At 62.1% G+C, this 55,992-nt stretch carries 54 protein-coding genes and 1 pseudogene (1 of these 55 only partly in view); 18 read left to right on the top strand and 37 right to left on the bottom strand.

Annotated features, from left to right (window positions below; all coding sequences use genetic code 11):
* Nucleotides 1-170, top strand: a pseudogene (locus MQW23_RS18415) (TrkA C-terminal domain-containing protein); the annotation flags it as partial.
* Nucleotides 171-224: 54 nt separating this feature from the next.
* On the opposite strand, the gene MQW23_RS18420 reads toward MQW23_RS18415, so the two are convergent.
* From MQW23_RS18420 to MQW23_RS18430, 3 genes are all read right to left on the bottom strand, one after another.
* Nucleotides 225-962, bottom strand: a complete 738-nt coding sequence (locus MQW23_RS18420; RefSeq protein ID WP_252109682.1) for an anti-sigma factor — start codon at nt 960-962, stop codon at nt 225-227.
* Nucleotides 959-1,516 (bottom strand): sigma-70 family RNA polymerase sigma factor, encoded by a 558-nt coding sequence (locus MQW23_RS18425; RefSeq protein ID WP_252109683.1) that lies wholly within the window; start codon nt 1,514-1,516, stop codon nt 959-961. Before MQW23_RS18425 ends, MQW23_RS18420 begins: the two co-directional genes overlap by 4 nt.
* Nucleotides 1,517-1,652: 136 nt before the next feature.
* A complete protein-coding gene (locus MQW23_RS18430; RefSeq protein ID WP_252109684.1) occupies nt 1,653-2,174 on the bottom strand; it encodes a DUF3455 domain-containing protein in 522 nt (173 codons plus the stop codon).
* A gap of 258 nt (nt 2,175-2,432) precedes the next feature.
* Between MQW23_RS18430 and MQW23_RS18435 the strand changes: the two genes are divergently transcribed.
* Nucleotides 2,433-4,424 (top strand): bifunctional 2',3'-cyclic-nucleotide 2'-phosphodiesterase/3'-nucleotidase, encoded by a 1,992-nt coding sequence (locus tag MQW23_RS18435; RefSeq protein ID WP_252109685.1) that lies wholly within the window; start codon nt 2,433-2,435, stop codon nt 4,422-4,424.
* Between the two features lie 137 nt (nt 4,425-4,561).
* Here MQW23_RS18435 and gap read toward each other — a convergent pair whose 3' ends face one another.
* Nucleotides 4,562-5,566 (bottom strand): type I glyceraldehyde-3-phosphate dehydrogenase, encoded by a 1,005-nt coding sequence (gene gap / locus MQW23_RS18440; RefSeq protein ID WP_252109686.1) that lies wholly within the window; start codon nt 5,564-5,566, stop codon nt 4,562-4,564.
* A gap of 280 nt (nt 5,567-5,846) precedes the next feature.
* Here gap and pyk point away from each other — a divergent pair, with 280 nt between their 5' ends.
* Together pyk and MQW23_RS18450 are read left to right on the top strand one after the other, a co-directional pair.
* Entirely contained in the window at nt 5,847-7,310 is a 1,464-nt protein-coding gene (gene pyk / locus MQW23_RS18445) for a pyruvate kinase (protein WP_252109687.1), read from the top strand.
* Between the two features lie 136 nt (nt 7,311-7,446).
* On the top strand, nt 7,447-7,935 hold the full coding sequence (locus tag MQW23_RS18450) for a methylglyoxal synthase (protein WP_252109688.1): 489 nt from the start codon (nt 7,447-7,449) through the stop codon (nt 7,933-7,935).
* Between the two features lie 28 nt (nt 7,936-7,963).
* On the opposite strand, the gene cra is transcribed toward MQW23_RS18450, so the two are convergent.
* Nucleotides 7,964-8,941, bottom strand: a complete 978-nt coding sequence (gene cra / locus MQW23_RS18455; RefSeq protein ID WP_252109689.1) for a catabolite repressor/activator — start codon at nt 8,939-8,941, stop codon at nt 7,964-7,966.
* Nucleotides 8,942-9,134: 193 nt separating this feature from the next.
* Here cra and ptsP point away from each other — a divergent pair, with 193 nt between their 5' ends.
* The 4 genes from ptsP to pgi all read left to right on the top strand — a co-directional run bounded on the left by ptsP (nt 9,135) and on the right by pgi (nt 16,553).
* A complete protein-coding gene (gene ptsP / locus MQW23_RS18460; RefSeq protein WP_252109690.1) occupies nt 9,135-12,023 on the top strand; it encodes a phosphoenolpyruvate--protein phosphotransferase in 2,889 nt (962 codons plus the stop codon).
* Entirely contained in the window at nt 12,023-12,991 is a 969-nt protein-coding gene (gene pfkB / locus MQW23_RS18465) for a 1-phosphofructokinase (protein WP_252109691.1), read from the top strand. Before ptsP ends, pfkB begins: the two co-directional genes overlap by 1 nt.
* Nucleotides 12,988-14,721 (top strand): PTS fructose-like transporter subunit IIB, encoded by a 1,734-nt coding sequence (locus MQW23_RS18470; protein WP_252109692.1) that lies wholly within the window; start codon nt 12,988-12,990, stop codon nt 14,719-14,721. The genes pfkB and MQW23_RS18470 overlap by 4 nt, the downstream gene beginning before the upstream one ends.
* A gap of 173 nt (nt 14,722-14,894) precedes the next feature.
* Nucleotides 14,895-16,553 (top strand): glucose-6-phosphate isomerase, encoded by a 1,659-nt coding sequence (gene pgi / locus MQW23_RS18475; RefSeq protein ID WP_252109693.1) that lies wholly within the window; start codon nt 14,895-14,897, stop codon nt 16,551-16,553.
* Between the two features lie 371 nt (nt 16,554-16,924).
* Here the strand turns inward: pgi and MQW23_RS18480 are convergent, their stop codons facing one another.
* The 6 genes from MQW23_RS18480 to MQW23_RS18505 all read right to left on the bottom strand — a co-directional run bounded on the left by MQW23_RS18480 (nt 16,925) and on the right by MQW23_RS18505 (nt 20,450).
* Nucleotides 16,925-17,827 (bottom strand): hypothetical protein, encoded by a 903-nt coding sequence (locus MQW23_RS18480; RefSeq protein WP_252109694.1) that lies wholly within the window; start codon nt 17,825-17,827, stop codon nt 16,925-16,927.
* A gap of 132 nt (nt 17,828-17,959) precedes the next feature.
* Complete coding sequence (locus MQW23_RS18485) at nt 17,960-18,586, bottom strand: LysE family translocator (protein ID WP_252109695.1); 627 nt, start codon at nt 18,584-18,586, stop codon at nt 17,960-17,962.
* 142 nt (nt 18,587-18,728) lie between these two features.
* Nucleotides 18,729-19,271, bottom strand: a complete 543-nt coding sequence (locus MQW23_RS18490; protein WP_252109696.1) for a hypothetical protein — start codon at nt 19,269-19,271, stop codon at nt 18,729-18,731.
* Between the two features lie 93 nt (nt 19,272-19,364).
* On the bottom strand, nt 19,365-19,688 hold the full coding sequence (locus tag MQW23_RS18495; RefSeq protein ID WP_252109697.1) for a DUF6678 family protein: 324 nt from the start codon (nt 19,686-19,688) through the stop codon (nt 19,365-19,367).
* 195 nt (nt 19,689-19,883) lie between these two features.
* Nucleotides 19,884-20,246 (bottom strand): GNAT family N-acetyltransferase, encoded by a 363-nt coding sequence (locus MQW23_RS18500; protein WP_252109698.1) that lies wholly within the window; start codon nt 20,244-20,246, stop codon nt 19,884-19,886.
* A 27-nt stretch (nt 20,247-20,273) separates the two neighbouring features.
* Complete coding sequence (locus MQW23_RS18505) at nt 20,274-20,450, bottom strand: GNAT family N-acetyltransferase (RefSeq protein ID WP_252109699.1); 177 nt, start codon at nt 20,448-20,450, stop codon at nt 20,274-20,276.
* A 182-nt stretch (nt 20,451-20,632) separates the two neighbouring features.
* On the opposite strand from MQW23_RS18505, the gene MQW23_RS18510 reads away from it, so the two are divergent.
* Nucleotides 20,633-21,565 carry a hypothetical protein gene (locus MQW23_RS18510; protein ID WP_252109700.1) on the top strand — a complete coding sequence of 311 codons (933 nt, stop codon included), beginning with the start codon at nt 20,633-20,635 and terminating at the stop codon, nt 21,563-21,565.
* A gap of 112 nt (nt 21,566-21,677) precedes the next feature.
* Here the strand turns inward: MQW23_RS18510 and MQW23_RS18515 are convergent, their stop codons facing one another.
* The 6 genes from MQW23_RS18515 to MQW23_RS18540 all read right to left on the bottom strand — a co-directional run bounded on the left by MQW23_RS18515 (nt 21,678) and on the right by MQW23_RS18540 (nt 28,660).
* Complete coding sequence (locus tag MQW23_RS18515) at nt 21,678-23,519, bottom strand: autotransporter domain-containing protein (protein ID WP_252109701.1); 1,842 nt, start codon at nt 23,517-23,519, stop codon at nt 21,678-21,680.
* A 248-nt stretch (nt 23,520-23,767) separates the two neighbouring features.
* Nucleotides 23,768-24,994 carry a metal-dependent hydrolase family protein gene (locus MQW23_RS18520; RefSeq protein ID WP_252109702.1) on the bottom strand — a complete coding sequence of 409 codons (1,227 nt, stop codon included), beginning with the start codon at nt 24,992-24,994 and terminating at the stop codon, nt 23,768-23,770.
* Between the two features lie 23 nt (nt 24,995-25,017).
* Nucleotides 25,018-26,325 carry a TRAP transporter large permease gene (locus MQW23_RS18525; protein ID WP_252109703.1) on the bottom strand — a complete coding sequence of 436 codons (1,308 nt, stop codon included), beginning with the start codon at nt 26,323-26,325 and terminating at the stop codon, nt 25,018-25,020.
* 10 nt (nt 26,326-26,335) lie between these two features.
* Nucleotides 26,336-26,836, bottom strand: coding sequence for a TRAP transporter small permease subunit (locus MQW23_RS18530; RefSeq protein ID WP_252109704.1), 501 nt, complete (start codon nt 26,834-26,836; stop codon nt 26,336-26,338).
* Entirely contained in the window at nt 26,833-27,462 is a 630-nt protein-coding gene (locus MQW23_RS18535) for a TetR/AcrR family transcriptional regulator (protein WP_252109705.1), read from the bottom strand. Before MQW23_RS18535 ends, MQW23_RS18530 begins: the two co-directional genes overlap by 4 nt.
* A gap of 61 nt (nt 27,463-27,523) precedes the next feature.
* Nucleotides 27,524-28,660, bottom strand: coding sequence for a C4-dicarboxylate TRAP transporter substrate-binding protein (locus tag MQW23_RS18540; RefSeq protein ID WP_252109706.1), 1,137 nt, complete (start codon nt 28,658-28,660; stop codon nt 27,524-27,526).
* Between the two features lie 182 nt (nt 28,661-28,842).
* Here MQW23_RS18540 and MQW23_RS18545 point away from each other — a divergent pair, with 182 nt between their 5' ends.
* Nucleotides 28,843-29,565, top strand: a complete 723-nt coding sequence (locus MQW23_RS18545; protein ID WP_252109707.1) for an AzlC family ABC transporter permease — start codon at nt 28,843-28,845, stop codon at nt 29,563-29,565.
* Complete coding sequence (locus MQW23_RS18550) at nt 29,562-29,870, top strand: AzlD domain-containing protein (protein WP_252109708.1); 309 nt, start codon at nt 29,562-29,564, stop codon at nt 29,868-29,870. Before MQW23_RS18545 ends, MQW23_RS18550 begins: the two co-directional genes overlap by 4 nt.
* 15 nt (nt 29,871-29,885) lie before the next feature.
* On the opposite strand, the gene MQW23_RS18555 is transcribed toward MQW23_RS18550, so the two are convergent.
* The 5 genes from MQW23_RS18555 to MQW23_RS18575 form a co-directional block, all read right to left on the bottom strand.
* Nucleotides 29,886-30,329, bottom strand: coding sequence for a hypothetical protein (locus tag MQW23_RS18555; RefSeq protein WP_252109709.1), 444 nt, complete (start codon nt 30,327-30,329; stop codon nt 29,886-29,888).
* Nucleotides 30,326-30,886, bottom strand: coding sequence for a cysteine hydrolase family protein (locus MQW23_RS18560; RefSeq protein ID WP_252109710.1), 561 nt, complete (start codon nt 30,884-30,886; stop codon nt 30,326-30,328). Before MQW23_RS18560 ends, MQW23_RS18555 begins: the two co-directional genes overlap by 4 nt.
* A 67-nt stretch (nt 30,887-30,953) precedes the next feature.
* Complete coding sequence (locus MQW23_RS18565) at nt 30,954-31,337, bottom strand: nuclear transport factor 2 family protein (RefSeq protein WP_252109711.1); 384 nt, start codon at nt 31,335-31,337, stop codon at nt 30,954-30,956.
* 169 nt (nt 31,338-31,506) lie between these two features.
* Nucleotides 31,507-31,950, bottom strand: coding sequence for a hypothetical protein (locus MQW23_RS18570; RefSeq protein ID WP_252109712.1), 444 nt, complete (start codon nt 31,948-31,950; stop codon nt 31,507-31,509).
* 112 nt (nt 31,951-32,062) lie between these two features.
* Nucleotides 32,063-33,505, bottom strand: a complete 1,443-nt coding sequence (locus MQW23_RS18575) for an alkaline phosphatase (protein ID WP_252109713.1) — start codon at nt 33,503-33,505, stop codon at nt 32,063-32,065.
* Nucleotides 33,506-33,685: 180 nt separating this feature from the next.
* On the opposite strand from MQW23_RS18575, the gene MQW23_RS18580 reads away from it, so the two are divergent.
* Nucleotides 33,686-34,771: a PA0069 family radical SAM protein gene (locus MQW23_RS18580; RefSeq protein WP_252109714.1), complete on the top strand. Its 1,086-nt coding sequence runs from the start codon at nt 33,686-33,688 to the stop codon at nt 34,769-34,771.
* A gap of 6 nt (nt 34,772-34,777) precedes the next feature.
* On the opposite strand, the gene MQW23_RS18585 is transcribed toward MQW23_RS18580, so the two are convergent.
* Both MQW23_RS18585 and MQW23_RS18590 read right to left on the bottom strand, forming a co-directional pair.
* Complete coding sequence (locus tag MQW23_RS18585; protein ID WP_252109715.1) at nt 34,778-35,029, bottom strand: hypothetical protein; 252 nt, start codon at nt 35,027-35,029, stop codon at nt 34,778-34,780.
* 10 nt (nt 35,030-35,039) lie between these two features.
* Nucleotides 35,040-36,212 (bottom strand): Na/Pi symporter, encoded by a 1,173-nt coding sequence (locus MQW23_RS18590; protein WP_252109716.1) that lies wholly within the window; start codon nt 36,210-36,212, stop codon nt 35,040-35,042.
* Nucleotides 36,213-36,356: 144 nt separating this feature from the next.
* On the opposite strand from MQW23_RS18590, the gene MQW23_RS18595 reads away from it, so the two are divergent.
* Nucleotides 36,357-36,668: a winged helix-turn-helix domain-containing protein gene (locus tag MQW23_RS18595; protein ID WP_252109717.1), complete on the top strand. Its 312-nt coding sequence runs from the start codon at nt 36,357-36,359 to the stop codon at nt 36,666-36,668.
* Here MQW23_RS18595 and MQW23_RS18600 read toward each other — a convergent pair.
* Genes MQW23_RS18600 through coxB form a run of 5 tightly spaced genes read right to left on the bottom strand, consistent with a single transcriptional unit; the run spans nt 36,665 to nt 43,836 of the window.
* Complete coding sequence (locus MQW23_RS18600; RefSeq protein WP_252109718.1) at nt 36,665-37,615, bottom strand: bile acid:sodium symporter family protein; 951 nt, start codon at nt 37,613-37,615, stop codon at nt 36,665-36,667. The two genes, MQW23_RS18595 and MQW23_RS18600, sit on opposite strands and share 4 nt — an antisense overlap.
* Complete coding sequence (locus MQW23_RS18605; protein WP_252109719.1) at nt 37,612-39,843, bottom strand: heavy metal translocating P-type ATPase; 2,232 nt, start codon at nt 39,841-39,843, stop codon at nt 37,612-37,614. The genes MQW23_RS18600 and MQW23_RS18605 overlap by 4 nt, the downstream gene beginning before the upstream one ends.
* Before the next feature lie 22 nt (nt 39,844-39,865).
* Complete coding sequence (locus tag MQW23_RS18610) at nt 39,866-40,222, bottom strand: hypothetical protein (RefSeq protein ID WP_252109720.1); 357 nt, start codon at nt 40,220-40,222, stop codon at nt 39,866-39,868.
* Nucleotides 40,223-40,225: 3 nt separating this feature from the next.
* Complete coding sequence (gene ctaD, locus MQW23_RS18615; protein WP_252109721.1) at nt 40,226-42,769, bottom strand: cytochrome c oxidase subunit I; 2,544 nt, start codon at nt 42,767-42,769, stop codon at nt 40,226-40,228.
* Complete coding sequence (gene coxB, locus MQW23_RS18620) at nt 42,766-43,836, bottom strand: cytochrome c oxidase subunit II (protein ID WP_252109722.1); 1,071 nt, start codon at nt 43,834-43,836, stop codon at nt 42,766-42,768. The genes ctaD and coxB overlap by 4 nt, the downstream gene beginning before the upstream one ends.
* Nucleotides 43,837-43,871: 35 nt before the next feature.
* Here coxB and MQW23_RS18625 point away from each other — a divergent pair, with 35 nt between their 5' ends.
* On the top strand, nt 43,872-44,333 hold the full coding sequence (locus tag MQW23_RS18625; protein ID WP_252109723.1) for a DUF2231 domain-containing protein: 462 nt from the start codon (nt 43,872-43,874) through the stop codon (nt 44,331-44,333).
* A 63-nt stretch (nt 44,334-44,396) separates the two neighbouring features.
* On the opposite strand, the gene MQW23_RS18630 is transcribed toward MQW23_RS18625, so the two are convergent.
* The 8 genes from MQW23_RS18630 to MQW23_RS18665 all read right to left on the bottom strand — a co-directional run bounded on the left by MQW23_RS18630 (nt 44,397) and on the right by MQW23_RS18665 (nt 50,843).
* A complete protein-coding gene (locus MQW23_RS18630) occupies nt 44,397-44,822 on the bottom strand; it encodes a CopD family protein (protein WP_252109724.1) in 426 nt (141 codons plus the stop codon).
* A gap of 193 nt (nt 44,823-45,015) precedes the next feature.
* On the bottom strand, nt 45,016-45,822 hold the full coding sequence (locus MQW23_RS18635; protein WP_252109770.1) for a DUF2797 domain-containing protein: 807 nt from the start codon (nt 45,820-45,822) through the stop codon (nt 45,016-45,018).
* 55 nt (nt 45,823-45,877) lie between these two features.
* A complete protein-coding gene (locus MQW23_RS18640; protein WP_252109725.1) occupies nt 45,878-46,162 on the bottom strand; it encodes a YeaC family protein in 285 nt (94 codons plus the stop codon).
* A gap of 24 nt (nt 46,163-46,186) precedes the next feature.
* Nucleotides 46,187-47,038 carry a rhomboid family intramembrane serine protease gene (locus tag MQW23_RS18645; protein ID WP_252109726.1) on the bottom strand — a complete coding sequence of 284 codons (852 nt, stop codon included), beginning with the start codon at nt 47,036-47,038 and terminating at the stop codon, nt 46,187-46,189.
* Between the two features lie 220 nt (nt 47,039-47,258).
* Complete coding sequence (locus MQW23_RS18650; protein ID WP_252109727.1) at nt 47,259-48,224, bottom strand: metallophosphoesterase; 966 nt, start codon at nt 48,222-48,224, stop codon at nt 47,259-47,261.
* A complete protein-coding gene (locus MQW23_RS18655; RefSeq protein WP_252109728.1) occupies nt 48,224-49,153 on the bottom strand; it encodes an NAD(+) kinase in 930 nt (309 codons plus the stop codon). The genes MQW23_RS18650 and MQW23_RS18655 overlap by 1 nt, the downstream gene beginning before the upstream one ends.
* A 120-nt stretch (nt 49,154-49,273) precedes the next feature.
* Nucleotides 49,274-50,155, bottom strand: a complete 882-nt coding sequence (locus tag MQW23_RS18660; RefSeq protein WP_252109729.1) for a carboxylate/amino acid/amine transporter — start codon at nt 50,153-50,155, stop codon at nt 49,274-49,276.
* A 100-nt stretch (nt 50,156-50,255) separates the two neighbouring features.
* The gene (locus MQW23_RS18665) at nt 50,256-50,843 is read right to left on the bottom strand and encodes a YqaE/Pmp3 family membrane protein (RefSeq protein ID WP_252109730.1); all 588 of its coding nucleotides are present in this window, start codon (nt 50,841-50,843) and stop codon (nt 50,256-50,258) included.
* Between the two features lie 331 nt (nt 50,844-51,174).
* Between MQW23_RS18665 and MQW23_RS18670 the strand changes: the two genes are divergently transcribed.
* From MQW23_RS18670 to putP, 4 genes are all read left to right on the top strand, one after another.
* Nucleotides 51,175-51,534: a hypothetical protein gene (locus MQW23_RS18670; RefSeq protein WP_252109731.1), complete on the top strand. Its 360-nt coding sequence runs from the start codon at nt 51,175-51,177 to the stop codon at nt 51,532-51,534.
* A gap of 25 nt (nt 51,535-51,559) precedes the next feature.
* Complete coding sequence (locus tag MQW23_RS18675; protein ID WP_252109732.1) at nt 51,560-52,405, top strand: helix-turn-helix domain-containing protein; 846 nt, start codon at nt 51,560-51,562, stop codon at nt 52,403-52,405.
* A gap of 174 nt (nt 52,406-52,579) precedes the next feature.
* A complete protein-coding gene (putA, locus tag MQW23_RS18680) occupies nt 52,580-55,771 on the top strand; it encodes a bifunctional proline dehydrogenase/L-glutamate gamma-semialdehyde dehydrogenase PutA (RefSeq protein ID WP_252109733.1) in 3,192 nt (1,063 codons plus the stop codon).
* A gap of 151 nt (nt 55,772-55,922) precedes the next feature.
* Nucleotides 55,923-55,992, top strand: partial view of a sodium/proline symporter PutP gene (putP, locus tag MQW23_RS18685; protein ID WP_252109734.1) — the beginning only. The gene runs 1,421 nt beyond the window's last position; only the first 70 of its 1,491 coding nucleotides appear in the window; it begins with the start codon at nt 55,923-55,925; its stop codon lies beyond the right edge, outside the window.

Raw genomic sequence — 55,992 nt, forward strand, 5'->3', positions numbered from 1 at the left:
AGCTGCCCGAGGGCACCACCATCGGGGCGATGGTGCGCGGCAAGGAGGTGATCATCGCCCACGGCGAGGCGGTGGTGGAGAGCGGCGATCACGTGATTCTGTTCGTGATCGACAAGCGCCGGATTCGCGACGTCGAGCGGCTGTTCCAGGTCGGTTTGACGTTTTTTTAAGCGGCAAGCAACCAAAGCCGGCGGCGCGGCGCCGGCTGTTCAAGGCACGCTTGCTTAAATCTCGACTGCGCGGCCGATGTACTCGATAGGGCCGGTGGGCAGGCCCGTGGGCGAGCCGGTGACGTTTTCCAGCGTGAGCTCGAAAAGCTGGTTGTCCTCCAGCGGCGGCAGATTGTCGAGATTCAAGCGAATGGGCTCGCCGGGCTCGACCAGCCCAAGCGACACGGGCCGCTGCCAGTCGTCGGCCTTGGTCCAGAACTCCAGCGCCTTGCCTTCGGGCACCTCGAACGTGCCCAGCGGGATCAGCTCGATCTGGCGGCGGTTGGCCGCCTGCACCACCCAGCCGGCGGACTGGTTCTGCGGCGCCAGCAGCACCACCATGTACTCCGGCGTGGCGGGGCCCAGCGGCTGCAGCAGCAACAGCGCGGCCATCAGGATCGAGGCGGCAACGCCCACTCCGGACATCGCGCGCCAGAAGCCAAGGCGCTGCCAGGGGCTGGGCGCCTGGACGGGCGAGTTCGGCGCAGAGGCCGTGCTTGTCGGCGCCGGCGCGGAGCGGCGCTCGTCAAGGCTTCGCTGGATGCGCGGCCAGAGAAAATCGCTCGGGGTTAGCGGCTCGGTCAGCGCGTTGTAGGGGAAAAATCGCTCTTCCCAGTCACGAACCGCTTGTTGAAGGGCCGGGTCGTTTTCCAGGCGGGCCTCGAACGCTTGGCGCTCGGTAAACGTCAGCGTGCCGAGAACGTACTCTCCCGCCAGGGCGTGGTTGTCATCGTGTTGATCGATGGGGTTCATGCCAGACACTCCCTTAAACGCACCAGGCTGCGCTTGATCCAGGCCTTGACCGTGCCCAGCGGCGCGCCGGTATGAGCGGCAATTTCTGCATGGCTCAAGCCATCGACATAGGCTTGAAGCACACAGTTGCGGCGTTCGACGTCGAGCTCTCTCAAACATTCGTCCATTCGCTGGCCGGTTTGCCAGTCGAAGGCGTCGACGCTCTGCCCTTCCGGGCGCCTCACATCCTGCTGTTCGAGGGTATCCGGCTCGACCTCGTCATCACGTCTGCCGTGGCGTCGAATGGCGTTGAGCGCCAAATGACGGGCGATGCTGTAGATCCAGGTACGGGCGGCGCCCTTTTGGGGGTCGAAGGTATCGGCGCGCTGCCAGATCGCTAAAAAGGCGTCGTGCACGATGTCTTCAGCCATACCGCGCTCCTTGACGATACGCTGAACGACCCCGAGCATCCGTGCGCCTTCCTGGCGATAGAGCGCGTGAAGCGCTTCGTGGTCACCGTCGGTGCAGCGTCGTAGCGTCTCGGCGACATCGAATTCGTTGGTTCTCTCGGACACAGCCATGCTCCCTCGTGACGCGCCGGCTAATTTCCCTGTGCGCGGAGGTAGCATAACGAGTAAGGGCCCGCTAAACGAGCCCTTGATTCAACTGAGGCGGGCCGAACCCTCCTCTCTGCTTCTTGTGGCGCGAGAATTACTCGGCCATGAAGAAGTTGTAGTCTGCCTGGTAGGTGACGATGGCGGTTGCGCCTTCGTGGTCGGCGTTACACTCCATGTCCGGGGCGACGCCGCCTTCGGTGTTCAGGCGCTGAATGTAGGTGACGCCGGTCATCGCGCCTTCACCTTCGGCCGGGTTGGCCTCGACAAGCTGAAGCGGAATGTTGCCTTCGCCGTTATCGGCGGTCGCAAGCTGAGTACCGGTCACTTTGGAGCCGTCCAGCGCTTCCCACGTGGCGGGCGGGCCGTAGTAGCTGCCGACCTGGTTGCCGTCGCTGTCGTTGAGTGCGGCGCTCGGGCCCTTGAAGACCCACTCGACGTCGCCGGAATCGTTGGTTTCACATATGTATTTGATCGCGCCAACGCCGACGGTTTCGAGGGCGACGGTGTGGCCGTCCGGTACCTGGACGTCATCTGGCGTTTGCGCCAGAGCAGCGTGACTGAAGGATGCAATCAGGGCGGTAGCCAAGGTAGCACGCGTTAGCTGTTGAATAATCATTTCAGTCTCCTTAAAGGTTGTAGTCAGCCGCTTCATTCTTGACGGCTGTATAGGGGATACACACGAGCCTCCCGTTTGGATGCACTTTTTTTAAAATTTTTTTGGCGCGACGCGCGCTATCCGCTTTTGGGCCTTTTCTTTTATAGTCAAAACAGCGTCTTAACCCATCAAGAAAACAGCGCCGTCAACGTGGTGTCATGTTGCTTCGCTACGCTTGGAAGAAAACCTCACCGCCTGTTTTTACCTTTGGAGTCCCGCATGGCTTTACCCGAAACGCCGTACACCCTGTCACGCCGCACCTTTCTGGGCGGGCTTGCCGCCTCCTCCTCGCTGATACTGCTGCACCCTTTCGCAGCGTACGCTTCGCCCCGTCAGGCGCACCTTCGGCTAATGGAAACCACCGACATCCACGTCAACGTGTTGCCCTACGACTACTACGCCGACCAGCCCAACGACACCATGGGGCTTGCCCGCACCGCCTCATTGATCGACGCGGTGCGCGCGGAGTCCACCAACGCGATGCTGATCGATAACGGCGACTTCCTTCAGGGCAACCCGATGGGCGACTACATCGCCTACGAGCGCGGCATGCGAGAAGGCGACCGCCATCCGGTGATCGAGGCCATGAACGTGCTCGGCTACGACGTCGCCACCCTGGGCAATCACGAGTTCAACTACGGTTTGGACTTCATGTTCAAGGCGTTGAATGGCGCCAACTTCCCCTACGTTTGCGCCAACCTGACCCGCGGCGCCCTGGCGGCCAACCCGCGCAACGACGACCTGTTCCTGCGGCCTTATCTGATCAAGGAGAAGACCCTCATCGATGGCGCCGGGCGCACCAGTACCGTCAAGGTAGGCTTCATCGGCTTCGTGCCACCGCAGATCATGGTGTGGGACGAAAAGCATCTGGCCGGGTCGGCCAATACCCGCGATATCGTCGAGGCCGCCAACGCCTGGGTGCCGGTCATGAAGGAGGAAGGCGCGGACATTATCGTGGCGCTGTCACACTCAGGTATCGACGGGGCGCGCCCGAGCGAGCGCATGGAGAACGCTTCGCTCTATCTGGCAGCCGTCGAGGGAATCGACGCCATCTTCACCGGGCACCAGCACCTGATCTTTCCCGGGCCCACCGACTTTCAGAACATCGACGGGGTCGACCCGCAGCGTGGCACGCTGATGGGCAAGCCGGCGGTTATGGCGGGCTTCTGGGGCTCGCACATGGGGCTGATCGATCTACTGCTCGAACGCGACAGCGACCGCTGGCGCATCGTCGACTTCACCACCGAAGCGCGGCCGATCTATCACCGCGATGAAAGCCGCGAGGTGGTCCCCACCGTGACTTCCAGCGCCGCGGTCACCGCCGCCGTCAGCGAGGAGCACCAGGCCACGCTCGACTACATCCGCACGCCGGTTGGGCGCAGCGCGGCGCCGCTCTACTCTTACTTCGCGCTGGTCGCGGACGACCCCTCGGTTCAGCTGGTCGCCAACGCGCAGATCTGGTACATCAAGGAGATGCTGAAAGCCGGTGAGTACGCGGAACTGCCGATACTCTCCGCCGCCGCGCCGTTCAAGACCGGCGGCCGGGGTGGGCCCGACTACTACACCGACGTGCCGGCCGGCGATATCGCCATCAAGCACGTGGCGGATCTCTATCTCTACCCCAATACCATTCGCGCCGTGGCCATTACCGGCGCCCAGGTGCGCGAGTGGCTCGAGATGTCCGCTGGCATGTTCCACCAGGTGCCCGAGGGCGCCGAAGACGCACCGCTTCTCAACAAGGACTTCCCCTCCTACAACTTCGACGTGATCGACGGCGTGAGCTATCGCATCGATCTCTCGCAGCCCGCGCGCTACACCGCCGAAGGCGAGCTTGTAAGCCCGGAGGCGCACCGCATCGTCGACCTGGTCTTCGACGGCGCGCCGATCGACCCGGATCAGCGCTTCGTCGTGGCCACCAACAACTACCGAGCCGGCGGCGGCGGCAACTTCCCCGGCATCGACGCGGATGCGGTCATCTTCGTTGGGCCGGACACCAACCGCGACATCATCGTGCGCTATATCGTCGAGCAGGGAACGGTCGACCCGGCGGCGGATTTCAACTGGTCGTTCAAACCAATGCCGGGCACGACGGCGCTGTTCGACACCGGGCCCGGCGCCCAGCGCTACCTCAGTGAAGTAGCGCAAACCACCGACATCGAGGCCGCCGGGGACGGTGACAACGGCTTCGCGCGCTACCGCATCATGCTTTAAACGCGCCAAACGGCGCTTGGTAACGACAGCCTTCGAGCAAACGAAAAAGGGGCGCGGCGCCCATGGCGCCCCGCCCCTTTCTCATGAATGCCTGACTAACAGCGTGCCGCCCGAGGCTTGGCCTCGGGCCAAAACGATTACTGCGCCGCTTTGTGCATGGCCAGCGCCGTATCCAGCATGCGGTTGGAGAAGCCCCACTCGTTGTCGTACCAGGCCATGATCTTGACCAGCCGACCGTTGACGCGGGTGTGGTTGGCGTCGAAGGTCGAGGAGTTCGGGTCGTGGTTGAAGTCGATCGACACCAGCGGCTGGGCGTTGACCGCCAGCACTTTCGAGCTCGCCGCGGCCTTCTCGACGATCTCGTTGATCTCGGCCTTGGTGGTATCGCGGCCGGCGGTGAAGGTCAGATCCACCAGTGACACGTTGATCACCGGTACGCGCACCGCCAGGCCGTCCAGCTTGCCGTCGAGTTCAGGCAGCACCAGCCCGACCGCAGCGGCGGCGCCGGTCTTGGTCGGAATCATAGAGTGCGTGGCGCTACGCGCGCGGTAGGGGTCCGAGTGGTAGACGTCGGACAGGTTCTGGTCGTTGGTGTAGGCGTGAACGGTGGTCATCAGCCCGTTCTCGATGCCTACGGCGTCGTTGAGCGCCTTGGCCACCGGCGCCAGGCAGTTGGTGGTGCAGGAAGCGTTGGAGACGACGGTGTGCTCGGCGGTGAGGATGTCGTCGTTGACCCCAAACACGACGGTGGCATCGGCATCCGGGCTCGGCGCCGAAATCAGCACGCGGCTGGCGCCGGCTTCGATGTGCTTGGCGGCGGCGGCGCGCTTGGAGAAAAGCCCGGTGCACTCCATCACCAGTTCCACGCCAAGCGCCTTCCAGGGCAAGTTGGCCGGGTCGCGCTCGGAGGAGATCGCGATCCGATCGCCGTCCACGGTGATGCTCTCTTCATCGTGCTCGACGGCGAAGGGGAAGTGGCCGTGCACGGTGTCGTGACGCAGCAGGTGGGCGTTGAGCGACGCTTCGCCCAGGTCGTTGATCGCCACGACCTCGAAGCGGTCGCGGTAGCCGTTTTCGTAAAGCGCGCGCAGCACGTTGCGGCCGATACGACCAAATCCGTTGATGGCAATCTTGATGCTCATGAGACACCTCGTTTGGCAGATAAAAACCGCGTTTGAAGCCGGTCGAAAAAAGGGAAGAAGGCAAACAGCAACGACATCGCCAATTCAGTAAAAAAATTACAAAAAAGTGAAATATCCGCGTAATTAAAGCCGATCATGTCGCATTCAGGCGCTCTTCGCCGTTAGCCCTTCGAATATGTAGTAAAATTACTATAAAAACGTTATCCTGGTCCAATCATTAATCGTGGAATTCGGCCCGCTTTTTCGCCGCCCGGCGAGCGCCGTTCAGGAGACGCCCCCAATGAGCAACAACGCCCCCGCCCTTCCCCTGCGCCGGACCAAAATCGTTGCCACGTTAGGCCCCGCCAGCGACCGCCCCGGCGTGCTCGAGGCGATGATCGAGGCGGGGGTCGACGTCGTGCGGCTCAACTTCTCTCACGGTGCAAAGGAAGATCACCAGCGCCGGCTGGAAGCGGTGCGCGAGATCGCCGCGCGCCTGAACAAAAGCGTAGCAGCGCTCGGGGACCTGCAGGGCCCGAAAATCCGCATCGCCCGCTTCAAGGATGGCCCGATCAACCTCAAGGTCGGCGACGCCTTCGTGCTGGACATGGCGCTGGATAGCCAGCAAGGCACCACCGAGCGCGTCGGCTGTGACTACAAGGCGCTGATCGATGACGTTGCCCCCGGTGATCGGCTGCTGCTCGACGACGGGCGCGTGGTGCTCGACGTGAGCGCCATTCAGGGCCAGCAAGTGCATACCACGGTGCACGTGGGCGGCAAGCTCTCCAACAACAAGGGCATCAATAAGCAAGGCGGCGGCCTTTCCGCCCCAGCGCTGACCGAGAAGGACAAGGAAGATCTGAAAAGTGCGGTCGAGATCGGCGTCGACTACCTGGCGGTGTCGTTTCCGCGCAGCGCGGCGGACATGATCGAGGCGCGCGAGCTGCTCGGCGAGGCCGGCCGTGAAATCGGCCTGGTGGCCAAGCTCGAGCGTGCCGAAGCGGTAGCCGATGACGAAACGCTCGACGGCATCATCGAGGCAAGCGAGGCGGTCATGGTCGCCCGCGGTGATCTGGGCGTGGAGATCGGCGACGAGGCGCTGATCGGCACCCAAAAGCGCATCATCAAGCACGCCCGTTCGCTCAACCGCGCGGTGATCACCGCGACTCAAATGATGGAGTCGATGATCGAGTCGCCCTTGCCCACCCGGGCCGAGGTGTTCGACGTTGCCAACGCCGTGCTGGACGCCACCGACGCGGTGATGCTCTCCGCCGAAACCGCAGCCGGCGAGTTCCCGGTGGAAACCGTCGAAGCGATGGCGCGGGTATGTCTGGGCGCCGAGCGCGAGCGTCTGGCCCAGTCGTCGAATCACCGCATTCACGAAGGCTTCGAGCGCATCGACGAAACCATTGCGCTATCGGCGATGTACGCCGCCAACCATTTGACCGGCGTGCGCGCCATCGCCTGCATGACATCGACCGGCTATACGCCCCTGATCGCTTCACGCATCCGCTCGGGGCTGCCCATCGTGGGCCTAGCCCACAGCCCCATCGCGCAGCGGCGCATGGCGCTTTATCGCGGCGTGGTCTCGATTCCTTTCGATACCTCCAACATGGAGGCCGCCGAGGTCAATCGCGAGGCGCTGGCGCTACTCAAGGCCCACGGATTGGCGCGCGCCGGCGAGCATGTCATTCTTACCCGCGGCGATCACATGAACGCCCACGGCGGCACCAACACGATGAAAGTGCTCGCCCTGGAGGAGTGATCCGTTAAACGACCCCGTCTTGCCCTGGTTTGTTAGAACCTGGCTTGATTAGAACCTGGTTTTAATAGAACTGGTCTTGATTAGAGTCTGGTTTAAATAGAACCTGGCTTGATTAGAAAAAGAACAGGAGTGATTCATGTCTGATGCGCGCCCACCCCGCCAGGCCTCGCGCACGCTTTCCGCTCAAAAGCGTATCGCGCTGATTGCCCACGACGGCAAAAAAACCGAGCTGATGGAGTGGGCGACGCGCTGGCAGCAGACCCTGCGCCGGCATACGCTGCTGGGCACCGGCACCACCGCCGGGCGGCTCAAGCAGGCGCTCGGCCTGGAGGTCGAAGGGTTGATGAGCGGCCCGCTCGGCGGCGACCAGCAGATCGGTGCGCGCTTGGCCGAGCAGCGCTTGGACATGCTGATCTTCTTCTGGGACCCCTTTGCCCCGCAGCCCCACGACCCGGACGTCAAAGCGCTCTTGCGCCTGGCCGCGCTCTGGAACGTGCCGGTCGCCTGCAACGCGGCCAGTGCCGATTTCATGCTCTCCTCACACTACATTGACGAGGAGTACGCGATGATGATTCCCGACGCCGAGGCCTGGGCCCAGGCCCGCGCGCCAGAGCGGGCCGAATGACCCGTCCAAGCTCCTTTCTTTCCAGCGCCTAACGGGTGCGCAGCTGACGCGGCACTACCTGCTGACCGGCGTCCGCGCGCCCTTCGATCGCATCAAGTGCGCACTCCAGCACTCGCCTGGCCATCGCATCGTGATCCTGAGCGACGGTGTTGACCGGCTGGGGCAGGAAATCGAGCAGGCGGTGGTCGCCGAAGGTGGCGAGCCTGACGCACTCGGACAGCCCGCCTTTCGTCAGATAGTGATCGAACACGCCTTCCAGCAGCGTATACGAGGCGGTCACGATGGCATCCACCGGAGCGTTTTCCCGCTCGAACGCCGCCAGCAGTTCGGCGCCCTCGCCGCGCTCATAGCGGCTGGCGCAGAGTATCTGCCCCTCTATTTCGCGCTCGGCCAGCGCGGCCTCGAAACCGGCCCGCCGGTCGCGGCTGATCGAAAGCCCGGGCATCGCCTCCATCCAGAGAATCCGCCTGGTCGCCTCATTGATCACCGAGCGGGTCAGCTCGCGCGCCGCCTCGAAGTCATCGCTCACCACGCTTGAAAAGCGCGCCGGCGACAGCCCCCGGTCCACCCCGACGATGCGCGCTCCGTCACGGGCAAGCTCCGGGTAGAACGCATCGTCCTGGCTTAAACAGCTTGCGGTGATCAGCACGTCGCAGCGCCGGGCGCGCAGCGCCAGGGCGAGCTGGCGCTCGCTTTCCGGGCAGTCGTCGGAGCTGACCACCAGCAGCTGGTAGCCTTTCTCGCGGGCGCCGCGCTCCAGGCGCTTGGCCAGGCGCGCGTAGCTTGCGTTTTCCAGATCCGGCACGATCAGCCCAAACACCCGGCTCGCTCCGCGCCGCAGCGCCGCCGCCTGGGGGTCGACGTGATAGCGGTGCGCTCGCACCACGCTCATCACCTTCTCGATGGTCGCCGCGCTGATGCGCCGCTTCTCCGCCTGGCCGTTGATCACGTAGCTTGCGGTCGTCCGCGAAACGCCGGCCAGACGTGCGATGTCGGCAAGTGTCATGTCGTGTCCTCACAATGAGCCGTTGAGTGTATCAGCGCCTTGACTAAGCCCCTATTGACTAAGCCCCTACCAACGTCTAAAAACACACCCCTTGTACCTTCGGGTGAATCGTTTCAGCATAGCGTCATCGAGAATAGCATTACGCGAAGGTGAGGTGTACGCACCGCGCCTGCCCGCTTTACAGGAGAACTCAATGCTCACACTTGGCCCTCACGATATCCTGCCGGGTTGCCAGGCAAGCGACTGGCACGCCGCGCTTGACGCCGCCGCCGATGCGCTGATCGAGGCGGGGCTGGCCGCCCCCGGCTACCGTGACGGGCTGCGCGCCCGCGAAGCCCAGTCGTCGACCTACCTGGGTAACGCCATCGCCATTCCCCACGGCACCCCGGACAGCCGCGAGCACGTGCGCCAAACCGGCGTGCGCGTGCTGCAGTTTCCGGACGGCGTCGAGTGGCACGACGGCCACCGCGTCCACGTGCTGGTGACCATCGCCGCGCAAAACGACGAGCACCTGAATATCCTGCGAGCGCTTACCCACGTGCTGGACCGCGACGGCGTGGCCGACGCCCTGGCAAGCGCCAGCTCGCGCGAAGAGATCGCCGCGCTGCTCGCCAAACAGGTGCCGACTCCAAAGCTCGATAGTCAGACGCTGTGCCTGAAGTTTCCCGCCCAAGGCGTCAAGGAGCTGGCGCTGGCCGCCGCGGCCAGGCTCTACCAGGGCGGCCTGGTGGACAACGCCTTTATCACCGCGATCGCCGAGCAGCCGCCGATATGGCTGGGCGATGGCTACTGGCTGACAAGCCACGCCAGCGCCTCCCTCACCCCGGCGCTGGCGCTCGCCACACCGGCAGACGCAACGCTTGAAGACGACGGCCACCCGGTGCACGCGCTTTTCTGCCTGGCGGCCAACGCCGACTACCATTTACCGCTCCTGGCACAGCTCGATACGCTGCTGGAGAGCGTCGAGAGCCACACCCTGGCCGGCGCCGATACCGCCCGGGCGCTTTCGCTGCTGGCCGGTGAAAATGCCGCCACGCCGACCCGGCGCGTGCGCGTGCTGAACCCCCACGGCCTGCACGCCCGCCCGGCCAAACAGCTGGTGCAGGTGGCGCGCAGCCAACCCGTGCCCGTTCAGGTGCGTCTCGAAGAGGGAAGCCCGGCCAGCGTTTCGGCGGCGAGTTTGACCAAGGTGATCGGCCTGGGTGCCCGGCGCGGGCAGTGGCTGACGCTCTCTGCCACCGGCGAACGCGCCGAGGCCGCGCTCGAAGCGGTGGCCGGCGCCATCGAAGCGGGCCTGGGCGAGAAGGTCACGCCTTTTGATGGCGGTATCGCCGCCCCCGCTGCCGTCGAGCACGAGGAGAAGGCGGTGCCCGCGCTTGCACCGGATACGCCCCACCAGGGCGTGGCCGCCTCCCCCGGGCTTGCGATCGCCCCGATCTTCGTGCTGCGCGCGCCGCAGTTCGACTACCCGGAAAACGCCGCGGATGCCGACATCGAGCGCGAGCGGCTGTGGCAAGCGATCGAGCAGAGCAAGGCCCAGCTTGGCACGCTGGTGCGCAACGCCGCCGGCGGTGACGTGGCCGACATTCTTTCGATGCACGCCGAAATGCTCGACGACCCGGAACTTCATCACGCCGCGAAGGACGCGATCGCCGAGGGGCGCTCCGCCGAAGCGGGCTGGTGGGAGGCGATCGACACCGCCGCCCACGCCCAGGAAATGCTGGCGGACCGGCTGCTGGCCGAGCGCGCCGCGGATCTTCGCGACGTAGGCCGCCGCGTGCTCAGCGTGCTGTGCAATTTTGAGCTTCCCGAGCCGCCGGCGCACCCCTACATTCTGGTGACCGAGGATGTCGGCCCGTCGGACGTGGCGCGCCTGGATACCTCGAAAGTCAAAGGCCTTCTGACCGAGCGCGGCGGCGCGACCGCCCACAGCGCAATTCTGGCACGCGCGCTGGGCATTCCTGCGGTGGTGGGCGCCGGTCGCGCGGTAATGGCGCTGGGTAACGCCAGCATGATGATTCTCGACGGCGACCGCGGCCGTGTGACGCCTTCGCCTTCCGAGGAGCGCCTGAGCCGCGCCGAGCAGCAGCTGCTTGATCTTCAAGCGCGCGAGGCCGACGCCTGGGAGCGGCGCTTCGAGCCCGCCCAGACCCGCGACGGTCACCCGGTTGAAGTGGCCGCGAACCTTGGCAATACGCTGCACGCCGAGGACGCGGTCGAGCGCGGCGCCGAAGGCGTGGGCTTGCTTCGCACCGAGTTTCTGTTCATGGCGCACTCGAGCGCCCCGGATCTGGCCACCCAAACCGCCGAATACCGCCAGGCGCTCGAGGCATTGGCCGGGCGCCCGCTAGTGGCGCGCACGCTGGATGTCGGCGGCGACAAGCCGCTGCCCTACTGGCCGGTGCCCCAGGAGGACAACCCGTTTCTGGGCCTGCGCGGCATTCGCCTGGCGCTGACCGAGCCGCACGTGCTGGAAACCCAGCTGCGCGCGCTGTTAATGGCCGCCGCCCCGGACGCTCAGGGCAACGCGCGCCCGCTTCGCATCATGCTGCCGATGGTCAAGGACGTGGCCGAGTTTCGCGCGGTTCGGGCGATCTTCGATCGCCTGCTGACCGACATCCCGGAAGGCGAGCGCGCCTCCAACGTGCAGCTTGGCGTGATGATCGAGATTCCCTCGAGCGCGCTGCTCGCGCCGAGCCTGGCCGCCGAGGTCGACTTCTTCTCGATCGGTACCAATGATTTGACCCAATATACGCTGGCGATCGACCGCGGCCACCCGGCGCTTTCCGCCGACGCCGACGGCCTGCACCCGGCGGTGCTGCGCCTGATCCAGATGACCGTCGAGGCCGCCCACGCCCGGGGCAAATGGGTGGGTGTGTGCGGCGAGCTCGCCTCCGATGCCGCCGCCGTACCGGTGCTGGTGGGCCTTGGCGTCGACGAGCTGTCGGTCACCGCCCGCCAGGTACCGCTGGTGAAAGCGCGGCTTCGCGAGTTCGATCTCGATGAGGCCAAGCGCTGCGCTCAGCTCGCGCTTTCAATGGCGACGGCGGGTGACGTGCGCGACGCGCTGGAGGCGAACTGATGGCGCGGATCATGACGCTGACGCTCAACCCGGCGCTGGATCTCGCCTTCGCCCTCGACGAGCTTGCGCTCGGCGCGGTCAACCGACCGCATCAGGCCCAGCTCGACGCGGCCGGCAAGGGCGTCAACGTGGCACGGGTGCTGGCCGGGCTCGGCCACGAGGTGATCGTGGGCGGCTTTCTCGGCGCCGATAACGACGGCCCGTTCGAGCGCGCCTTCGAGCAGCTGAAAGTAACGGATGCGTTTTTGCGCGTACCCGGCGAAACCCGCATCAACGCCAAGCTCGCCGAAAAAAGCGGCCGGGTCACCGACGTCAACGGCCCCGGCATCGCGGTGGACGCAAACGACATCGCCGCGCTAATCGCCACGGTGGAAAACGCGCACCAGGCCGCGCCGCTGGACGCGCTGGTGCTGGCCGGCAGCTTGCCGCCAGGGCTCGACCTCGACGCCTTTGATGATCTTTTACGCAGGCTCAAGGCCACCGGCGTGGCGCTATGGGTCGACACCAGCAATGCGGCGCTCGAGCGCGCCATCGACATCGCCCCGGCGGCGGTCAAGCCCAACGAGCTCGAGCTTGCCGACTGGGCGGGTGAGCCGTTAGACACCGCCGAGCAGCGCCTAAAGGCGACCATTCGCCTGCACCAGGCGGGTATCGATCAGGCGCTTCTCTCCGCCGGCGAGCACGGCGTAACCTGGGTCAACGCCCAGGGCGCCTGGCGCGCTACCCCGCCGCGCGTTCGCCCGGTCAACACCGTGGGCGCCGGCGATACGTTCGTGGCCGCCATGCTGCACGGTTTGCTGAGCGAGTGGCCCCAGGAACAGACCCTTCGCTTTGCAACGGCGCTTTCCGCGGAGTCGGTGCGCCACCCAGGCGTTGGCTACCCCAATGCCCGCGACTTTTCAACCCTGGAACAAGAGACTCACGTCGAGCGCCTGCACGCCGGTAGTCCCGAGGGAGCCTTTCAATGAACGTTATTCTGATCACCAACTGCCCAAGCGGCATGGCGACCACCTTTCTTGCCGCCCGGCGCCTCGAGCAGGCCGCCAAGCGGCTTGGCTGGCAGGCTCACGTCGAGATGCACGGCGAACTGGGCCCGGTCGAGCGGGCAAACGGCGAACAAATCGATGCCGCCGACCTGATCGTGGTGGCCGCCGAGCACGTGCCTGAGCCGACCCGCTTTGAAGGCAAGCGGCTCTATCACGGCAGCATTCGAGAGGCGCTGCCCGACCCGGCGGCGTTTCTCGCCACCGCCAAGCGGGAGGCGCCGCTCTACGCGCCGACGCCTGCCGCCGCAGAGCCCAATGAAAGCGCCGATACGAACGCCAAGCACATCGTGGCAGTTACTGCCTGCCCCACCGGCGTTGCCCACACCTTCATGGCCGCCGAGGCGTTAAGCGAGGCGGGCCGCGCGCTTGGCCACGTGATTCGCGTGGAGACCCAGGGCTCGGTCGGCGCCCAGGACCAGCTCACTGAGCAAGAGATCGCTGCAGCCGACGTGGTGATCCTCGCCTGCGATATCGAGGTCGACCCTACGCGCTTTGCGGGCAAGCGGATCTATCGCACCTCGACCGGCACGGCGCTGAAAAAACCCCAGGTGACCATCGAAGCGGCGCTGGCAGATGCCAACGTGGAAAACGGCGCGGCCGCCCCCGCCTCCAGCCAGACCAAAAGCCTCAAGGAGAAAGGCGTTTACAAGCACCTGCTCACCGGTGTGTCGTTCATGCTGCCGATGGTGGTGGCGGGCGGGCTGATCATTGCGCTGTCGTTCATGTTCGGTATCGAGGCGTTCGAGGAACCCGGGACACTGGCCGCCGCGCTGATGCAGATCGGCGGTAGCGCCATGGGGCTGATCGTGCCGGTGCTGACGGGCTATATCGCCTACTCCATCGCCGACCGGCCGGGCATCGCGCCGGGGCTGATCGGCGGGATGCTCGCCGCCGACATCGGCTCCGGCTTCATCGGCGGCATTCTCGCCGGTTTTCTCGCGGGCTACGTGGCGCTGGCCCTCACCCGTGGCGTGAAGCTTCCTTCGAGCGTGGAGTCGCTCAAACCCATTTTGATCATTCCCTTCGTGGCGAGCCTGATCACGGGGCTGGTGATGGTGTACATCATCGGCGAGCCGGTTGCCGCGCTGCTGGCAGCGCTCGAGAACTATCTCGAGTCGCTGGATTCGACCAACGCGGTCATCCTCGGGCTTTTGCTGGGCACGATGATGTGCGTGGACCTTGGCGGGCCTATCAACAAGGCCGCTTACACCTTCGGAGTGGGCCTGATTGCCTCGAACACGCTTGGCCCGATGGCGGCGGTGATGGCCGCGGGCATGGTGCCGCCGATCGGTATGGGGCTGGCAAGCGTTCTGGCACGCTACAAGTACGCGCCCGCCGAGCGTGAAGCGGGTAAGGCCTCCTTCGTACTCGGGCTTTGCTTTATCAGCGAAGGCGCGATTCCCTTCGCCGCCAAGGACCCGCTGCGCGTGATTCCCTGCTGCATCGCCGGCGGCGCGGTCACCGGCGCGCTTTCGATGCTGGTCGGCGCCAAGCTGATGGCACCCCACGGCGGTATCTTCGTGCTCTTGATCCCCGGCGCGATCACCCCGGTACTGCTGTACCTGGGCGCGATCATCATAGGTTCGCTGATCACTGGGGTGAGCTACGCCTTCCTGAAGCGCGGCGCGGCCCAGGTGGCCGTCGCAAGCTAGCGGATTAGCTCGACGCAGGTGACACAAAAAGCGCCTTAACGTGTTTTATTACGTTAAAGGCGCTTTTTTTTGGCGCGCACGTTGCCAACCCTCGCCGGACATATAGTATTTTTACATCATAAAAAGATCTGCGCTTCGCCGCACTCTGCCTCAACAAAAGGATCCGCCGTTCCATGTTTCAGCTTACCCGCAGCGTTACCTGGCAGGCCCTCGAGCGCCTGCGTGATAAAACCCATAACGACCGCATTCGCGACTACTTTGCCAAGGACACGCAGCGCTTCGAGAAGATGAGTTTGCGCGTCGGCGGGCTGTTTCTGGACTACTCCAAGCATCATGTTTCCGACGAGGTGCTGACCAAGCTTTTGGAGCTTGCCGACCACTCCGCGCTGGTGCAGCGCCGCGCGCAGATGTTCTCTGGCGATATCATCAACGTCACCGAAAACCGCCCGGTGCTGCACACCGCGCTTAGAAACCCGGGCGACGAGCCGGTGTACGTGGACGGCGAAGACGTGATGCCCGAGATCACCCGCACCCGCGAGCAGATCAAGCGCTTTTCCGAAGCGGTGAGAAGCGGCGAGTGGAAAGGCTACAGCGGCAAGCCCATCAAGGACGTGGTGAACATCGGCATCGGCGGCTCGGATCTTGGCCCCAACATGGCGGTGCGCGCGCTGCTGAAATACCGTCACCCGGAGATGCACTTTCACTTCGTCTCCAACGTCGATGGCACGCATATTCAAAAGGTGCTGTCGCGCCTCGACCCGGCCACCACCCTGTTTATCGTCTCGACCAAGACCTTCTCCACCCAGGAAACACTGCTGAACGCCAAAACCGCCCGGCGCTGGTTTCTGGAAAACGCCGGGGAGGACGCGGACGTGGGCGCGCACTTCATCGCCGCCTCGACCAACCGTAAAGCGGCGATGGAATTCGGCATTCGCGAAGAGAACGTGTTCGAGTTCTGGGCCTGGGTGGGCGGGCGCTACTCGATGTGGTCATCGATTGGCCTGCCGATCGCGCTCTCCATCGGCTTCGAAGGTTTTATCGAGCTTTTGGAAGGCGCCCACGAGATGGATCGCCACTTCATCGAGGCGCCGTTTGCCGAGAACATGCCGGTGCTCATGGCGCTGATCGGCATCTGGTATATCAATTTCATCGGCGCCGAAACCCAGGCCATCGTGCCCTACGATCAGGCGCTCAACCAGCTGCCCGCGTTCTTGCAGCAGCTGGATATGGAGTCCAACGGCAAGTCGGTGGATATCTTCGGCCACCCGGTCAACTACAAGACCGGGCCGATCGTGTGGGGCCAAACCGGCTCCAACGGCCAGCACGCGTTTTTCCAGCTGCTCCACCAGGGCACGCGCTACGTGCCGATCGATTTCATCGCTTCACTCAAGCCAGAGCCCGGCATGGAGGAGCATCACTTCGCGCTTCTGACCAACATGCTCGCCCAGGCCAACGCCTTCATGGAGGGGAGCCAAGGCCAAGGCCAGGAACTCAGCCAGGACCCCTACAGCTGCCCCGGCAACCGCCCCTCCAGCACACTGTTACTCGATGAGCTAACGCCGAAAAACCTCGGCGCGCTGATCGCGCTTTACGAGCACAAGGTGTTCGTCCAAGGGGTGATCTGGAACATCAACTCGTTCGATCAGTGGGGGGTGCAGCTCGGCAAGCGTATTGCCGGGGAAATCAGTGAGCGTATTGATACTAATGCGGCGGATTTTGATGCCTCGACCCAAGGGCTTCTGGAGCTGGTGCGGGCGCATTTTCCGGGTGGTAGTGCTGAAGAGAATGGCCAAGCTGAAAGAGGTAAGAAGACGGCCAAGAAGAAAGGCTAGAAAGCTTTAGGCTTCGCAACAAACAGGTGGTAAGCACAAGCCTTGGCTTAACAGCCGAGGCTTTTTTGAATGAGCAGAGCGGATGCTATAAAGGCTATAAGCGCCGGTTAAACCGCTTCCATCCAGTACTGGGTAGATGTTTCACCGCACCTTGTAAAACTCAGCCGCTCGTATAACGCGGTGGCATGACTCTGCTTTAAAACACGAAGCCGTAAAGGCATACCTGCCGCTCGTGCCTTTTTCAATTCCTCACGCACAACGAGCGTTCCAATGCTCTGCGCTTAATGTTTGAACTCAGGATTTAACGCTTGCAGTTGCGGCAGGTACGGAGCGCAGCGGAGTACACTGTCCGACAACCTGCATTTGTTAAATCACTTCTTAGAATCAAATAATCCGCCTTGGACAGCTCTCATTCCAGGAATGACTTCATAGACCTCAAGTATATCGTACCAGACATGAATTATTTCTCCGTCGTAACCAAAAGCGATATCCTCTTTCAGCTCAGCTCGAATGGAGTCACCAGGATTTACAGGAATATCCCCAGCCTGAAAACTAACCAACCATGGTATATCCGAAACCTTTGCCTCAATAGCATGACCATTATATCTAAAGGCCCATTTTGACTTACCCAAATAGTCAGGTTTTTTGACTTTTAATATTCTAGCGCCTTGAGTCGTATGAACCTCTTTTGTAAGCCAATCAGAAATCACTTGGGACGAAATGGCAAGTTGTCCGTTAAAACGAGCGTCGCCAACAACCGAGCGATACTCAATATAGTCAAACTCCTCAAGAGAGCTCATTACGTTTTGAATTTGCTTTATATGATTCAGAAGATCTTTACGGTTGATTGAGCCGTAGGCAGGTATTCTCTTCACCTTCGTGGACTCAGCAGCTTCCTCTATCTGATCCTCCAATTCCTTGATATCATCCATATCCTCAAGACTTTCCTTGGCCTCGCACCATTTTACAATTAGGTATTTCGCTTTAAGCAAAAAGTGCCCAAGAATTTTCTTTAGTTCAAGGTCTTTAAGCGCATCATCGGGAATTTCCTTCAGGGTTTCGCCGAGTTTGGCCCGTAACGAACCAGTGTATACATCCTCAAGGATGACTTGGGGCTCATAATAAGGACTGATCAGCTTTCCTAGATCGCGATCCAAATTATTCAGCGCATCGATCATCCCACCCATAGCATGAAAGACTCGTGAGGGATCCCCTTCAGATTTACGAAAATCTAGGTAGAGTTCGTAATCATAGTCGCTTACTGATGAAGTCACCTCACGATCCCTCTCTGTTCATTACTTTTATATTTAACGCCATGCTCAGCGGCGCGCGTAAGCGCGTCCGGTGGAGGCCCGAAAGGCCGGAACGAACTGTAGCTATTTGTTAGGCAAGCCCGCTACTCGACACTATAGCTTTGCTCGAAGTAGGTTCAAACCAAGACCTATATACAAACACCCTGTGACTTTGCCCACAGCTGCGGATAAACGTGTATTTGACCTTAAGGTGTCTGTGAAGCTGGCTGCAAACGCAACCAGTAAAAGACACCAAAGTGTACCGCCTAGCACAAATATACTGCCTAAAAACAGAAAGATACTGGAGCCGTTGTCACTCTCAGGCGCCACAAACTGCGGCAGGAACGCGAGAAAGAAAATAGCAATTTTGGGGTTTAGGAGGTTGGTGAGAAATCCCTGACAAAAAATCTGCGAACGCCTTTGAGCCGACAAACCAGAAGACGCAGACAGTTTGTGGTTACTGCGCAAGGCTTGAATGCCGAGGTAGATCAGATAGGCAGCACCTGCGAATTTTACCACCGTAAACGCTAGTGCTGAGGTCGCCAATATTGCAGAAAGCCCGATCGCTGCAAACAGGGTGTGTACCAAAACTCCAGTGCTCACACCGAATACCGATACCGCACCCGCCAGATGTCCTTGAGATACCGTTCTGGCTAAAACGTACATGGTGTCAGGCCCCGGAGTAATCCAGAGCAGAAAGCTTGCACTCAAAAACAGCCATAAATCATGAACATCTAGCATCCATGCCTCCCAGATAATCTGCCTAACGCCCAATTAAGGGGTGAACAACTCCACCACCCAACTTAAAGCATTGTGCCATAAACACTAAAACTGAAGTAGAAGCAAAAGTGCCAAGCGTTGTGAATCCCTCTTAAATTGCTTGTTAGGCATCTTTTGCCGATTGGTACTCTTTAAGTTGAATTTCAACCTCACTTTGTAGCCAATTTTCAGTGACCCCCATTTTTTCCCACACTTTCAAACTCAACTTTTCCACTGCGTGATCCGCAATTTGGAAAATACAAACCAGTTCCTGAAGCTCATTAATCATTTTTGTACGACCTTCTGTATCTGACATATACATTGCATAATCATAGAAGAAGTCGTGTGCTAGCCAGTTGCGCTTTTTGAGAGTGAGTTCTAGATGTGTTACTAATTCATGAGGTAAGTCGACTTTTTGCTTAACTTGCCCCAAAAGACGACCAAATGTGTGGGAATTTAATCCGTCATATATTTCTAACCACTCTTCTTGACTTAATACTGAATTGTCGACGACTTTATAACCCATAGCAAAGTTTACTAGGGCTTTTTCAGCACACTGTGCATTGAAGGAGGCTAATCCAAAAAAGGCAAAAACTTCTTTTTCGTCACGCAATTCTGGTTCTGGAATTGGCTTTAACTCACCAATATTTATATCACCAATTTTCACAACAACCCCTTGATGCCTAACGCCGCTAAGCACGCGCGGTTATGGAATGGAGGCAAAGCCGCAATGCAGTAACCGTCGCCGTGTCTTGCATTGTTAGAGCCTCCGATAGCCAATCACTCGCACAGAGGTCTCGTAAACTTCAGTTTCAAATCCAATGTGACGGCAAATCTCTACAACCTCAGCCAAGGTTAGCCCTTCATCTTTAGCCCTCGGCTGCATTTCACACCACTCTATAAATTTATGCTCACCTAGGCGGAAATGATAGGTCCAGTCGCCGTCCCAGCCATCCAGAGGATAAACAAAACCATTGGTGGCCTGAGTTTTCCAGTAGGGCGCCTCATGCCCATAGCCAGACATTATTTTCTGTAGCTCATTCCACTTGGTGTTATTGGCCAAGCCCACAAGTTGCTGACTCATCATTAGCTCTAACAGTGATTATATACCCGGCTGCATAACCTCAATGAACGTGCTGGCGCGTTCATTGAGGTTATCTAGCCGCTCTCTTCAAATCTACCTCATTGATCCTATTGCTAGCAAAGAAAATTTTGGCTGCCTATCCAAAATTTGCGTGCCTTCTCGCTTTGGCTGTAGCACATGTGATTGGGGCTGCGATCATCGTCCTATCTCCATGTGTGTGCATGAAAGCCAGAGCGCTATTGAATAGCTGCGAAGCTGGCTCAGTAAGTGTTTGAGATGTGCACACGCTTCTGGCCACTCTCCCCTGCGCAGGCTATACATCACCGTGTCACGAATGGTGCCATCGCGACGCAGCTTGTGCCCGCGTATCACACCATCCTTTTTCGCGCCCAAACGCTCAATGGAACGTTGGCTTGCGTAGTTGAAGTTGTCGGTGCGCCAGCCCACCACGTAACAACCCAACGTATCGAACGCATGTGTTAACAGCAGCAGCTTGCAGGAGGTATTGATATGGGTACGCTGCGCGCGTTTGGCATACCCGGTGTGGCCAATTTCCAATCGTTTTTCCTCAGGCAAGATATCGTGCTAACTGGTCGTGCCCAGCACGGTACCGCTGGCTTCATCTATAACGGCAAAAGCAAAACGGTGGCCTGCCTCACGGTCTTTCAAGGCAGTTTCAATAAAGCCGCGTGTTTCATCAGGTGAAGGCACCGGTGTGACGCGTAGATTCCATAACTCGCCATCGGCGGCTGCGGCGCGCAAGCCCACTTCGTGGTCGTGCGTTAGTGGCTCAAGTCTTACACCGTGCGCAGCAAGGATGACGTGGTTAACGTAAGTTATATCTTTCCAGTTCCCTGGCAGTGGGGAAAACGATTGGCCCTGATCTTATTAAAGTTAACATCGAAATAGTCGATAGATTCTATTAATAAAAAGAGGGCTCGGCCATGAAGATCGGATTTTCCAACCTGATGATGATCAATACTCGCCGTGAGCCTTCAGCCGGGCCGATCGCGGCGCGGGTAACAGGCCAACCCCTGTCAGTGGCTGCTCTCAACACGGACGACCCTCAGACTAAACGGCTCAAGAAACAGAAAGAAGCGTTTGAAGCGCTGGCGTCGCTGCCAAGCCCCAAGGAATCGGCGATGCAGAATGCGTCGCAAAAGGTGGGCTTTTTGAAGCAGCGGTTGGAGTCGCTGAAAGCGATGATGCGCTTTGCCTCGCCGGAACAACTCAAGGCCATGGCCAGTGAACTCAAATCGATTGCCCGGGAGATGGGTGCGGCGGCGCGCCAGCTTAGCGGTGCCGGCGGTGGCGCAGGCGCCGGCCCCACCACGACGCCCACGGTCAACGCAGCCCAAAGCGGCCACGCCAGCGTATCGGTGCCGCTCGACGCAAACGCGCAAAGTGAGGTAAGCAGCGTCGAGAGCGATATCAACGCCGCCAACGCGACGCTCGAAAGCGCCGAGGCAACCACCACCGAGGAACCCACCAGCGACAGCGAGCAACTTGAAGCGCAGGAGCAGGAACGAAAGGAGTCGCTCGAGCCATCGGATGTGTTAACGCAGGCGCCCTCTTTCGCGCCGCCAGGCGCCGAACGTACCCCCACCATTAGCGCAAGCGAACACGCGCTACGCTCGATTCTGACCGATGCGAAAAAGGCGTTTCAGGAGGCGGTCAGCGAGCTAAAGATCTACCTGCACGAGGAGCAGAAAGAGGCACGCCGTGAACTCAAACAAGCTGAAGAAGAGATGGACAAGGTCGACCATTCGCTCGCCAAGGCAGAATCCCAGGCGCTCTACTCGACCCTGGGCCAGCTGCTGCCGACCTCGACAGCCAATGTAGCCACGGCCGCGGTCAGTATCGATATAAAGGTGTAGCGACGCCATCGCGCATCAACGGCCACACCCCGAAGCGGGACGCTCTCACCGCACTCCGGGGTGTGGCCGTGCCGCTTAACGGCCTTGAAACCACCAGGACTTACTTACTGATTCAGAAGCGCTTACCCAGACTCAAGAACAGCGCGCTGCTGCGGGCGTCGTCGACATCGACATTGGCACCGATCTGAGCGTCGATCCCACCGAGCGTCGCGCGAGCGCCTAAATCCAGCTCGACGTAGTCGCGGTCAAGATCGAGCCGGGGTACGCGGTAATCGCCTAGCTGCGGCAGGGTTTGCAGGGTGGCGCTGGCGCCATCGCTCTTTTCGAATTCGCGGTTGTAGCTGAGCTGCAGGTAGGGGTTGAACGTCGGCCCGTCGCGTCGGATCTGCCAGCCCAACCGGCCCACCAGTGAGTCGACATCCCGGTCGGGATAGGTAAGCGCCGTCGAGGAGCGCGCGGTTTCATCAAAGCCGTCGAGCTCGACGCGCTGCCAGGTGAGCCCGGCGATGGGGCCGGTTTTTACATCGCTTCCGGCAATGGAAAAGGCGCTCACATCGACGCCGGCGTTCAGCGCCGCCGTCAAATTTTCACCCTGCGTAGACCCGCTGTGGCGTCGAGTGGCGCTGCCCAGTTGAACGTCGCGGTCGATATCGACATCGAGCCAGGAGTAGCTCAGCTGGGCGTTGGCCCAGGCGCTGTCGGTGTACCAGCCGGTAAACAGCCCAAGCGTCGTGTCCTGGCGCTGAAAGCTTCCGCGGCCGCCGCCAAAGTCGGCGTCCTGATCGCCGTAGCCTGCGAACCCGCCCATCACCCAGCCGTTTTGATACCAGTCCACGCCCAAAAGCCCCGAGGGCATGTTGGCATCATACAGATCGCTCGAATCAGGCTGCTGGCGCTCGGCACGAAGATCGCCCCACCAGCGCAAGCCGTTATCCAGCGGTACGGCATTCAAGTGCTCGGCTACACGATTGGCGCGGGTTCGCCCGCTAATCACCGCCGAGTGAGTCACCAGCTGCTGCAATTGCGGCGCCTCAAGCATCGACACCACGACCTCGCCGATGATGCGATGGGTGGCGGGCGTGGGGTGAACCTCGTCGGCGAACATGTAGCGCTCACCGGCCTCCGGTGCTACCAGCGTACCAGGATTACAAAGCGGCAGCGCCTGGGTACAGGCGGACTCCGTAATGTTGGTAAAACCATAGCGGCCGGGCTCCGCGGCGACCTCCTGAAGAAGCGAGAAGGTATCGACGGGTATGACATCGACCCCGCTGGCCGCCACCGCTGCGTAGAGCGTTTCGTTGTACTGATCGGCAAGCGCGGTGGCACCGGCGCGGGTGGCCGGGTCGCCGTTGAAGCGTGGCGTCAGCCCGAAATCGGGAATATTGAACAGCAGCACGTGCTGCGCGCCGGCGTTTTCGAGCGCGGCAGCGGCCTGGGCGGTGCCCACGGCGGCATCACGTATGATGCTGACCGCATCGCCCCCGGCGCTCACCGCGAACAGGTCATTGGCGCCGGCCCAAACGGCGTAAAGCGTATCGCCGTCGGCGACGCCGCCGGTCGCCTGTAGATAGCTCGCGACCTGGTCGCTCAGCGGCGGCGCTGCGCCGAACAGAACGCTCGAAGGCGCCGTTACTCGAGCGCCGCCCGCGGCGTAGTTGTTACCCCCGGCGCTACTGGGAGCGGCATTGCCGCCAAAGTGGCCTGCGACACGCTCGGCCCACACCGGCCCTGGGTTGACGGTAAAGCGCCCGACGAAATCACGCTGGCCAGGCGGCAGCGACAGCAGTCGCGCGATGGGTTCACGGTAGTAGCCGCTGTCGGTCAGGCTATCGCCAAAAAAGACGGTATCGTTGAAGGACTCATCGAACGTCGTGGCGGCAAGCGCCGAGAGCGGCAACGCATTGACGGCGACGAGAATACTCAGCGCCAGGCGCCGGTAGCGAAACGTTGGCATGACAGTGATCCCTGATGGCTGTTGTTATAGATTGCAGTTTGCAGATTACAGGTTGTAGTTCGCTGAGCGATCGCCGACGGGAGCTTTAGGCAGCGAGTAACGTTTAGCGATGTCTGATGTTATGGCACAGCGCCCTGCCCGCTGCAAGAAGGTCTGCAGTCGATCAGCAGGGCGGGATTTCGCCCGCTTCACATAAAAAAACCGCCGACGCGAAATCACGTCGGCGGTTTTTAAAACCTACGGCGGTTTTAAAGCGCGTTCTTGTACGCCACGCCCGCTTTCATGATCATCAAAAGCTGCTCGTCGGGCTTGGTGAGCACGGTGATATCGTCCAGCGGATTGTCCTTGAGGATGATGACATCGCCGCGGGCGCCGGGAATGATTTCGCCGAAATCGCCTACACAGCCGTAGGCATCCGCGGCGTGGCTGGTCGCGGCGCGGATCAGCTCGTCGGCGGGCACCACGTCCTTGCGCAGATTGAACTCATTGAGCTGATGGACCTGCATGCGCCCGAGCAGGTCGGAGCCGTAAAGCATCTTCACGCCGTGCTCCTGAGCCATTTCCAGCGCCTTGCCGCCGGCCTCGAGCACTTCGAACACCTTGCGCTGAAGCTCCTCGGCCATGCCCGCCTCGACCCCTTCGCGCGCCAGCGCATCGTAGGTGCTCAGCGTCGGCGTCAGGTAGGCGTCGTGTTCGAGGAACAGACGGCAGCTCTCTTCGTCCATCAGGTTGCCGTGCTCGATGGTTTTCACGCCGCGCGGAATCAGCCGGTTGATAGCGCGCGCCGTATAGGCGTGGGCCATGGTGTGGATGTTGGCAGCGGTGGCTTCCTCGACGATGGCGTCGATCTCTTCCAGCGAGAACTGGGTGCTGTCGATACGGTCGGTGGGTGAAGCGACGCCGCCCGAGGCCATGATTTTGATCTGCGTGGCGCCCTTGCGGATCTCGTCGCGGGCGGCCTGGCGTACTTCACTCACGCCATCACACACGCGGCCAAGGCCGGCGCAGCAAAAGCAGCCTTCGAACGTTTGCTGTCCCGGCCCGCGCATATCGCCGTGGCCACCGGTTTGGGAGAGCGCGCGACCGGCGTACATGATCCGAGGGCCGGGAAGCGCGCCTTCGTCCACCGCACGGGCCAGGCCGTAGTCTGCCCCGCCGGCGTCGCGCACGGTGGTGAAGCCGCGCATCAACATGGCTTCAAGCAGCTCCGAGGACTTGGCGCCCACGTAGAACGGCGACAGCGTCCCCAGCAGTGCAAAGTTGGGCGTGATCGCGGTGACGTGGACGTGAGAATCCACGAGCCCGGGCATCAGGTAATGCCCTTTGACGTCGATCACCTGATCATCGCTGCCCTCGAGCGGGGTGGCGCTGACCGCGTCGATACGGCCCTCCTTGATACGCACTTCGTGGTTCGCCAGTACCTGACCGCTGCGCGAGTCGATGACGTTGGCGTTGATGAAACGAATAGTGGACATGGGTGCTCCTTGGAGTGAAGACGTCAAAACATTTTCTGCGGAAGATAGAGAGAAAGCGCGGGGATCAGCACGATGAGCAGCAGCGCGACGATGTCCATGAGAATGAACCAGCTCACGCCCTTGAAGACCTCGTTCAAGCTGACGCTATTACCCAGCGAGCCCTTAATCACGTAGACGTTAAGCCCGATGGGCGGCGTGACCAGCCCGACTTCCAGAAGCTTGACGACGATGATGCCGAACCAGACCAGGTTGAGATCCGCGCCTTCCACCAGGGGCAGAATCAGCGGCAGGGTCAACAGCAGCAGACCGATCGAGTCGATGAACATGCCAAGAATCAGGTAGATCAGCGCGACCGCCAGAATGATCCACCAGGTCTCGGTGCTCACGCCCAGAATCAGCTCGGAAAACGCCGAGGGCACGCCGCTCATCGCCAGGAAACGGGTGAAAAAAAGCGAGCCGATAAGAATGATGAAGATGCTGGCGGTGCTCACCGCCGTTTGCGTCACCGCCTCGCGCACGGCGGCAACGGTGAGCGTGCGTCGTGCCAGCGCAATGACCGCCGCAATGGTCGTTCCCACGGCACCGGCTTCCGTCGGCGAGAAGATACCGGTGAAGATACCGCCGAGCACCAGAGCGATCAGAAGCGGCAGCGGCCAGATGTTCTTGAACGCGTCCCATTTCTCGCTCCAGCTCGAGCGCACGTTGGCGTCTCCCGCCAGACTCGGGTTGAGCTTTGTACGCACCATGATCATGACGATGTAGAGAAGCGCCGACAGCACGCCGGGCAGAAAGCCCGCCATGAAAAGCTGACCCACGGAGACCTGGGCGTATACCCCGTAGAGCACCAGCAGTACGCTGGGCGGAATGAGCGAACCCAGCGTACCCGACGCAGCCACGGTGCCGGTGGCCAGGCCCTTGTCGTAGTTGTGCTTGAGCATTTCCGGCACGGCGATGCGCGACATGGCCGCCGAGGTGGCCACGCTCGAGCCCGACGCGGCGGCGAAAAACGCCGAGGCCATGACGCTGGACACCGCAAGCCCGCCAGGAAGGCGCGCCAGATAAAGCCGCATCGCCTGAAAGAGCCCTTGGGTCATGTTGGTGGTCGTGCACAGATAGCCCATGAACAAAAACATGGGGGCAGCGGTTAGCTCCCAGGTGCCGGCAAAATCGAACGGCGTGGCAGAAATCATGCCCCAGGCCACGCGCATGCTGGTCATCTCGCCGATACCGAGAATCGATACAAGTCCCAACGCGATGCCGATAGGCACGCGCAGGGCGATCAGGGCCAAAGCGATGGCAATGCCTGCCACGCCTATCTCAATATTACTCATGGAGTTGCTCCTACAGGGCTTGGCGCAGTCGCACTGCCTTGATCATGTTGGCGAGAATGGCCAGGCACATGGCGGCGAAGCCGGCCGGCAGCGCCCAGCGGCTGGGCCACAGGTAGAACGTGAAGTTGGCCATGGCCGTTTCCTGGCGCAGCGTGGCCCGCAGGGCGTCCAGATAGCTCTGATAGCAAAGCATGCCGAAGTAGATCAGCCCTAACGAACCCGCAAAAAGATAAAACGCCAGCTGCACTCCCGCGGGAAGGCGCCCCACGACGACATCGACACTGATGTGCTCGCGCTGGAGCTCGACGTAGGCAATCGGCAGAAAGACCACCGCGACCATGTAATAGAACGAGACAAACTCGAGGGTGCCGGTGAAGGACTTACCGAAGAAAAAGCGTAGCGCCACGTCCAAAGAAACGTGAAGCGCCATCAGGATCAGAAACAGCGCGGCCAGTACCAGCGCACTCTTGGCGACCCATTGGCTCAAGGATTCAACGATGCGCGCGATCATACAGTCTCTCTTGTCTTCGCCGGGGAAGATGAAAAGCCAAGTTCGATGAGGGCATCCCTCCAGAAAATCAGCATGTCGCGGTAAAGCTCCGGGTCGTCGCGCCATATGCTTTGCGCGCCCATGCCGCGCATCATGCAAAGCGTGGCGTTCAGCGCCACGCGGTTTTGCCGCGATGTATGCCTGGAGCTTGCCACCAGCTGTTCCCAGATGGCTTCCAACGAACCGTTGAACCTGGCTGCAAGGGGAATGAGCACCTTCATGATGTCGGGGTCGGTACGTGCGGCGCTTAGATACTCAAGCGTCACCATGTACAGATCCCCCTTGAAGTGCTCGTGAAGTACTCTCAAGAGGCTGTCGAAATCGAAGTTTCCTTCACGCACGCTGATCGTCAGCTGGCGAACGCTCTCGACCTCGCGGTTGAGCAGGTCCTCCAGCGCCGACTGCATCAACAGCGTCTTCGACGGGTAGTGATGAACCAGCGCCCCTCGAGAAACACCGGCCTGACGAGCGACATCCACGGTCGAGGTGTCACGAATGCCCTTGGCGAGGACGCATTCGATCGTTGCCTGCATCACGCGCGCCTGGGTATTGCGTGAACGCTCTTCCTGATTCTGTCGCTTCGTCATGACGGTCCCTTATCGATCTTGTAGATATTGGCTGGCTTTAAAAAAGCCACTCTACGTCAAATCAATAAATGCCGTAATCCGCCGGGAGCTTGCTGTAGATTTCGTCCATCGCCAACTGAGCCAGCGCTTCTTCATCGGTGCGATCGACCCCTTCCAGCAGGGTTTGCCACTTGTCGATGGTGGCGAGGAAATCGTCGATCAGCGCTTCGGGGTCTTCCACGCCGTACTCGTCGCGCGCCTTGTCGTAAACATCCGACAGCGCTTTTTCGCGGAAGGCTTCGACGGAAGCCATCAGGTCCTCTTCCGGCTCGTAGACGTTGTTGCCGTGCTCTTTCGCCTCTTCGATGGCGGACTCCGCGGCACTGATGAACTGAACCACCATGCGCGTCATGGCCTGAGCGGTGGCCTGTTTGAAGACATCGCGCTCTTCATCGGTCAAACCGGCCCAGAAGCCCTCATTGAAGCCCCACTGCGGGCCGGACCAGTACATGCCGGTAGGCAAGAGCGTGGTGTGTTCCGCCACTTCCCACAGCGACCGGTCGATCAGGTCATTGGCCGCGTTGGTCGCGCAATCCAGCGAGCCGCGGTCGAGGCCGCTGTACATTTCGCTGGACGGCACGTTGACCGGCGTACCACCCGCCTCTTCCACCCAATTCGATACGGTCGAACCTGCGGTGCGAATGCGCTTGCCACGCAGCTCTTCGAGATTACGTACCGGCTCGCGGCAGAACATGACGTAGGGCGGCGTGCTGTAGGCGCCCAGATAAACGATACCGAGATCTTCCCACTCCGCCAGCTGGGTCGGGTTGTTCATGCTGAAATCGGTAACGGCGAGAATGCTCACCAGCGGGTCGGCATAGTTGAAGCCAAGCTCTTGTACGGCGTTGGCCACCGGCATTTCGGACGGCGTATAAATAGCCGCGTGGTGCGCGACCTGGACGATGTTGTCCTGAATGCCCTGAAGGCTTGCGCGAGGCGCAAGCAGCACCGTACCGGTATAGACGTCGGGTTTGAGGTCTCCCCCGGAGAGCTCTTCGACCATTTCCGCCCACTCGATATAGCCGTAGCGTGAATGGGGGTGCTGCTGATCGTAGAAGGAGTTAGCGATGAAAGACGTTTCTGCCTGGGCCGTAACGCTTAAAGCGGGCAGGACGAATGCAGAAACGGCAACCGCGAGTGAAGTACGCTTGAAGTTCATAATCAGGTTTCCTGGAGCGAGTTAAACCATCATTATTAATGTTATGTTATTACGTATATAACGCTTGCAAGTTTCAAACTTTAAAGCGTTAGTGCAGTATCGAATCTAAACTTATGAATAAATAAAAACAAGCAGGCCTGTTTGTTTTTTCTGAGGAGCTTTCTCTCATTGCCGGTAAATCCATGATGGGTCAACAAAACGAGACAACGCTTACTATCGCCGGAACCTGGCAAGGCATCCGCCTAATGCTGCCACTGGCGTTTTTTACCATCGCCTTTGGGCTCGCCTTCGGCGTTGCGGCCTCGCACCAAGGTCTCGCCGCTTGGCAAGCACTGTCGATGAGCACGCTGGTATTCGCCGCACCTTCGCAGTTCGCCGCGCTGGAACTTTGGCATGCGCCGCTTCCCCTGCTGGCGCTGGCGGGTACGACGCTTGCGATTCACACCCGGCACATGCTGATGGGCGCCTCGCTCTACACTTGGCTTGCGCCGTTACCGCCCCTGAAGAGGTTTGCGGTCATTTTCCTGGTCACGGATTCGAACTGGGCGCTTGCGCTCTCCAAATACCAGCAGGGCGAGCGCAACGTCGGCATTTTGCTAGGCGGCGGTATCGCACTTTGGGCGGCATGGGTGTTGGGGACCGGTGCGGGGCTCATGTTCGGCGGTGGCATCACTCACCCGGAGCGCTTCGGGCTCGATATGATCATGCTCTGCTTTTTGCTGGTGATCGTCATCGGCAACCGGCCCCGGGCGTTCATGGTGCTGCCCTGGCTTGCGGCGGGCACCAGCGCGCTGCTGGCGTACTGGTGGCTGCCGCCCTTTCTCCACGTCATGGTGGGGGCGCTGACCGGCGGGGCCGTCGCGGTACTGCTTGCCCGATACCAGGCCATGAAGGTGAGCCAATGAACACGCCGGCGGTCTGGTCGTCGCTTGCGGCCATTTCGATCATGGTGGTCATCGGCTATGGCTCGCGGGTGCTGGGGCTGATCGTCATGGCGCGCCTGACGCTTGGACCGAACGTGCGTCTTTTCATCGACGCCATGTCAAGCTCGGTGCTCATCGCCATCCTGACGCCGATGATCGTCCACAGCGATCACGCCACTCGCGTCGCCGCCCTTGCGGCGGGCCTGGTGGCGGTCGCGTTAAAAAGTCCGCTCGCTTCCATCGCCGTGGGCATCGTCTGCGCAGCGCTTTGGCGCTGGCTGTTCTAACGCTTTAAAAAAACGCTATGCCCCTGCGCTCACCGCCTGGCAGGTCGTTTCTTCGCCGGTCTCCTTGAGGCGCAGGGTCATGGTGTGTTCATCGAGAGAGACCACCTCGATCGGCGCCGAGGGCGCCTGGTAGAAAGCGCGGCTTGATTCGAGAAACGCCGGGGTCAGTAGGCCGATTTCATCGAGTTCGACGCTGAGTTCGACCTCTTCCGGGTAAGCGATGAACGAATGCCCGGCCACTTCCTTATAGCCGCTGACGAAGACCCGCAGCCGCGAGCGCGCATCGTCGTCACCCTGCTGGTACTCGAGCACCAGCGTCTCTTCGTAATCAAGGTTTCGCGTCGTCGAGACGTGGCTTTGAATGTGTTCCTGCATGCCGTCCTCGTACTCGGCGCTCGAGGTACACATCCAGTCGCCCAGCCCGAATATCGACATGCTCGCCAGTGCCAGTTCGATCATTTTTTGGTGACCTCGCCAAGTATCTCGTCGGTCGAGCGAATGCGTGCGTACTCGCCCTCCAGGTTCGCAAGCGACATGGCGTGAACCTCGTCGGCGGTGCGCTCTACCCCGGCGAAGTCACGTTTGGCGAAGGTGAAAGTGGCGTCATGAACGACCGCGACATCGAAGCCGAGATTACCCGCGCTTCGCGCGCTGGCCTCCACCGAGTTGCTGGTGCTGACCCCCACGATGACCAGGCGCTGAATATCGCGCACGCGCAGCCAGCGCTCGAGATTCGAATGGATAAAGGCATCGGGAACGTTCTTCTCGACCACATGCTCGGTCTTCCGTGGCGCAAGCGCCGGCTGAAACTCGGCGCCGCTTTGCCCCGGCCAGAAAGTGGAGTCTGGAGATCGGGAGATATGGCGTACGTGAACGACGGGGGCACCTGCATCACGCCACACGCCGAGCAAGCGCACGATGTTCGCCTCGGCGCAGGCATTGTTGCGAGCCCCGGCGGCGGGGTCGCTCATGCCGCGCTGCATGTCGATGATGAGCAGAGCAGTAAGCTCGAACATGAATAAGCCCTTCAAAAATGAAAACGCCAGGCTCGAATAGCCTGGCGTTTTTCAAGTGCCGTCAACCTTACAGCATGCGCGGAATTTGCGAAGAGTGGTGGTGCAAAATCGGCGCTTCTTTCGAAAGATCGACCACGTAGCTAAAGCGCGCCTCGAAGTTCAAAAGCTCGCCTTCGACCTCAAAACGCCAGTTGTAGAGGCCGGTCAGCGCGGCGATGGTCTCGGATACTTCCTGAATGATCAGGGTCTTTTCGTGCAGCGTAATGCTCAGACCCGGGCGCGCGCCCAAGCGCTCGAAATAGTCGCGGTGCTTCTCGCGGGTGTTGGAAATACGGTTGGAAAAGGTAGGAATCAGTACGGCGTTCTCATCGTAGAGCGATAGCAGGGTTTCGACGTCGGCGTTATTGATTGCCTGCATCCACTCGTTGAGCACGTCATGGGGAGTTCTCATATGACTAACGACCTCTTTAACCAATGTCGGTGACCTGATGCCGCGGGCTCAAACGGCGGTGACCTTTTACGACAGTGACTTTGCAAGCCCATCATTCTTATACCAAAGATGTAGCGCGTACTATCTTACCCAAATCGACACGCGAGCGCATGGCGAGTTCCGCGATTCATCAAAATTGTCGAAATCGCTCAAAGAGCTTCGCCATGGCGGTGGCCCCGAATACCAGCGCCAGCCCTAACAAAAGCGCGATAAGCGAACCCGCATCGAGCCCACCGCCCCACTGCCAGCGCGAAATGACTCCGCTCAAGTGCTGCACCACGAGATAGACGCCGATCAGAAAGCTGCCCGCGCGCACGAGCCCCCTCTCGTCCAGCGCGCGCTCATCGCTCGGATCATGTGGGTGGAGCCTTTGCGCCAGCGCCGGCGCCTTGAACCACAAAAGCGCGCCCAGCAAAAACGGCAGTAGCAGACTGGCGGTGAACAGTATCCGCCAGGACTCGATTTCATCCGCCGAGGCGAAGGCCGCAGGTAGCGATGAGAGGATCGCCATTAGCGGCCTGACCACCAGATAAACGGCGAGAAGGCGAATCGCGATGATCGAAAAGGCGTGCATGTGTGCTCCCGGCAAAACCTTCAGCATACGTGTATCGAAGGCACTCTAAAACACGCCCAACACAAAGTCCCCGACGATGGCTCGCCGGGGGCTTTGTGCTTTCGCAAGCGCGTTACTGTGCGTCGCTGTCTTCGTCGATACCGAGTGCGCTCATCGCGGCGCGGAAGACGTCGGTGTTGTCCAACCACTGCTGAGCGTTTTCGTCCACGTTGTAGGTGGAGAGCCCTTCATCGCGCTGGGCCACGTCGAGGAAGTAGTCAGCGCCGGCGCCCTGGGCGTAAAGCGGCACCAGCTCGCGGGTGTGGTTATCCGAGTGCCAACGCACCAGCGGCAGCGCGCCGGCGCCCTGGCTTACGACCGGGCTGTAGGCGTTCTGATCCGAATCCGGGCCCTGCAGCAGGCCGTTGCCGTGGTCGCTGGTGACGATGATCATCGTCTCATCCCAGTCGCTGTTCGTCTCGACCCACTCGACCGCGGCTTCGACCGCCTCGTTGAAATCGACCTGCTCCTCGACCAGGCGCGGCAGATTGTTGGCGTGGGCGGCCCAGTCGACGGCGCCGCCTTCGACCATCAGGAAGAAGCCTTCGTCGTTTTGCTTGAGCACCTCGAGCGCGCCACGGGTCAGCGTCGGCAGGCTCGGCACGTTGTCGAGCAGGTCACCGGCGGCCACGCCCGGGCGATTGAACTGAAGCGTCGCGTGGTTTTGCGCCACGCCCAGCACCTTGTCGCCCTCGAGGGTCAGCTCGCCATCTGCCAGCGCCTCGAAGTCGTCGCGGCTTTCGATCAGCTGGTAATCGGTGTCGCCGTCGACCAGACGCTGCCAGGTGGCTTCGCCGCCTACGTAGCGAAAGGCGTTTTCGTCCGGATTTTCGACCGCGTTGCCGGCGTCGTCGAAATACGGGTGGCCGGCGCCGAACACCACGGTGGCAAGGCCGGAATCGATGATCTCTTCACCGAGTGCTGCGTATTCGTTGCGGCTGGCGTTGTGGCCTAAAAACGCAGCGGGGGTCGCGTGGCTCAGCTGCACCGAGCTCACCACGCCCAGCGCTCGGCCGCTTTCGACCACGTACTCGCCGATGTTCTTCATCCGTTCGTCGTTGTTCGACCAGTTGATGGCGCTGTTGTAGGTTTTCTGGCCGGTGGCCAGCGCGGTGCCGGCGGCGGCGCTGTCGGTGAAGTTCTCGCGGGCGTAGTTGTAGCCGGCGAAATAGCTGTCGTAGTCGCCCAGCTTGCCCTCGAAGCCAACGCCGTCGGCCGCCTCATCGCTCCAAAGCGCTTCGGGGTCGAAGGTGACCGCCCCTTCGTCGCTCATGGTCGGCTCGGTCGCGGTGGTCAGCGGGTAGGTAGCGGCAAACACCTGGGTGTCGAAGTCATCGTACACTTCGTGCCCCAGCCCTCCATGGCGGTAGTAGCTGGCGGCGCGGAAGGTTTCGATACCCGCGCCGTCGGTGATCATCAAAATGACGTTCTTTGCACTGTTTTGCTGGGCAAGCGCCGACGTGGCAAAAACGGATCCTAGAGCAAGCGCGAGCGCGCAGCGTTTGAAAGCGACCATGCTGTTCGTCCAAGTCATTGATTAAGAGAGACTTAAATTAGTGATGCCAGATGACAGAGGGATGAACGTTTAGCCCCATTTCAATGACACCCCGTTCACCATGCCCAGCGGTTGTCTTTAGCGTGACCAGCCATATACTGTATATTTATACAACAACCCTATTGCCGATCGGAGAGCGTCATGGCGGATTCACGCGCCCTGCCCCCGGGCAGGATCGTTCACAAGGGCCGCGGGGCGACGTTCGACCCGCACAACCGCTTCGCGCCGAGTGTCAGCGTCGAGGAGCCTGACGGCTGGTGGCAGGAGCACGCCCCTTTAAGCCTTGCCACCGAGGTACGCGAGGAGCCGAGCAAAAGCGCGCTTTCGTGGAACGGCTCGCCGGATCTCTCCTTTGATCGCTCGCTCAATCCTTACCGCGGCTGCGAGCATGGCTGCATCTACTGCTTTGCCCGCCCTTCCCACGCCTACTGGGACATGTCGCCGGGGCTGGACTTCGAGACCCGGCTGATTGCGCGCACCGGCATGCTCGATCACCTGCGCGAGGAGCTTGCGAAACCCAGCTACGTCTGCCGGCCGATCAACCTTTCTGGCAACACCGACTGTTACCAGCCGATCGAGGCGAAATACCAAACCACTCGGCGCCTGCTCGCGTTTTTGCTCGAATGCCGCCACCCGGTCACGCTGGTGACCAAGGGAAGCCTCGTACTGCGCGATCTGGATCTTCTAAAACAGATGGCCGAGCACCGGCTAGTGCGGGTGCTGGTGAGTCTGACGAGCCTGGACAGCGACTTGAAGCGCACCCTGGAGCCGCGGGCAGCCTCGCCTAAGGCGCGGCTAAAGGTGATTCGCGAACTCAGCGCCGCCGGGGTGCCGGTGGGGGTTTTGATCTCGCCGGTGATACCGGGGCTGACCGACCACGAAATCGAGCGGCTGATCGAGGCGGCCCGCGGCGCCGGCGCGCGCACCGCAAGCTGGATGCTTTTACGCCTGCCGCGCGAGGTCGCGCCGCTGTTTGAAGAGTGGCTGGTGGCCCACTACCCCGAGCGCGCCGACAAGGTGATGAGCCTTATTCGCCAGTGCCGGGGCGGCAAAACCAACGAGGCGGCGTTCGGCAAGCGCTTTCGCGGTGAAGGCGTGTTCGTCGACATGATCGAGCAGCGCTTCAAGCGCGCCAGCCGCCAATGGGGCATGCAGCCCCGCCCCGAACAGGGCCTCAATACCCGCGACTTCAGGCCGCCCCGCGCTCAGGGCGACCTGTTCGACTAGCCAACGCTATTTGGGCGGGCCGCGCCGCGTTCTGAGTTCGTCGAGCACCAACGCGAAGAAGCCGCGAATCTCCTGAAGCCTCGGCCTGGCCTCGACCATCAGGGTATCCATCTTCTCGAGTTCCTGGGTCTGGGCCTCTCGGGCGTCGAGCTCGGCGCGAATCTCGTCGATGATCTCCACCGAGTCGTTCAGCATCGCCTTGAGTTCGGCGGTCGAGGTGGTGTGCAGGCTTGGCCTGGAACCTTGTTCAATACTCATGGCGCCCTCCTTACAGTACGGTAACGGCGATCAGCATAGCCGGCAGCGCGATGAACACGCCCAGCACCCACCCGGCGGCCAGCGCCTTACGCTCGGCGGCAACCCGGCCCAGCCACTGTGCGCCTTTCACTGGCAGCAGACGCAGAAACGGCAGCCCGCCGATGATCAGCACCGCGCACAGATTGAACAGCAGATGCACCAGGGCGATCTCCAGCGCCAGAAGCGCCGTAGCCCCCGAAATTGCCGTGGCGGCCAGCAGCGCCGTCATGGTGGTGCCGATGTTGCTGCCGATAGTGAACGGGTAGATCTGGCGCAGCGTGAAGGCGCCGGAGCCGGCCATGGGCACCATCAGGCTCGTCGTGGTGGACGAGGACTGCACCAGCATCGTCACCAGCGCCCCGGAAGCCACCCCGGTGAACGGCCCGCGGCCGATGGCGCTGAGCATGATTTGCCTAGCGCGGCCGACCATCAGCGTCTTCAAGAGCTTGCCGATGTAGCGAATGGAGAGAAAAATCAGCGCCACGCCGATGACGATCAGCGCGATACCGCCCGCCACCGCCGGCAAGCTCGACACCAGCTGGCCGGCAGTGTCCGTCACCGGGCTGGTCAGTTGGCCCACGATATTGACGTTATCCAGCGAAAGATCGGCATCGCTGTAGAACGCCCCGGCAACCGCGCCGGCCATGCGCTCCAGCGGGTGGAACAAAATCTCGATGGGGAGCAGGATCACCACCGCGAGCAGATTGAAGAAGTCGTGCACGGTGGCGGCGGCAAAGGCGCGGCGAAACTCGTTCTTATCGTTGACGTGGCCCAGGCTCACCAGCGTATTGGTCACCGTGGTGCCGATGTTCGCCCCCATGACCATCGGCACCGCCACCGCAACCGGCAGCCCCCCGGCCACCATACCAACGATCACCGAGGTCACCGTCGAAGAGGATTGGATCAGAGCGGTGGCGACGATGCCGACCATCAGGCCGACGAAGGGGTTGGTGGCGAACTCGAACAGGCGCTCGGCGTGATCGCCGGTGGCGAGCTTGAAGCCGTCGCCGACGATGGATACCGCGCAGATCAGAAAGTAGACTAGCAGCACGAGCGTGAGCCACTGGCGCAGGCGGCCCTGCTTCTCCTTTTGCGCCGGTCGAGCGTATTGATCCGGCGCGGCGCGATGGGTCGTCTCTACCATGGTGATCCCTCCGGCGGTTGGCAACGTGGGGCACGTTTACCCAGTCACGTTGCGCGCCGCAGGTGACAGCCTGATGACGCCCACATGACGGCGCCCGCTTATTGTTGATATCGCCCCCTTTGAACCACCGAGCCGGAACGCCTGATGACACAGCCCTTCAACAAGCCTTTAAGCAAGACCAGATCGAGTTTCTACCGCCGCCTCTACGTGGCCCACCTGATCGACCAGGGCGTGGCCAGCGTGCCGGCGCTAATGGAGGCCACCGCTATGCCCCGACGCACCGCTCAGGACACGATCAAATCTCTCGACGAGCTCGATATCGTCTGCGTGTTTGAGGGGCAAGACGGCGAGCGGCACAACATCGGCCGCTACGTGATCGAGAGCTGGGGCGCGATCGACCGGCGCTGGGTAACAGAGCACGCCACAAGGCTGGGCGAGGCGCTGGGCTACTGCTAGCGCTTATCGGTCACTCTGGCGCTAGCGTGGCGGCGGACGAGCAGTCTGGCCGCCAGCGGCGAGGTGATCATCTGGATGACGGCGAAAAACGCTGCGGGAATGGCAATTTCCGGCGAAAGCCCGGAGGCCGCGACGAACGCCGCCGCGATGCTGAACTCCTTTTTGCTCGTAGTGAAAAGATACGCCACCACCTCTGCCCGGTCGTCGGTGATCAGCCTGGACGCCATGCCCACCGCGTAGCCCGCCAGGTTCAAACACAGCGCCGCAGCGGCGATCACCAGAGCAAAAGCGCCGTACCCCAGAATGGTCGCGGCGTTGGGCCCCACTACCGCCAGCAGTATCAGCAGATAAATGATAGAGCCCAGCCCAGCGTAGTGGTCGTCGAAGCGCGCGAAGGTGGCGCTAAACCGGGTGCGCAGCGCCACGCCCAGAAGCGTCGGAACGAAGACGATCAATAAAAGCTCGACGACGATGGCATAAAGCGGCACGTTGAGTTCGATGCCGGTGAGCCCGAGAAACAGCAGCGGCACCAGTAGCGGTGACAGTGCCGTATTGATCGCGTTGAATACCGCCGCCATCGCCACGTTGCCGCGCGCCATCAGCACCAGAAGCGGCGATGACACGTCAGTGGGAAGCGTGCCCAGAAGCGTCTGCCCCGCGGCCAGCGCCCCGGTGCCGAAAAAGAGCCGCCCGGTTGCCCAGCCCAGAAGCGACATCGGCCCGTACACCAGACAAAGCGCCCACAGCGGCCGCGAGGGGCGGCGCAGCACCGCACCGACCTGGTGGGCATCGAAGGTCAGGCTGATGACGAACATCAAAAGTGCCAGTAGCGGGCCAATCAGCGGGGCCAGTGCCATGCCCGCCGGCGGATAGAGCAGCCCCAGCGCGGCCACGGCGATGACCAGCCACAGAAGCTGCGCCTCGACCCAGGCGATGGCCCGACTCACGGTGAAGCCTTTGCGGGGTCGGCCTCAACCGGCGACCAGGCAAGCCGGGCGGCGTTGAGCGTCACGCTTAAAGAGCTGGCCGCCATGGCCAGCACCGCCGCCAGCGGCGGCACCGCCATAACGATGACCAGCCCCAGCGCCAGGGTGTTGTACACCGCCGAAAACGCCAGGTTCTGGCGCATGACGCGGCGGGTGCGCCTGGCCAGGCGCAGCAGCTGCACCACGCCGCCAACGCCTGGGCGCAGCAGCTGGGCGGCGGCGCCTTCGCGGGCGGCGCCGCTTGCCTGCATGGGCGCCACGCCAACACCCGCGGCGGCCAGGCACAGCGTATCGTTAACACCATCGCCCGCATAAAGCGTGGGCGATGCAAGCCCCGCCAGCAGCCGCGCTTTCGCCTCCGGCGAGCGCTGGGCGTAGCAAGCATTCGGCGCCAGGCCCACCTGCTCACCCAGCCAGCTCACCGCGCCCTGGCGGTCGCCGCTGATCAGCGCGGTAAGATAGCCCTGCTCTTGCAGCGCGCGAAGGCTCGCTTGGGCGTCCTCCACCGGCGGGTCGGCGAGATAAAACGTCGCCAGCCACCCCAGCTCGTCGGCCAGCACCACCTGGGAGGCGAAGGCGTAATCGCCCTGTTGTTCAGAGCCTGCAAGCGTAACGCCGCGCTCGCCAAGCCATTTAGCGCTTCCCATCCACCAGCGCTCGCCGCTCTCGAATGCGATCACCCGCCCGGCGCCGGCGACCTCCTCCAGGCGCGCCACGTCGCTTGTACGCTGCTCAACGTTTTTCTCATCGGCGCTTTGGTTTGCCCAGCGCAACAGCCCTTGGGCCAGCGGGTGCTCGCTCTGGCGGGTGGCGGCGACGAGCTTGTGATGAAAATCAGCGGAGTGCGCATCACGAAACTCGGCGTGAACGACCCGGTGGTGGCCGGCGGTGAGCGTACCGGTTTTATCGAAGGCCACGGCGCGCACCCGGGCTAACGTCTCGAAAGCGCCGGGCTCGCGCAGGGCCACGCCGCGCTGCAGCGCCTGGTCGCTGCCGGCTAGCGTTGCCAGCGGCACGGCCAGCCCCACCGCGCAGGGGCAGGCGACCACCAACACCGATAGCGCCCGTACCACCGCCTCTTCAAGGCTCGCGCCCAGAATGAACGCCACGGGTAGCGTGATGAGCGCAAGCAAAAGCGCGACGGGGCTTAGCCAAGCGGCAAAGCGGTCGGCCAGCTTGTGAAGCTCGCCCTTTTGGGTTTGCAGCAGGCGCATCTGCTCGCACAGGCGATCCCGGCGCCGCTCGCCGGGCGTAGCGCCCACCCGAAGCCGAAGCGCCGTTTCGCCGTCGGCCTCGAGAAAGCGGTAACCCGCGTAAACTTGCTGGCCGGCGACCAGATAGCGCGGCACGCTTTCACCAGAGAGCGTGGCGGTATCGAACCAGCCGGCGCTCATCAGCTCGCCATCGAGCAGCAGGGTCTCGCCCGGCGTCAGGCGCTGAACCTCATTTAGCCGCGCCGCGCTGAGCGGATACGACTCGATTCGCCCTTCCCGCTCGAGCGTCACGTCGGCTGGTGCCAGCGTTAAGGCCTCGAACGCTTTCAGGCCCCGCTGGCGACAAAGCGTTTCGGCCAGCCGCCCCACCAGCAAGAGCGCGATCAGCATAACGGCGGTATCGAAGTACACCTCGACGGCGCCCTGCGCGAGCAGCCAGACCGACACCGCCATCGCCCCTAGCACGCCCAGGCTCACCAGCACGTCCATCCCCGGCCGGCGGGCCATCAGCGTGCGAAACCCGGCGCGGTAGAACGGCACGCCGGCGTAGAGCACCACGGGCAGCGAAAAGGCGCCGGAGATCCAGGCCATAACCAGCTCGATACGCCCCGCCGGTACGGCGCCGGCGTAAATCAGAATCGAGGCGAGCATCGTCCACATGCCAAATACCGCGGCGACGCCCAAGCGAAGACTCAGGTAGCGCCCCTCTTTCTCCAGCCGCTCGGCGGCGTCCTGCACCGCTTCGAGCTCGCTTAGCCGGTAGCCGATGCGCGAGACCCGCGGAGCGAGCGTACCAAGCGCCACGGCCCCCGCCTCGCCCTGCACGTACACCGTGGCGGTGGGATAGTGAACGCTTGCCTGGGTAATGCCGGGCGCGCGCTTCAAAACGCCTTCGACGGCGAGCGCGCAGCTGGTACACCACATGCCGTGCAGACTAAAAAGCGCGGATTGGCCGGCGGGCGCGTGCTCGCTCATAAAATCGATCGTTTCAATGGCGTTATAAACAAGGCGGCATGCCGATGATCGGCATGCCGGTGAACACCACCCCGAAGGCGGAGAAGAGATAGAGCCCGGCGGAGACCAGCGCGTTGAAGCGCGGGCGCCCGGTGAGCTCGCGGCCCCCTTTCCAGCCGGCCCATGCAAGCCACACGAGCAAGGCGGTGGTGGCGACGCTGAAAATCCCAAGCCCCAGGTTGAGGCCTGTCAGTGAGCCTTGATCCGGCGTCGGCGGCGCCACGGCGCAGGCCACCGACAGCCCGCCGTACACCGCCACGAACCAGATGCTCCAGAGCGTCAGACCGATGATCAGATGCGCCGGATGGCCAAGGTGGAGTCGTTTGAACGCAGTTTGCATCGCTTAGCCTCCCATCACGCGGGGCAGCACGCCGAGCGCGCCGACCAGCACCCAGAACGTTACCAGGTTGTAGCGCCAAAGCTGTACCACCACCGCGGGTTCGAAGGGCGCGTGGGCGCCCACGTAGCCGCAGCGTACGCGAAGCCCCTGCATCGCGGTGAGGATCATCGCCAGCGCCCCGTGGAACAGCGCGTACACCAGCCCCACCAGCAACACCGCGTCGTGGCTGGTTTGGGTGGGCTCGAGCCCGGCACTCAGCAGCGACCAGAGCACCAGCCCCACCTGCACCGCGCCCAGCAGCGCGCTCAGGTAGAACCCACGCATCAGGCCGCTATCGCGGCGGGCGCGAAGCCCGCGCACCAGCTTCTCCATAATGCTGGCTCCCACAGTGAGCGCCACGCCGGCGCCGACCAGCACCAGCAGCGACAGCGGCGACGCCTCGGGCATGCGCCACTCGGGTGAGACGGTCCAGAGATAGAACCAGCCGAAAAGATACGAAAGAAACAACGAGCCGTTGGCGATCGAGAACGTCGCCATCGCCCACACGCCCGGCCCGCTCATGGTGCGCGAGTGCAGGGGCGGGTCGCCTTCGTTGACCTCGGCGTCCGGGGCGGCTTTCGGGTGGGCGCCGTTCTCCCAGGACCAGCGCAGCAAGAACAGCCCGGCGACGATCACGAACACCGCGGCCACAGGGTAGAGGCGCGTCAGCAGGCTAATACAGACCACGGCCAGGGCCAGCGCGGCGAGAAACGGCCACCAGGAGTTGCCCGGCAGGTGAACGATCTCGCGCACCTTGCCAGTGATCGAATCACTCCCCCACATCTCGCGGCGCCCATGGCTCGCTACCGCCAGGCCGTGCTTGCCTTCGGCCATGGTGCGGGGGAGATCCGGGTTGTCCCACAGCGGGTGGCGGGTTTCGATGTTCGGGAGGCTGACGAAGTTGTAGGCACTGGGCGGCATCGCGTTGGCCCACTCCAGCGTGTCGGCGCCCCAGGGGTTATGTTTGGCCGGCTTGCCGAAGCGAAAGTGCAGCGCGATATCGATCAAGACCATGGCGATACCCGCGGACATCACGAAGCTGGCAACGGACGAGAGCAGGTTGAAGATCTCCCAGCCGTTGCCAGCTTCATAAGTGTAGATACGCCGCGGCATGCCCAGAAGCCCGGTCCAGTGCATGATCAAAAACGTGCCGTTAAAGCCCAAAAAGGTGAGCCAGAAGCCCCAGCGGCCAATGGTTTCCGACGGCATGCGCCCGGAAAAGAGCGGCAGCCAGTAGTAGAAGCCCGCCATTAGCGGAAAGAGCATGCCGCCGACCAGCACGTAGTGCATGTGCGCGACCACGAAGTGAGTGTCGTGCACCTGCCAGTTGAACGGCACCAGCGCCAGCATCACGCCGGTCAAACCGCCGCAGACGAAGATGATCAAAAAGCCAAGCACCCAGAGCATCGGCAGTTTGAATTTCGGCTTACCCAGCCAAAGCGTGGCCAGCCACACGAACACCTGAATGGCGGTGGGCACCGCCACCAGCATACTCGCCGCCGAAAAGAACGCCTGAGCGAGCTGGGGGATTCCCACGGTGAACATGTGGTGCACCCAAAGCCCGAAGCTGATGAAACCGGTGACGATGATCGCAAACACAACCCAGCCGTAGCCGACGATCGGCCGGCCGGCAAACACTGGAATCAGTGTCGAGATCACCCCGGCGGCGGGCAGAAAGATGATGTACACCTCCGGGTGGCCGAAGAGCCAGAAAAGGTGCTGCCACAACAGCGGATCGCCGCCGCCGGCCACCTGAAAAAACGGCATGCCGACCGCGCGCTCGAGTTCGAGCAAAATACTGCCCAAAATCAACGGCGGAAACCCGACCACGATCATCAACGCCATGGCGAGAATGTACCAGGCGAACAGCGGCATCTTGTGCAGCGCCATGCCCTGGGTGCGGGTACGGAGAATCGACACGACGATTTCGACCCCGGCGGAGAGCGCCGAGATTTCGACGAAGGTAATACCCAGCAGCCAAAAGTCCGAACCGAGCCCCGGCGAGTACTCGCTGCTCGAAAGCGGCGTGTACATGAACCAGCCGGCGTTGGGCGCCATTTCGATGACCAGGCTCGAGGCCAGAATGATGCCGCCAAATAGATAGCAGAAGTAGCCAAGCGAGGTCAGTCGCGGACAGACCAGATCGCGGGCGCCGATCATCTTGGGGATCATGTAGATCGCCAGGCCCTCGAGCACGGGAATGGCGAACAGAAACATCATCACCGTGCCGTGCATGGTGGTGACCTGGCTGTAGATATCCGGCGTCATGAAGTTCTGATCGGGCGTGGCGAGCTGGGTGCGTATCAGCATCGACAAAATGCCGCCGAGCAAGAAAAACGCCATCCCGGTGATCATGAAGCGCAGACCGAGCGTGGTGTGGTTGACGATGGTCAGCGCCTTGATGCCGCGCGGGTTGCCCCAAATTTCGTGCAGGTCGTCGTGCAGCGTGCGGCCGTCCTCCGGCTCTTGCGGGTCCTGAGGCGTCGCTTGACGATTGATGGTTGTCATGGGGTTAAAGTCTCCAGCCAGGCACCCAGGTCCTGCAGCGTGTCGTTATCCAGATCGTCGTGGCGCGGCATCAGGTTGTTGGGCTTGAGCGTCTGATGGTTTCTCAGCCACTGGTAGATCGCGCCCTCCTCCATGGCCATTACCCCGGCGCCCAGAGCTTCACGGCTACCGACATCCGAGAGATTCGGGCCGATATTGCTCGCGCTGATGCCCGCTACCTGATGGCAGCCGGCGCAGAATTGGGTGAAGCTGTCGCGGGCGGCATCGAAGGCCGCGTTTTGGGCGGCAAGCTCGGCCAGCGCCTCGTCGCTTCGCGCGGCAAGCCAGGCGTCGAACTCGGCGCGCGGCAGCGCCTCGACGTGCAGGTGCATGTGGGCGTGGCCCACGCCGCAAAGCTCGGCGCACTGGGCACCGAACACGCCGGGCTCGTCGGCCTCGAGCCGAATGCGGTTGATACGCCCGGGCAGCATGTCGATCTTGCCGCCAAGGCGCGGAATCCAGAACCCGTGGATGACATCGGCGGCGGTGACGTGAAAGTCCACCGGCTCGCCGGCGGGCATCATGAGCTGGTTGGCGGTGACGACCTCGCCGCCTTCAGCGCCCGGGTAGCGCACCTCCCACCACCACTGATGCCCGATGACCTCGATCACCTCCGGCGGCTCGTCCAGCGGCAGCGTCAGCATGCGTTTGCCGGTGGGCACGCCGAACATCAACAGCGCAATGACCGTGAGCGTGGGCAGGATGATGCCGCCGCCAATGATCCAGCGCCGGCCGATGCGTCGCTCCTGGGCGGGAGTGCGGGCAACGTGACGCTTTTTGAAGGTGTAGAGCCAAAGCGCGATCACGGCAATGAACACGACGGTTCCAAAGCCGAGCATGACGAACCAGATCAGGCGGATATCGCGCGCCGCCGGCCCCGCCGGGTTCAAGATCGAGTGGTCGCCGCCGCAGCCGGCCAACAGCAAGAGCGCGGCCAGTAAAACCGTTAACGCGGCCAGGTTGACCCGCCGTCGCGATGCGCGTTGAATACGCCTAGAGGGCGGCGCCGCACGGTTATGTTCCCTCATACTCTTTTCCCTTTGTCTGCCCACAGGACGTGTCCATGACATCCACTCCGCAGCGTTCCATAAAAAGCCGCGCCTCGCTGGCCGGCCACCCGCTTCATCCGGTCATGATCCACTTTCCGGTGGCGGCGTTGATGGCGCTGGTCGCAAGCGATCTGGGTTACTGGTACACCAATGATCCGTTCTGGGAGCGTAGCGGCCTGTGGCTGGCCGGCGTCGGCGCCTTTGGCGGCTGGATCGCCTCGATCGCCGGCATCATCGATCTGGTCACGGTGTCGCGCATTCGCCGTTTGATCACCGGCTGGAGCCACGCCATCGTGGCCGTGGTGATGCTTTCGCTGGCCTCGCTGAACTGGCTGTTGCGCCTGAACTCGCCGGAAGCCATTCTGCCCTGGGGGCTGGCGGTATCGCTGGTCACCGGCGCCCTGATCGCACTGGCCGGCTGGCTGGGCGGCCAGCTCGTCTACGAACATGCGGTGGGTGTCGACGTCGACGAATAAGCCCGGCCCACGGCGCACGTTAGCGCCCCACTCTCGCTGGAAGACCTTCTCGTTTCTCATCGCCTAGCCCCACGCCAGGGGCTTGGCCAGCACGAACCCGAGCACGCCGAAGATCCCCAAAAGGCTCAGCAGAAGCCCCAGCAGCGTTGCGGTTTTGACGCCGCGGTAGATCCCCATCTCCAAACGCAGAATCAGCCAGCCGAAGGCGCCGTGAGCGGCCACCATCAGCACCACCGCGCCGAGCTTTAAAATCAGCCAGCCGCCCATCAAATCATGAAGTAGAAACAGCAGGGTGCCGGAGCCGATCGCCAACAGCGCCGCGGGGGTGGCGACGGTGTTATAGAAAAAACGCGGCATGGGCGGGGTGCCCTGGGCAAAGCCTGCATCACGGCGAAGCGCCAGGCTGTGATTCAAAAGCGCCGGGAGATACAGCAGCGAGCCGCACCAAACGACCAGCGCTGCGATATGGAGAAGTTTTAACCAGGGCATCACGGCGTCCTTGCAATGCTAAAAAGCGCTTTTAGAAAGCACGTCAGATGAGCACGTCGAATCCGCTGGAGGGCCGAGCCAGCCAGAGCGCTTGTCACCAAGTGAGTGTTGCCTGAGAACTTGCGCCCGCCTCTGTCGGGCCGGTCGAAAGATCCAGAGCTGCTCTTACCTTAGCCAACCGGTGGCGGGCTGGCTAGCCGGGCGAGTCAACGCTTACGCGGTAGCCGGTGAACTTGCGCAGGTTGATCACGCCGGTATCGAAGATCAGGTACTGGCCTTTTACGCCGTTTAATACGCCCTCGACCACCGGCTGCTTATCGAAGTTGTGCGAGGCGATCTTGCGGGGGAACACCTCGACCGGGTAGCGGATATCCAGCGGGGTGTCATCGAGTACTCGAATTGCTTCCTGCCCGTAGGTCTCGCGCAGCGCGTCCAGACCGCTGGCAACGGTTTCGAGCAGCCGGTCGCGCTCCTGAATTAGGTCGAGCGGTTCGACCTCGCCCTTGAGCATGGCGCGCCAGTTGGTGCGATCCGACACGTGCTCCTTGAACAGCGTTTCGACGAAGCCGGACTGTTGGCGGCTGGCCACTTCCATGATCGGCAGCGCCTGAATGGCACCCTGGTCGATCCAGCGGGTGGGCATGTTGGTTTTGCGGGTGATACCCACCTTGAGCCCGGAAGAGTTGGCCAGGTAGACGATGTGCGGGGTAAAGCAGTGCGCCTCGCCCCACTCCGGCTCGCGGCAGGTGCCCTGAAAGTAGTGGCAGGTTTCCGGCTTCATGATGCAGGTGTCGCACTGCGCCAAGCGCTTGAAGCACGGGTAGCAGTAGCCCTGGGCGAAGCTCTTGTTGGTTTTGCGCCCGCAGTGAGTGCAGGCGATGTGGCCTTCAAAACGCAGGCGTAGCGGCGTGCCGATGCGCTCGTTGAGCGCCAGGCGCTGCTCGCCGGCGCGCAGGTGATAGCTCACCTCACTGCTTTGCGCATCGAGCGTGCCGGCCATTTTGCTCAAATGGCCGGCCACGTTTGGCGCGGCGCTTGTCTCGCTTGCGAACAGATCAGTCACCCGAGACGTCCCGGCCCAGGCCCGCCATCTCCGGCGATACCCCGGCGCCGGTGGCGCCGGCGCCGCAGGTGCGCCGCTCGAGATAGCCCACCCGGTTCTCGTCGGGCACGTTGTTTTCGATTTCAAAACGAATTACCGCCTCGAGACACAGCTCGGTCTGCTCGGCGGTCAAAAAGCGGCCGTCCGGCCATTTGCGCAGCGCAACCGCCTGCTTGAGGCTTTCGTAAATGCTCGGGGTCATTTGGCTGATCATGCGCTCAAAGCTCATATCGTTCATACAGGGCTCCAGTCGTATCAAGGGTCAGGGCGTGGGCCGTGGACGTTTGGCGCAATAGTACCAGCCCGAGGCGAGGCCCACGAGTAGCCCGCCCAGGTGCGCCTCGTTGGCCACGTTGCCAAAGCCCACCCACTCGGCAAGCGAGGTCATGGTGAACACCATCCACCCCAGCATGAACACCACCAGCATCTGGGGCACGAAAAAGCCGCTTTCGGGGCGCTTTCGTGAGACGAGCCAAACGTGGCCCAACAGCGCATACACCACCCCGGACATGCCGCCAAAAAGCACCGTGCCGGTGGCGTACTGGGCCAGATTCGAGCCGATACCCGCCACCAGCAGCAGCGCGACCATCACGCGGCTGCCCTGAAGCGCCTCGATTTGACGACCGAAGTACCATACCCACATCAGGTTGAAGATCAGGTGCATCAGGCTGAAGTGCAAAAACGCCGGCGTCAGAAGCCGCCACAACTGCCCACCGGTCAGCGTCTCTATCAGGCTTTGGGCAACGAGCTGGCCGTTGACCACGCCGACCGGCACGATGGTCAGGGCCGTGAGCACGCCATCGCCCAAAGTGTTCATGAGCGCGAAGACTAAAACGCTCAAACCGATGATCAAGGAGGTTACCGGCAGGCGGCGTAACAGCGTGGCGCCATGAGTGCGCTGGGCGCTTTGGGGGCGCGGGCCGGGAATCAGGGTTTCGCCCTGCTGCCAGCGGCGCACCAGCGCGGTCAGCTCGGTTTTCTGGCGGGGGTCGGCGAGCCACAGCGTTAGGCCTTCCGGCTCTTCGGTGATGCGGTGACCAATCCGGTAGTGCCAAAGCGCCTGGCGCAGCTCGCGCGTGTCGGCATCAGTGGGTAATAGCATGACGGGGTGCATGACACCTCCCTTGGGGATAAACGATCGGCTGCTCGGCGCGGCTACTTTACTTCAAGCATAAAAAAACCGGCGGAGGGGGCCGCCGGCTTAAAGCAAGGGATCATTCAAGGGAACACTTACTCTGATAGCCTGCGGCGGGGTTAGTTCAGCCATTTTCAAAAAAAGATGTTACCGAATGTATCCGCTCATGACCTGACATAGAAAGCGCCGCGTAACCCGCTCAAATGCGGCTATCTTCTTCGCGATGAACGTCGACCCAAACGAAACGGTCGGCGCTCAATTCGCGCTCGCCGTCGAAACGGTAAGCCACCAGCCGCCCATACTTCACCGCGCTGTAATCCAGACACGCAATGTTGCGCGCGGGCAGCGCCGGAATCCCCTCGCACCAGTAGTGGCCGATGAATAGCGCCCGCTGCTCGGTATCATAATAGCCGAGCCCTTCGCGCTCGGCCTCGCTCAGCGGCCGGGTTTCCAGGTGATCGGGCAGGTTGTCCGGCTGAAACACCACGTCGCCCCAGCGCTTGGGGTTGGCGGCCCAGAAGTGGGCGCGAAAGCTTTTGCGCGTAAAGCCGTCGCCGGAGTGAATCGCCACGCCGTCGGGCAGCGCAATGCTCGGCCCGCGGGTGAGCCGGTCGACGATGGCAAACGCCTCGGTGGACGAATCGGCCGACTCCTCGAGCAGCTCGTCGGTCAGACACGCGTTGGGCGAACGCTTCTTGAGCGCCTCGATCAGCGCCGCGTCCCAACAGGCGTGCACCACGCGAAAGTCGTCGAACTCCAAAAACAGCGGCAGCGTCTTGAACCAGGCGAGCGTGTCCTCCCACTCGTTGGTGTGGTCGCGGTACTGATAGAGCGTGTCGGCAATGATGCGGTTGTGGCGCGGCGAGTGCTCGCGCAGCCAGCGTCGGTCGCTTCCCTTCGGAGCGGGATGAGTATAGGCCAGGGCGTGGTGCTCGTGATTGCCCATCACGATATAGGCCTCGCCTTCGTCGACCATGCGCCGGGCGATCTGTACCGCCAAGCGAATACGCGGGCCGCGGTCGATCAAATCGCCTAGAAAGACGGCCTTGCGCGTCGGGTGACGGTACACCCCGGCGCGCTGTTCGTAACCCAGCTTTTCGAGCAGCGCCGAGAGCGTCGCCCCGCAGCCGTGGACGTCGCCAATGAGATCGTACCCTTGGCTCATCAATCCCCCAGCCGATGACTCCAGCCCAGCTTGCTGCGCAGGATGTCGTAAAAATTGTGCCCCAGCGGGTGAACCAGTTGAACGCGGGCGGGCTTGCGGGTGATCACCAGCACATCGTCGGGCTTGGCCACCGCCCGGGTCTGGCCGTCGCAGCTGATATGCGGGTAGGTGTGGTTGGTTTCGCCGATATGAATACGGATTTCGCTCGCCGCGTCGATCACGATCGGCCGGCTCGAAAGCGTGTGGGGAAACATCGGTACCAGCGTCACGACATCGAGTTTGGGATGCATGATCGGCCCGCCGCCGGAGAGCGCGTAGGCCGTCGAGCCGGTCGGTGTGGCAACGATCAGCCCGTCGCTTCGCTGGCTGTAGACGAAGCGGCCGTCGACGAAGAGCTCGAATTCGATCATGCGCACCGCCTTGCCCGGGTGCACCACCACTTCGTTGAGCGCGTCGCCCTTACCCACCGCCACGCCGTTGCGGTAGAGCACGGCGTCGAGCAAAAAGCGCTCTTCGACCTCGAACTGACCCGCCAGCACCTCGCCGACCCGGGCTTCAAGCTCGTCCGGGGAGATATCGGTGAGAAAGCCCAGCCGCCCACGGTTGACGCCCAGAATCAGGGTGCCGCTTTGGCACAGCGAGCGCGCCGCGCCCAGAAGGCTTCCGTCGCCGCCAACCACGATCACCAGGTCGCAGCGCTCGCCGAGCACGCGACGGCTGGTTTCCGGCTGGCCGTGATCGGGAATCATCGTGGCGGTGCGGTCCTCGACCAGCACGCGATAGTCGTGTTCGACCAGATACGTCACCAGCCGCGAAAGCGAATCGACTACCTTGTCGCTGCCGAGCCGGCCGATCAGGCCGATCGTATTGAACGGTCTTTCGACCGTCGCATTAGTCGTGCAGGAAGTGCTGGTTGGCGTGGTGGGCATGGGGGGCTCTCACTGTCGTTATCGCCCATTATGAAGACCCGCCCGCACGCGGGCAAATCCGGCGCCTTGTTTATCCGATACTTACCGGCCGTCAGGCTCGAATAGCGAACGCTAGTCGGCTCAGGCGCGCTCGGGCGTGCCGGTAGGCCGGCGACGCTTGAGCCACCACTGATTGAGCCAGAGCGAGGCGACGATGATCAGCCCGCCAAGTGCCAGCCGCCCAAGCTCCGCGTCGCGGTTCCAGATCACCAGGTTGACGATCAGTCCCGCCGGGACCAGCGCGTTGTTCATGATCGCAAGCGTGCCCGCATCGACCCGGGTCGCGCCCTGGTTCCAGGCGAAGTAGCCAACGCCCGAGGCCGCAAGCCCGAGCCAGGCGAGTACGCCCCATTGAAGCGTCGTGGTGGGAAGGGCCGCCGCGTCGCCGAAAAGCAAAAAGACGGGAAGCGCGACGATCAGCGCGCCGATGAAGAACCAGCCAAACACGTGGTGCCAGGCAAGCGACTGCGACTGCCTGGCGGCTAGCCGGCGATACCCCACCTGGCCGATCGCAAAGCTCAAATTCGCGCCCTGCACCACCAAAAAACCGAGCCAGAAGTCGCTGTCCACGCCCTGGTAGCGAATCACCGCCGCGCCGATCACCGCAAGCGTAGCGGTAACCAGGTAGATCGGCGTAAAGCGTCGAAAGAGCAGGTCGTCGAGCAGCGCGATATAGATTGGCGTGAGCACGGTAAACAGCACCACCTCGGGCACCGAGAGCAGCAAAAAGGAGTGGTAGAGAAAGGTGTACATGACGCCGAGCTGAAGCGCCCCCAGCGCCATCAGCGTGAAGCGGTCGCGCCAGTTCAAGAGTTTAGGGCGCAAAAACGGCAAAAACACGAGCAGCGCCAGTGACACCCGCACTAGCACGGCGAAGTAGCTATCCACCTGCCCGGCCAGGTAGACGCCGATCAGCGAAAACGAAAACGCCCAAAGCGCCGTAACGCCAACGAGATACCCCATAGTCAACCTCATGAATCATTAAAAGTTGACGGGATTATACGGCGCTCTGGATAAAGGTAAAGCCTGGTATTCGACGCGCGGCGCCCGGCACAAGCGCTCGTCAGCGGCGAAGCACCCAGGCCAGCGCGTAGATGGCGCCGGGCAGCCAGCCCAAAAGCGTTAGCGCCAGCGCGATCACTACGCGCTTGGCACCGCCGCCGGCAAGCCCGATACCCAGCGGCGGCAGCAGCACCGCCAGCGCCGCGTAGGCGCCCTTGAGCCCGGCGGGCTCCTCGATGGGGGCTTTAGCGGGGTCGCTTGCTGGCGATTTGACGTCAGGCGTCGGCGCCGCCGCTTTTTCGGGCTCAGCGGGTTCGGGGGTGAAGTGCTCGACGGCGGATGGCCTGGCGGGCGCGCTCGCCGCTTCGCGCTCGAGCGGTGCATGTTGCGCTTTTTTCTCGCGGCGCTCGCGCTCGACGGCCTTGCGGTGCGCCTCCTTATCTATTTTCTGCTCGAGGGTATCGGCGTCGTCCGCCAGGTCCTCGTGGTAGCGCTCCCAGTCTTCCCAATCGTGGGGCGTGCCGGATTTGGGCCGCCCGTCGCCGGCGCCCCTGGCCCGCGCCCAGGCTTTCTCTTCCAGCGTATTGGGCCGGTCCGGGTCGCGCTCGACGCCAACGCCTTTACGGTTCATGTATTCGCGGGCATCCATAGTCGGCTCCACTCTTGTGTCAATTGGGTCAATACCGGCGCCTTACCGCTTTTAGGGCGAGCGCCTGATCAATGCAGACCGGTCAAAATAGCAGTAGTATAGGCAAGCCAAAAAAAACCGCTGCCAGAAGGCAGCGGAAGCAAGGGATCGAAAAAGAAGCCAGTACAACACTTCTAGCGGCTACTGTCGCAAGGATGCGGTCGTAGCGAAGGCTATAACGCGTTGCCTGTACACTATCTGACAGCGATTTGGTAAAAAGTTCTCAACGGTGCAAAATTTTCTGCCTGCAAACGGGCGATGACCGCGTTCGAACCGGTAAGGAGCACGAGTAATGGCGCTTTATTTATTGGTGCTTGGCGTTTGTTTGCTGGTGATCGGTTCGGTACTGATCATTTTGATGACGACCAGTACCCCGCGCTATCGCACCGAGCCCAAGGATTTGCTCGCGCTATTCGACAAGGCGCTAGAAAGCCGGGTCAGCGAAACCGAGTGGAACGCCATGATCGGCTACCCCATTCGTCACGACGAGTATCTCGACGGCGTGCGCCGCCGGGCGTCACAGCTCATGGAAGAGTACGGCCGGCGCTGGCAGATTGCCCAGGGCAAGCCGCTGCTCAACGCGGCGGGCCAGCAGGAGCTTCAAGCACTGCGCGATCATCTGGCCGCGCACACTGCCCTTCGCCAACGCTAACGTCCCGCTTCGCGAGGAGTCGTCAATGCTTAGCACCATTCGCCAACTGCCGCTTTCGAGCGCGGTCAAGAGCCACGCTCACGACTTCCACCAGATCGTGATTACGCTCTGCGGCTCCTCGACCTTTGAAATCGAGGGCCTCGGCGGGCGGGTCAACGCGTTTTCGGGGTGTCTTGTGCCCGCCAATCATGAGCACTACTACTCGGGCCAAGGCTACAACCGTCAGCTCATCTTCGATATTCCCGATGACGCCCCGGCGCTGACCGGCGAGCACCGCGAACTGATCGCGCTGTTCGACGCGCCGCGTTTTTTCGCCCTCGACGGCGCGCTTCGCCACTACCTGGCCTTCGTCGAAAGCGAACTCGATCACGGCTTTTATGGCCAAGCACTGGCGCAGCAACCCGACCGGGTCGTCGCGACCCTGCTCGGCGCCTTGAAAGCGCGCCTGGCCACTCCACTGCCCGCCTCGCGCCGCCAGCTGGATTTGGCACCGATCGACCGCTTCATCACCGCAAGGCTCGCCGAGCCCTTGAAGGTGGCGGACCTCGCCCGGCTTGCGTGTCTGAGCGAGGCCCACTTCTCGGCGCGCTTTCGCACCCAAACCGGGCTTTCGCCCTGGCAGTACGTTCGTCAAAAGCGCCTGAGCGCGGCGCGCGAACTGGTCGCCCAGAGCCGGCTGGCGCTTGCCGATATCGCCGTGCAAACCGGCTTTGCCAACCAAAGCGCGCTTTCACACGCCTTTCGCCGGCGTTACGGCTGTTCGCCACGAGCGCTGCGCAATCAGCTGAGTACGCCTGCGCCCGGCTCGGCGGCGCCCGGCGCGGCGTCTGTCGGTGCCTCACCTCACGCCACGCTCGACGGATGGCGATAAGCCAACGACACTGAGCCCAGAGCGTCATGTCAGCGACACGACGCCGCGCTTTCCGTGAAATCGACACGTTTTGGCGCGAAACTGACATACACCCACTCGCCCAGCGCTCTACATTCGAGCGTCATCGGGCGTACCGCTCGGCCGTTTTCCACCTACCAACTCCCGGGGGCCAAAATGCTCAACGCCAAAAAAATGCGCGACCCTGCCGTGTGGCAAATCGATCTCGATTCGCTTTTGAAGACCGTAAGCGATCATTACATCGTCGATGAAGACCACTACGTTGCCGAGTTGATCAAGGTGCTGGACGCCGGGCGCGAGGATTTCGAACGTATCGGCGCCAACACCGCCGAGCTTGTGCGCGACGTGCGTAAAATGGACACCGCCGTCGATACCATCGACGAGCTGCTACAGCAGTACAGTCTGGATACCCACGAGGGCCTGATGCTGATGTGTCTGGCCGAGGCGATGCTGCGCATTCCGGACAAGGCCACGGCGGACGCGCTGATCGAGGACAAGCTGGGCCCGGCGGACTGGCAGTCCCACGTCGGCAAGAGCGAGTCCTGGATGGTCAACGCCTCGACCTGGGGGCTATTGATGACTGGTCGCGTGCTCAAGCTCGACCACCCGCGCGAAGGCCAGCCGGCGAACTTCATCAACCGCCTGGTCAACCGCATGGGCGAGCCGGTGATTCGCCGCGCCATGGTCGAGGCGATGAAGATCATGGGCAAGCAGTTCGTGCTCGGGCGCGACATCGATGAAGCGCTCAAACGCTCGAAGCCGCTGTTCAACAAGGGCTACACCTACTCCTACGACATGCTGGGCGAGGCCGCGCGTACCCGCGACGATGCCAAGCGCTACTATGACGACTATGCCAAGGCCATCGAAGCCGTCGGCAAGACCTCCCAGCGCCTGGATGCCAAAACGCCGAAGCCGTCGGTGTCGATCAAGCTCTCCGCGCTGCACCCGCGCTACGAATTCGGCCGCCGCGAGCAAGTGCTCGCCGAGCTCGTCGATACCGTGGTCAAGCTGGTCCGCCGCGCCCGCGAGCTCGACGTGGCGCTGACCATCGACGCCGAAGAAGTCGATCGCCTGGAGATTTCGCTCGAGGTGTTCCGCGCCATTTACGAAAGCGACGCTGCTCGCGGCTGGGGCCATTTCGGCCTCGTGGTTCAGGCCTACTCCAAGCGCGCGCTGCCGGTGCTGCACTACCTGAACCGGCTGGCCGACGAGCAGGGCGACGAGATTCCGCTTCGCTTGGTGAAAGGCGCCTACTGGGACAGCGAGATCAAGGAGTCGCAGCAGCTCGGCGTCGACGGCTACCCGGTCTACACCCGCAAGGCGTGCACTGACGTGGCGTACCTGGCCTGCGCGCAGTTTCTGCTTAGTGACGACACCAAGGGGCGCATCTTTCCGCAGTTCGCCACCCATAACGCCCACACAGTGACCGCGATCGTCGAGCTCGCCAACGTCGGCAGCCGGGCTTTCGAGTTCCAGCGCCTGCACGGCATGGGCGAGGCGCTTTACGACGCCGCCCTCACCCGCGCCCCACAAGGCACGTACTGCCGCATCTACGCCCCGGTCGGTGCCCACAAGGACCTGCTGCCTTACCTGGTGCGCAGGCTTCTGGAAAACGGCGCCAACTCGTCGTTCGTGCACCAGCTCGTCGACCCGGACGTGCCGGTGGAGTGGCTTTGCCAGCACCCGGTGGAAACGCTCAAGCAGTACGATACCTATACCAATACCCGCATTCCCGCCCCGCGCGACATCTATGGCCCGAAGCGTAAGAACTCGCGCGGCGTTAACCTGAATATCCGAAGCCATCATGATCCGCTCAAGGAGAAGATGGCCGCGTTCATGGATAAGCAGTACACGGTCAAGCCGCTGCTGGCCTTCGACATCGAAGACGACGCCGCCGCGACCCACAGGGTCAAGGTGCCCTTCGATCGCTCACTGAGCGTGGGTAGCGTGCAGTGGACGAGCAAGGAGCAGGCGGCCAAGGCGCTGGACGCCGCCTGGGCGGCGTTCCCGCGTTGGGACGATACGCCGGTTGCCGAGCGCGCCGCGATGTTGCGCCGACTGGCGGATCTCATGGAAGAGCACATGCCGGAACTGATGACGCTATGCTCGCGTGAAGGCGGCAAGCTTCTGACCGACGGCGTCGACGAGATCAAGGAAGCGGTGGATTTCTGCCGCTACTACGCCATGCGCGCCGAGGAGTCCTTTGGTGAAGTAATCGAGCTGCCTGGCCCGACCGGCGAGTCCAACCGCCTGACCATGGGCGGCAAGGGCGTGTTCGCCGCGATTAGCCCGTGGAACTTCCCGGTGGCGATCTTCTGTGGCCAGATCGTCGCCGCCGCGGTCGCCGGCAACACGGTGCTCGCCAAGCCCGCCGAGCAGACCTCGATCATTGCCCACCGCGTCGTCGAGCTCATGCACGAGGCCGGCATCCCGCGCGACGTGGTGCAGCTTCTGCCCGGCGACGGCCCAACCGTGGGCAGCGTGCTGAGCGGCGACCCGCGCATTACCGGCGTGGTCTTCACCGGCGGCACCGACACCGCGCAGTTGATCAACCGCTCGCTCGCCGCCCGCGAAAACGCGCCGCTGCCGACGCTGATCGCCGAAACCGGCGGCATGAACGCGATGATCGTGGACTCCAGCGCGCTGCCGGAGCAAGTAGTGGTCGACGTGATCCAGTCCGCTTTTCAGAGCGCCGGCCAGCGCTGTTCGGCGCTGCGCGTTCTCTACCTGCAGGACGATATCGCCGATCGGGTCATCGAGATTCTCAAAGGCGCGATGAACGAGCTGCGCATCGGCGACCCGCGCGAACTTGGTACCGACGTTGGCCCGGTGATCGACGAAGACGCCCGCGAAGGGCTGATGGCGCACATCGAGAAACTCAAGGGCGAGAACCGCCTGGTCGCCGAAACGCCGATAGCGGCTCAGTACACCCAAAACGGCACTTTCGTGGCGCCGGTGGCCTTCACCATCGACAGCATTGAGGCGCTCGAGCGCGAGCAATTCGGCCCGGTGCTGCACATCGTGCGCTATAAAGCCCGCGACATCGAAAAGGTGATCGATACCATCAACGCCCGCGGCTACGGGCTCACCTTCGGCGTGCACAGCCGTAACGAGTCGTTCGCCGCCCACGTCGCCAAGCGTATTCGCGTCGGCAACGTCTATATCAACCGCAACATCATCGGCGCGGTGGTGGGCGTGCAGCCCTTCGGCGGCCAGGGGCTTTCCGGCACCGGCCCGAAGGCGGGCGGCCCGCACTACCTGCAGCGCTTCGTGACCGAGAAAACCGTCACCAACAACACGGCGGCGCTGGGAGGCAACGCGTCGCTGCTGGCATTGGGTGACGAGTAACGTGTGATGAATAGCGCGTGATGAATAAAAACCTTGACCTTCACCCCCTCAGGGGGTGAAGTAAAATTGACCGCTCGGCCGGCGAATCGCTTTAGAGTCGATAACAATAAGCCGCGCCGATCTTTTGTTGGTATGAAAAAGGGGAACTTCCATGGCTATTGGCGTTTGGATCAGTCTTTTCGCTTATTTTGCGCTAATGGTGGGCATCGGGCTCTACGCCA

The sequence above is a fragment of the Halomonas sp. S3-1-1 genome (assembly GCF_023757625.1).
Taxonomy (GTDB): domain Bacteria; phylum Pseudomonadota; class Gammaproteobacteria; order Pseudomonadales; family Halomonadaceae; genus Vreelandella.

Excerpts from the sequence above, each read along its gene's own strand:
- MQW23_RS18540 (WP_252109706.1), bottom strand. The coding sequence starts at position 28,660 with ATGAACTTCAAGCGTACTTCACTCGCGGTTGCCGTTTCTGCATTCGTC.
- MQW23_RS18560 (WP_252109710.1), bottom strand. The coding sequence starts at position 30,886 with ATGTTCGAGCTTACTGCTCTGCTCATCATCGACATGCAGCGCGGCATG.
- MQW23_RS18630 (WP_252109724.1), bottom strand. The coding sequence starts at position 44,822 with ATGCCCTGGTTAAAACTTCTCCATATCGCAGCGCTGGTCGTTTGGTGC.
- MQW23_RS18435 (WP_252109685.1), top strand. The coding sequence starts at position 2,433 with ATGGCTTTACCCGAAACGCCGTACACCCTGTCACGCCGCACCTTTCTG.
- MQW23_RS18525 (WP_252109703.1), bottom strand. The coding sequence starts at position 26,325 with ATGAGTAATATTGAGATAGGCGTGGCAGGCATTGCCATCGCTTTGGCC.
- MQW23_RS18590 (WP_252109716.1), bottom strand. The coding sequence starts at position 36,212 with ATGGTAGAGACGACCCATCGCGCCGCGCCGGATCAATACGCTCGACCG.
- MQW23_RS18550 (WP_252109708.1), top strand. The coding sequence starts at position 29,562 with ATGAACACGCCGGCGGTCTGGTCGTCGCTTGCGGCCATTTCGATCATG.
- MQW23_RS18535 (WP_252109705.1), bottom strand. The coding sequence starts at position 27,462 with ATGACGAAGCGACAGAATCAGGAAGAGCGTTCACGCAATACCCAGGCG.
- MQW23_RS18555 (WP_252109709.1), bottom strand. The coding sequence starts at position 30,329 with ATGATCGAACTGGCACTGGCGAGCATGTCGATATTCGGGCTGGGCGAC.
- pfkB (WP_252109691.1), top strand. The coding sequence starts at position 12,023 with ATGGCGCGGATCATGACGCTGACGCTCAACCCGGCGCTGGATCTCGCC.
- MQW23_RS18665 (WP_252109730.1), bottom strand. The coding sequence starts at position 50,843 with ATGGATGCCCGCGAATACATGAACCGTAAAGGCGTTGGCGTCGAGCGC.
- MQW23_RS18545 (WP_252109707.1), top strand. The coding sequence starts at position 28,843 with ATGATGGGTCAACAAAACGAGACAACGCTTACTATCGCCGGAACCTGG.
- MQW23_RS18565 (WP_252109711.1), bottom strand. The coding sequence starts at position 31,337 with ATGAGAACTCCCCATGACGTGCTCAACGAGTGGATGCAGGCAATCAAT.
- MQW23_RS18450 (WP_252109688.1), top strand. The coding sequence starts at position 7,447 with ATGTCTGATGCGCGCCCACCCCGCCAGGCCTCGCGCACGCTTTCCGCT.
- MQW23_RS18660 (WP_252109729.1), bottom strand. The coding sequence starts at position 50,155 with ATGGGGTATCTCGTTGGCGTTACGGCGCTTTGGGCGTTTTCGTTTTCG.
- MQW23_RS18420 (WP_252109682.1), bottom strand. The coding sequence starts at position 962 with ATGAACCCCATCGATCAACACGATGACAACCACGCCCTGGCGGGAGAG.
- ptsP (WP_252109690.1), top strand. The coding sequence starts at position 9,135 with ATGCTCACACTTGGCCCTCACGATATCCTGCCGGGTTGCCAGGCAAGC.
- MQW23_RS18510 (WP_252109700.1), top strand. The coding sequence starts at position 20,633 with ATGAAGATCGGATTTTCCAACCTGATGATGATCAATACTCGCCGTGAG.
- MQW23_RS18655 (WP_252109728.1), bottom strand. The coding sequence starts at position 49,153 with ATGCCCACCACGCCAACCAGCACTTCCTGCACGACTAATGCGACGGTC.
- MQW23_RS18580 (WP_252109714.1), top strand. The coding sequence starts at position 33,686 with ATGGCGGATTCACGCGCCCTGCCCCCGGGCAGGATCGTTCACAAGGGC.
- MQW23_RS18515 (WP_252109701.1), bottom strand. The coding sequence starts at position 23,519 with ATGCCAACGTTTCGCTACCGGCGCCTGGCGCTGAGTATTCTCGTCGCC.
- MQW23_RS18485 (WP_252109695.1), bottom strand. The coding sequence starts at position 18,586 with ATGCTAGATGTTCATGATTTATGGCTGTTTTTGAGTGCAAGCTTTCTG.
- MQW23_RS18610 (WP_252109720.1), bottom strand. The coding sequence starts at position 40,222 with ATGCAAACTGCGTTCAAACGACTCCACCTTGGCCATCCGGCGCATCTG.
- MQW23_RS18470 (WP_252109692.1), top strand. The coding sequence starts at position 12,988 with ATGAACGTTATTCTGATCACCAACTGCCCAAGCGGCATGGCGACCACC.
- pyk (WP_252109687.1), top strand. The coding sequence starts at position 5,847 with ATGAGCAACAACGCCCCCGCCCTTCCCCTGCGCCGGACCAAAATCGTT.
- MQW23_RS18585 (WP_252109715.1), bottom strand. The coding sequence starts at position 35,029 with ATGAGTATTGAACAAGGTTCCAGGCCAAGCCTGCACACCACCTCGACC.
- MQW23_RS18430 (WP_252109684.1), bottom strand. The coding sequence starts at position 2,174 with ATGATTATTCAACAGCTAACGCGTGCTACCTTGGCTACCGCCCTGATT.
- MQW23_RS18570 (WP_252109712.1), bottom strand. The coding sequence starts at position 31,950 with ATGCACGCCTTTTCGATCATCGCGATTCGCCTTCTCGCCGTTTATCTG.
- MQW23_RS18640 (WP_252109725.1), bottom strand. The coding sequence starts at position 46,162 with ATGAACGATATGAGCTTTGAGCGCATGATCAGCCAAATGACCCCGAGC.
- ctaD (WP_252109721.1), bottom strand. The coding sequence starts at position 42,769 with ATGACAACCATCAATCGTCAAGCGACGCCTCAGGACCCGCAAGAGCCG.
- MQW23_RS18495 (WP_252109697.1), bottom strand. The coding sequence starts at position 19,688 with ATGAGTCAGCAACTTGTGGGCTTGGCCAATAACACCAAGTGGAATGAG.
- MQW23_RS18575 (WP_252109713.1), bottom strand. The coding sequence starts at position 33,505 with ATGGTCGCTTTCAAACGCTGCGCGCTCGCGCTTGCTCTAGGATCCGTT.
- pgi (WP_252109693.1), top strand. The coding sequence starts at position 14,895 with ATGTTTCAGCTTACCCGCAGCGTTACCTGGCAGGCCCTCGAGCGCCTG.
- cra (WP_252109689.1), bottom strand. The coding sequence starts at position 8,941 with ATGACACTTGCCGACATCGCACGTCTGGCCGGCGTTTCGCGGACGACC.
- MQW23_RS18530 (WP_252109704.1), bottom strand. The coding sequence starts at position 26,836 with ATGATCGCGCGCATCGTTGAATCCTTGAGCCAATGGGTCGCCAAGAGT.
- MQW23_RS18625 (WP_252109723.1), top strand. The coding sequence starts at position 43,872 with ATGACATCCACTCCGCAGCGTTCCATAAAAAGCCGCGCCTCGCTGGCC.
- MQW23_RS18675 (WP_252109732.1), top strand. The coding sequence starts at position 51,560 with ATGCTTAGCACCATTCGCCAACTGCCGCTTTCGAGCGCGGTCAAGAGC.
- putA (WP_252109733.1), top strand. The coding sequence starts at position 52,580 with ATGCTCAACGCCAAAAAAATGCGCGACCCTGCCGTGTGGCAAATCGAT.
- MQW23_RS18635 (WP_252109770.1), bottom strand. The coding sequence starts at position 45,822 with ATGGCCGGCACGCTCGATGCGCAAAGCAGTGAGGTGAGCTATCACCTG.
- MQW23_RS18670 (WP_252109731.1), top strand. The coding sequence starts at position 51,175 with ATGGCGCTTTATTTATTGGTGCTTGGCGTTTGTTTGCTGGTGATCGGT.
- MQW23_RS18650 (WP_252109727.1), bottom strand. The coding sequence starts at position 48,224 with ATGAGCCAAGGGTACGATCTCATTGGCGACGTCCACGGCTGCGGGGCG.
- coxB (WP_252109722.1), bottom strand. The coding sequence starts at position 43,836 with ATGAGGGAACATAACCGTGCGGCGCCGCCCTCTAGGCGTATTCAACGC.
- gap (WP_252109686.1), bottom strand. The coding sequence starts at position 5,566 with ATGAGCATCAAGATTGCCATCAACGGATTTGGTCGTATCGGCCGCAAC.
- MQW23_RS18520 (WP_252109702.1), bottom strand. The coding sequence starts at position 24,994 with ATGTCCACTATTCGTTTCATCAACGCCAACGTCATCGACTCGCGCAGC.
- MQW23_RS18595 (WP_252109717.1), top strand. The coding sequence starts at position 36,357 with ATGACACAGCCCTTCAACAAGCCTTTAAGCAAGACCAGATCGAGTTTC.
- MQW23_RS18605 (WP_252109719.1), bottom strand. The coding sequence starts at position 39,843 with ATGAGCGAGCACGCGCCCGCCGGCCAATCCGCGCTTTTTAGTCTGCAC.
- MQW23_RS18645 (WP_252109726.1), bottom strand. The coding sequence starts at position 47,038 with ATGCACCCCGTCATGCTATTACCCACTGATGCCGACACGCGCGAGCTG.